The organism is Odoribacter laneus YIT 12061, assembly GCF_000243215.1.
GTDB lineage: Bacteria > Bacteroidota > Bacteroidia > Bacteroidales > Marinifilaceae > Culturomica > Culturomica lanea.
This window is the reverse complement of record NZ_JH594597.1, coordinates 359,977-417,647: the sequence shown is the minus strand read 5'-3', so window position 1 is coordinate 417,647 and position 57,671 is coordinate 359,977. Positions and strand designations below refer to the sequence as shown.

The window sequence follows — 57,671 nt, the reverse complement described above, 5'->3', positions numbered from 1 at the left end:
GGCAGATTATGGGCGATTTTGGAACGATGGAAGATTTCGATCTTTTATTAAAAGAAATCCATGCGCGGAACATGAGATTGGTTTTAGACCTGGTTGTCAATCATAGCAGTGATGAACACCCTTGGTTTAGGGAAGCCCGTACCTCCCGTTCAAATGCGTATTATTCTTACTATCATTGGTGGCCGGTAGAACAAGGACGTCCTCCTTTACGCCTGAGCTTTTTTGATGAAAAGGGTGATGCGTGGCGTTACAATCCCCGCACAAAATCTTATTATCTGCATTATTTTTCACGTAAGCAACCGGATTTGAATTGGGAAAATCCGAAGGTGCGCCAGGAAATGTATGCAATGATGAAATTCTGGCTGGAGAAAGGAATAGACGGATTTCGTATGGACTCGATTTCTTATATTTCAAAAGATATTGATTTCCCTGAAATCGACCAGACCCAGTATCCGGGGATATTTGAATATTATGCACAGGGTCCTCGCTTGCATGAATACTTGCATGAAATGAACCGGACCGTATGGAGTAAATACGATATTATGACGGTAGGAGAAGGTTCGGGGGAAACGGCTGATCAATTGGCTCTGTTCGTGGAACCGGACCGGGAAGAATTAAACATGCTGTATGGATTTGGACCTGCACAGGTACGGAATACTACAAAGCCGGATTCTCCTTATACGGGTATACCTTATAGTTTGATTGCTTTAAAAAAGATGTTTACTCTATGGGATCAGGCCGTAGGAAAGGGGTGGCCTTCCATTTATTTGGGAAATCACGATCAGCCCCGTATGCTCAGCCGTTTTGGAAATGATAGTGCCGAATATCGGGAGATTTCAGCAAAAATGTTGGCTACTTTTTTGCTGACAATGCGGGGAACTCCTTATTGGTATGCAGGGGATGAGATCGGAATGAGTAATATAAAATTTAAATGTATAGAAGATTATAACGATATTAATACCAAAAACCTTTATAAACAAATAGAAGAAAAAGGAGGAAATATATCGGCTTTTTTGGAGGAACAAAAACAAATTGCCCGGGATAATGCCCGGACTCCTTTTCAATGGGATAAATCCCTTTATGCAGGTTTCAGTGCGGTTAAACCCTGGTTAAAAGTAAATCCGGATTATGGTCAGGTCAATGTAGAAGTTCAGGAAAAAGCCCCCCTTTCAGTTTTAAACTATTTTCGAAAACTGGTAAAAATACGACAAAGTTATACTACTTTGATTTATGGTAAATATGTACTGTTAGACCCGGCAAATAAAAAAGTGTATGCTTATCTACGGGAAAAAGAAAGGGAAAAATTTTTGATTACGCTGAATTTTTCTCCGAAGACTGCCTATATAACTCCCGGAATGGATCTTCGCAAAGCTCGGATGATTTTAAGTAATTATGAAGAAAGGAAAGAGAAAAATGTCTGTAGGAGAATAAAACTTCGTCCTTATGAAGCTAATATCTGGAAATGGGAAGAAGCGGATTAATTCTCTATATTTTTCACTTTAATAAGGGATTTGTTATAGGAGCATTATCTTTATATTTGCCGCTAAAAAAATGAGGAAAATGTTACTGGAAACGGATTTGATTGAAAGGCGCAGAAAAATACAGAAACAAATGGGTGAGATAGGCATGGAAGGTTGTTTATTGACAATGCCCCTGAATTTATACTATTTGTGTGGAAGTGTTTTTAATGGTTATTATTATCTACCCACGGAAGGGGAGCCGCAAATGTTTGTGAAACGCCCTTCCAATTTTGTCGGTAAGAGTGTTCATTTTATTAGAAAACCGGAACAGATTCCGGATTTATTACGGGAACGGGGAGGAAAATCTCCGGAGAAGCTTTTACTGGAAGGGGATGAATTGACTTATAATGAACACCTTCGTTTACAACATATTTTTAATCTTGGGAAAATCGGAAATATTACCCCTTTGATATGTCGGATGCGAATGATAAAATCGCCTTGGGAAATTCAACAAATGCAACATACGGCTGAAAAACAGGTATTGGTTTACAGCCAAATCCCGGAATGTTATCGTCCGGGAATGACCGATTTGGAATTACAATATGAGATTGAATACAGAATGCGCCGGAACGGCTCAATCGGTTTTTTCAGAACTTTTGGAAATCACATGGAAATCTTTATGGGAAGTGTGTTGGCAGGAAAAAATGCAGAGGTCCCTTCTCCTTTTGATTTTGCTTTGGGAGGTGCTGGCATGCACCCTTCTTCTCCGTTGGGAGCAAACGGTACTCCCCTTCACAGAGGAACTTCTGTCATGATTGATATGGCTGGTAATTATACTGCTTACCAGACCGATATGACCCGCGTATATGCTGTTGGAAAATTACCAACAGAAGCTTACAGGGCTCATGAAGTGTCCCGTTATCTTCACCAGGAAATTATGGATATTGCTCGTCCCGGAATGGCTTGTGCGGAGATTTACCGGAAAGTAGAAGAAAGGGTTCGGCAGGAGGGGCTGGAAGCTAATTTTATGGGTACTTGCCAACAAGCCCGTTTTGTGGGGCATGGCGTAGGAATGCAAATCAATGAATGGCCTGTTCTGGCGCCCCGTTCGAAAGAGATACTTCAGCCGGGAATGACCTTCGCGCTGGAGCCGAAATTTGTCATTCCTTCTGTGGGGGCTGTCGGGGTGGAGAATACTTTTTTAGTAACAGAATCCGGACTGAAAAAATTGACCAGTTTTCCGGAAGAGATTATTCCTTTGGAATAAAGGGAGATATGCCACATTATCTTTATCTTTACAAAGTTAAAAAAATGGGTTATGGAAAAGTTGATTTATAATGCACGGATATTGACGATGAACCAGAGGATGGAAACGATAGAAAAAGGTTATATCCGGATAGATAAAGGAAAAATAACAGAGATAGGAAGGATGGAGGAATTAGGGGAACGTGAGGAGCATTGTGCTGGGGTAGCTTACGACCTTGAGGGCATGTGGGTGATGCCAGGTTTTGTAAATACCCACACCCACGTCCCGATGACGATGTTGAGAGGATATGCAGATGATCTTCCGTTACACACTTGGCTGACAAAATATATTTTTCCGGCAGAGGCGAAATTAGTTACTCCAGAAAATGTGAGGCTCGCCTCCAGATTGGCATTTTTAGAAATGATAAAATCTGGAACGACTTGTTTTAATGATATGTATTTCTTTGAAGATGTGATTGCGGAAGAGGCTAAAAGAGCAGGTTTGAGGGGGGTAATGAATGAATCGGTGATTGATTTCCCTACAGCCAGTTTTCGGACCGTAAAGGAGGGGTTCGAACGGGTTGAAAAGTTAATCCGTCAGTGGGAAGGAGATCATTCCATTCATCCGTCAGTTTGTGTACATGCTCCTTATACTTGTTCCCAAAAGACATTGCAGGAGGCCAAGAAGTTGGCAGATAAATATTCAACTTTGTTGCAGATTCATTTAGCTGAGACACGTAAAGAAGTAGAGGATATTACGTTGGAAAAAGGTATGTCTCCGGCAGAATATCTCTATACTATCGGGCTGTTGGACCGAAATGTGATAGCGGCTCATTGTGTATGGCTGAATGAGAAGGAAGTGGAGTTGCTGGCAAAAACTGGTACTGCTGTCGGGCATTGTCCGAAAAGTAACTTGAAACTTGCCAGTGGGATTGCCGATACAGATACCTATATAAAAGCAGGAATTACTGTCGGGCTTGGAACGGATGGGACGGCCAGTAATAATGCTTTGGATATGGTAGAAGAAATGCGCTTTGCAGCTTTGTTAGCTAAAGTGGTACATTATAATCCGGAGGCAGTAAATGCCAGAACAGCTTTGAGGATGGCGACTATTGAAGGAGCACGGGCACTGGGCTTAGGAGATATTACGGGTTCCTTGGAGAAAGGGAAACGGGCAGATTTGTTGGTGGTGCATGCCGAAGCTACAAATATGGTACCGGTTTATGATGTTTATTCTGCTATCGTATATGCTATGAATAGTAAAAACGTCCGCTCTTCCATGGTAGAGGGAGAATGGATTATGCGGGATAGAGTTGTACTGCATGTAAATAAAGAGGAAGCAGTGGAAGGCGTAAACCGCATTGCTGCCAAGATAAGAATGAAAAATTCAGATAAACGATAAGTTATTTATATTAAAAGTTTATATCCAGCTTTTCGATCTGACTTTACAACGTTTTTTATTGGAAAGAGGAATAAGTATTTCGGGAAATTTCATAACTTTACCTCTCTATTGGGACTGATTCTTTATTAAACTTTTTAAACGCTGAGTATGGAAAAATTGAATTACGGAGGATTAGATAATGAATTTACGGCTTATGAAAATGCCAGGATAGTTATATTACCTGTTCCGTATGACGGTACAAGTACGTGGTTGAAGGGAGCCGATAAAGGACCGCAGGCCATTCTGGAAGCTTCGGCTAACATGGAACTTTACGACATTGAAACAGACTCTGAAGTGTATACGCAGGGAATTGCTACTTTAGAGGCTGTAACGGAAGATCAATCTCCGGAAGCCATGTCAGATGCCGTGGAAAAACAGGTAGATGCTATTTTAATGGATAAAAAATTTCCGGTGCTCTTAGGCGGGGAACATTCTGTCAGTATCGGCTCTATCCGTGCTTTTGCAAAACATTATGAAAATTTTTCTGTACTTCAGTTAGATGCTCATTCGGATATGAGGGATAATTATGAAGGCTCCGATCACAACCATGCTTGCGTTATGGCCCGGGCTAAAGAGATGGCTACCGTTGCTCAGGTGGGGATCCGGAGTTCTTGTATAGAAGAAAAACACAACATTGATCCGGATCGGATTTTTTATGCCCATGAAATTAAAGAATCTCCTACGTGGATGTATAATGTTTCTGAAAAATTAAATGATAATGTTTATATTACAATTGATTTGGATGTATTCGACCCTGCTTATATGCCTTCTACCGGTACTCCGGAACCCGATGGCCTGACATACCGGGAAGTGATAAACTTCTTAAAATTGATTAACGAAAGACATAATATTATTGGATTGGATATAGTAGAACTTTGTCCCAATGAAATGAATAAAGCTCCGGATTTTCTGGCATCAAAACTGATTTATCAGCTACTGAGCATGAAATTCAACCATGCGTAAAACAGAAATTTTTTAGGAGAAAAAATGATAAATGAATTTGACTGAGTCAGTGGGGTCCTCATATTTGTACCTTACAATGTTTATATTAAAAAATGGAAAAGAAAGATTTATTAAAAGACACGATTAAACACATCGACATCAAGTCTTACGACTCAACCCAGTTGATTGACGCTATGCGCGATATGTCATTCACCTCACGCGATACAGCTCGTGCAGCTGATATTTTAATGAAAATGGTGAAGGAAAAAGAGTGTACGAATATTCTTACCATTGCCGGAAGTACAAGTGCAGCCGGATGTATGCAGGTATATGTGGATATGGTCCGTAATAAAATGATTGATGTAGTGGTCGCAACCGGAGCATCTATTATCGATATGGATTTGTTCGAAGCTTTGGGATTCAAGCATTATAAAGGTCGTCAGGACGTTCCGGATATGCAACTGAGAGATTTGTATATCGATCGTATTTATGATACTTTTATCGATGAAGAAGAATTACAGATTTGTGATCATACGACTTATGAAATAGCAAATGCTTTGGAACCCCGTCCCTATTCTTCCCGCGAATTTATTTGGGAAATTGGGAAATGGCTGACCCAACATTCGGTAAAGAAAGACAGTTTGATTCAGACTTGTTATGAATGCGGAGTTCCTATTTTCTGTCCGGCTTTTTCCGACTGTAGTGCCGGATTTGGTATTGGAAAACATCAATGGGAACATCCGGAAAAGCATGTTTCTATCGATTCTGTGAAGGATTTTATCGAATTGACTATGATTAAAATGAATGCTCCTACTACCGGTTTATTTATGATAGGAGGGGGTACCCCTAAAAATTTTGCACAGGATACCGTCGTATGTGCTGAAATTTTGGGACATGAGGTTCCAATGCACAAATATGCTGTGCAGATTACAGTAGCTGACGTCCGGGACGGAGCTTGTTCTTCTTCTACTTTGAAGGAAGCTTGTTCATGGGGAAAAGTGGATGTAACTTACGAACAGATGGTATATGCAGAAGGTACTACTGTCATTCCCTTGATTGCTAGTTATGTATATCATAGCGACGCATGGAAAAACAGAGAATATAAAAATTGGGTAAAATTGTACGAAAAGAAATAGTACCACCGGCTGAAGTGAATTTTTGAGGGTCCATAAAGTCTGCTGTATTTTCGACATGATCAAAAATGGAGATATCGACAAGACTTTATGGACTTCACTTTCTAAGTTTTAAAGAGAATTCTATGTATTTGTTTTTAGTGAATTATAAAAAGCCACTGGAGGAGGTGGAAAAAAATCTGGAGGCTCATCGGGCCTATTTGGATAAGTATTATTCCTTGAAGAAATTTATTTTTTCCGGACGCCGGAATCCGCGTACGGGTGGATGTATCCTATGCAATGCTTCGAATGAAGCGGAAGTAAAAGCAATTATCAAAGAAGATCCTTTCTATTTTAAAGGAATTGCTGATTATGAGATTTTGGATATTTCCTTGACGAAATATGCGGCAGGTTTTGAGAAATTTCTGTAAAGACAATGAGACTATGATAACTTATGTGATTATCGGATTGACGGTTGTAATTTCTCTGATGTGTTTTAGTAATCATGCTTTGCTTGGGAAATTGTCGATGAATCCTTATAAAGTGATCCATTCTGGAGAATGGTATCGGCTGATTACTCATGGATTTGTCCATGCAGATATGACACATCTGTTTGTCAATATGTTCACTTATTGGTCCTTTGGAACTTATATAGAATCTGTTTTCCGATACAATGATTTTGGAGCATGGGCTTATTTGGGGTTGTATTTTGGAGGAATGATTGTAGCCTCTCTTTACGATTTATTTCGTTACCGGAACGAACCTTATTATTCTTCTATTGGGGCTTCCGGAGCTGTAGCAGCTGTTTTATTCAGTTGTATCTTCCTGAATCCGTGGGATAAAATTCTTTTATTTGCTATAGTGCCTATACCTGGAATTTTGTTTGGAGTTCTTTATCTTGTTTATTGTCAGTATATGGCAAAACAGAGAGGGGGGCATATCAACCATAATGCCCATTTTTATGGAGCCGTGTTCGGTTTTATTTATCCTATATTTTTAGAACCCCGTTTGTTTCAGGTATTTCTGAATCATTTTTAGTATTGTTCAAGCCTTATAAAGAAAATAGTCCTTAAGCATTTTAAGGGATTACTGAAGGTCTTTTATTGAAAAGCAATACACTTCAGCAAAATGCTTAAGGACCTGAATAATATAATGTGATATTTATTCCAAATAAGTGTAACCGTATAATCCGGAACGGTAATTGGATAAAAATTCCCTTCCTTCTTCGGCCGAAATAATGCCTTTCTTTACGGAAGTTGTGACCCAGACTTCTACCGTACGGGCCATCTTTTTGGGAGAGAACTGTACGTATTCCAATACGTCTGCTACGGTTTCTCCTTCGATGATTTTGTCGATGACGTATTCGTTCCCCTTTACCTTGATGTGTACAGCATTTGTGTCTCCGAAAAGATTATGCAAATCTCCCAGGATTTCCTGATAAGCTCCTACCAGGAACACTCCCAAATAATAAGGTTCTTTATCATTCAGTTCGTGAACAGGTAAATGGTAAGAGAAGTTGCGTGTAGAGATAAAATTGTCTATTTTACCGTCAGAATCACAAGTAATATCTTGAATAGTAGCCGATTTTGTCGGTTGTTCATTTAATCGGCTAATGGGTACAATCGGGAAAATCTGATCGATCGCCCAGGAATCCGGAAGCGATTGAAACAAAGAGAAATTACAGAAATATTTATCTGGTAACATCTTTGAAATTTTCTTTAATTCATCCGGAGCATGCTTGGTCGCTTCAGCCATTTGATAAACATCTCTGGCGACGGACCAGAACAGACGTTCTACTTGTGCCCTTGTTTTTAAGTCGATTAATCCCAGATTAAAGAGGCCTAATGCATCTTCCCGGCATTGTACGGCATCGTGCCAAGTTTCTAACAGACGGGGCTGATTCAAATTTTCCCATAATTCGTAAAGTTCCTTTACTAATTCATGAGCATCCTCGGAAATTTCCTCGTTTTCGTCAAAAGCCGGTAAATGGGTACTTGCCAGCGCTTCGAATACCAATACGGAATGATGAGCCGTGAGAGAACGTCCGGATTCGGTAATGATATTGGGTTGCCGCAGATCGTTCTTTTCGCAGGCATCCACAATGGAAGATACCGCATCGTTTACATATTCCTGTATGGAATAGTTCATACTATTTCCTGAAGTGGAAGAGCGGGTTCCGTCGTAGTCCACTCCTAATCCTCCGCCTATATCTACGAAATTTATTTCGTAGCCCATATGCTGGAGTTGTACATAAAATTGAGAGGCTTCTTTCAGGGCTGTTTTAATGCGACGGATATTGGTGACCTGGCTGCCAATGTGGAAATGGATAAGTTGGAGGCAATCTCTCATTTTATATTTGTCGAGAATTTCTAAGGCTTCCAGTAGTTCGCTGGAGTTGACTCCGAATTTGCTAACGTCACCTCCCGATTCTTCCCATTTTCCGCTACCGGAACTGGCAAGTTTGATCCGGATTCCGATATTTGGCCGGATATTCATCTTTTTGGCCAACTTAGCAATGTTGCGAAGTTCCATTAATTTTTCGACAACCAGAAAGATGCGCTTCCCCATTTTCTGGGCCAGCAAAGCCAATTCTATATAACTTTCATCTTTATAGCCGTTACAAATAATCATCGCGTCGTCGTCGATATCAATGGATAACACGGCGTGTAATTCCGGTTTAGAGCCGGCTTCCAGTCCGATATTGAATTTGTTGCCATGGCTTACGATTTCTTCCACCACGGGACGCATCTGATTGACTTTAATAGGATAGATAATGAAGTTTTTTGCTGTATAACCGTATTCCCGCGCTGCGAACTCAAAACAATTGGAAATCTTTTCTATCCGATTATCCAGAATATCCGGGAATCGCAACAACATGGGGGCTTCTACATCTCTTACCTGTAATTCTTCCATCAACTCTTTTAGATCGATAGAGGGGCCATCGGCTTTAGGAGTTACTGCTACATGTCCCTTCTCATTAATCGAAAAATAGTTCAGCCCCCAACCGTTGATATTGTACAGTTCTGCTGAATCCTCAATACTCCATTTTCTCATTTCTGTCTAGTGATATCGATATTTTAGCGTTTTGTATTTGCCTGCAAAGCTACGGCAATTAATTGAAAATTGAAAGATGAAAATAAAAATATATAGGGTAAAAATCGGTATAGTAAATTTCGTATGAATTTTTTCCTAACTATTTGGAATACTTTTGAAAAAGAACAAGAAAATCGTCTTCTTCTTTTTCTGCATTGGAGACCTATGAAGAAGGCTATAGTAACTTATTTACCGCTGTTTTAATTCTAAATAAAAAATATTACTTTTGTAATAAGTTCATTCTCCAAGGGGGAAAGGAAATCGAAAAGCGGTAAATCTCCAGTATTTATCGCTTTTTGCTTTAGAATATCCCTTCTAACTTCCTGTTTCTTTTCTTTTCGATTTTATACCGGTTTCTGCCTTTTATATAAAAAGCCGTAATCAAATAGTAAAAGTGAGGATTTTTAGGTTCCAGAACGACAATATACGATTCTTTTTCGTCGTAAATATAAGTTCTGATAGCTTGCTTATCTTTGACAGAAAAGACTTCAATGGACTCTGACTTTTTTTCCTGAAGGTGGAATTTTATCCAATGAATCCGGATCGAACGATCCCGGTCGTATACCCGATGATGATATTTGCCTTCGGAACGGGTGGTCAGGTGGTGAAAGAGAACTTCTATCGTCGTCTTCCCTTCTTGAGGAGTCGGTTTTACCGCTTTGTCTCTGAAGGAATTAGTCGTTTCGATAAAATCTCTGTAGAAGATTCTACTGAGTGAGGTATACCGTTCCGATTCATTGAAAGAATCCAATTCCAGTAATGAATTATATGTTTTAAGTAAATTCAGAGGCATAATGACTAAAAAATAAAACAGTATATTTCTTATATGTGTATTCTGAAAATATTGAATTTGGCAGCGCTTTTATATGTTGTTTCTTCCAGTGAAACGCCGGAACGTTGCCGGATTTTCTCAATCAACCGTAATTTAGGGAGGGCTTGTTTTACGATATTATTTAAATTATAAGAGAGGGCTCCGATAAATAAATCGCATAATTGTAACAAATCTACTTCATGTGAACGGACATGTTGAATTTTTTCGATAATTCCCATATGTACATTGAGAATTTTTTTGAGTTCTTCTATGCGGTATGAACTGAGATCATCTTTTATATCCAAATAAATATTATAAGTAGAAGTTGTATCCAACAAATGATAAATCAGTTGGTAATACATCAGGTAATAAAAGCGGTCATAATCGTGATTACACTTTGCTGCAATATATCGTTTCTTGTCAACAATAATGGCCCTGAATCGAATATCGGAGCGGTCGAAAAAAAAATTCACCAAATCAGCATAAAAAGTATAATTCCAGGCATTGAGATTACTCCATTTTACTTCCAGTGTATTTTTATATTTTTTTCTCAGCTCTTTAATATCCTCTTTTAATTTTTTAATGCGATCGTACGGAGCAGAAATATAGCCCAGAATCATATATTGTTTACCGTCATTTTTCAAATGACAGCTTTCATCGCAATAATAATTATAGGCAGCATGAAATTCCATAAAATTACGATTAGAATATAATACGAGAATCAGACAATTATCCCTGTAATGCTCTTAAAAAGAGAAAAAAGGATTTTTTCATTTCTGTACACTTTATACAAATTTACAAAATTTTTTCAACTAAAACAATTACACACTAGGGACGTGCCCTAATGTGTAATTTTCAGTTCATTTATTGTCTGTTGTGACTAAAAACGTAATTTCTGTATTTTCATCTAATTCATGGTCGTTTTTCATCTGATAAAATAAAAATGTCTCTAAAGTTGGTTTGACCACTAAAATACAAGGATATAAAATTACACATTAGGGCACGTCCCTAGTGTGTAATTGTTTGATTTTTAGAAGGGGTAGGGTAGACAAAAAACAAGAAAGGCACTGATTTTCAGCGCCTTTCTTGTTAGTCGAGATGACTGGACTCGAACCAGCGGCCTCCACGTCCCGAACGTGGCGCGCTACCAACTGCGCTACATCTCGTTTTGTTTGCGGTTGCAAATGTAATAAAATAATGAATTTATTGTAGTATATTTGTAGAAATTTTTTATTCTATAAATGATTAAGTGATGGATTCGATTAGACAAAATAAGGTTTCTCGTTTGATACAGAGGGATTTGAGTGAGATGTTTCAAAAAGAATGTAAAGAGATAATAGTGGGAGCAATGGTCACTGTGACGACGGTAAGAGTCAGTCCTGATCTTTCGTATGCTAAAGTATATGTGAGTATTTTCCCTTCTGAACGGATAGAGGCCACAATGAATAGTTTGAACGATAAAAATAAAATGATCCGTTTTATTTTGGGTAAAAAAGTGGGTAAACAAATGCGGATTATTCCGGAATTGCGTTTTTTTGTAGACGATAGCTTGGATTATATTGAAAAAATAGATGAACTTTTAAAATAAAAAACGTTCGTAAAGTCAGTTTGAAAGGTATAAGGTGAATTTTTAAAATAAAAAATATCCGTAAATCCAGTTAGAAAGGTGGGATATAAACTTTTAAAATATAAAACGTCTGTAAAGCCGTCGAGAAAGGTGGACATTGGACTGATGGAAATATTTTACGATTTTTGTCTTTGTATTTCTTTTAAACGGAAGTGAAGTCGAGAAATAAAATTGCTTGTAAACTCAGTGTGGGTTTAAAAATCAAACCCAATCAAAAAAAACGGAAATGAAGCTGTCCTTTTTTATAGCACGGCGTTATCTTTTTTCCAAAAAGAAGCAAAATGCCATTAATATTATTTCTGCCATTAGTGTGGCAGGGGTAGCCATAGGTACGACGGCTTTGATCGTAATCCTCTCTGTTTTTAATGGTATTGATTTGATTTTGCAGAAGAGTACAGACAGTATGAATCCAGATTTGGTTATTTCTCCGATAAAAGGAAAATTTACAAATTTTGATAGTTTGTCTTACAAAGCTCTTCTTATTCATACTGATATTGCTTATTTTAATCCTGTAGTAGAAGAAAATGCTCTATTGAAATATGGAGATCGTTTGAAACCTGTAGTGGTGAAAGGCGTACTGTCGGATTACGGTGTAACTACCGGTTTGCAAAAAAACATGGTACAGGGAGAGTTTCAATTGCAGGAAGGAGATCTTTATGCTTCTGTGGTAGGACAGGGGATAGCTGCGGAATTAGGAATAGGATTAAATTTTTTAACTCCTTTGGTGTTCTATTATCCCAATAAAGAAGCTTCGTCTTTAAATGCTGCCTTAAATACGGAATCTTCCTATCCTATAGGTTTTTTTTCTTCCCAGCAGGGAATAGACAGCAAGTACATTCTTACAGACATTCATTTTGCCCGGAAATTATTTCGTTTACAGAAAGAGATTTCAAAAATTGAAATCAAACTGAAAAATCCTGAAGTCTTAGAAAAAGTAAAAGTTCAGTTGCAAGAAATAAGTGGTGAGAATTTTAAAGTAGAAGATAAATACGAGTTGAATCGTTCTTTCTATGCTATGATGAAGTCTGAAAAACTGGTCGTATTTTTGGTCTTGCTTTTTATATTATTTATTGCATCTTTTAATATTGTGGGATCAATATCGATGCTTATTTTAGATAAAAAAGAAGACTTGGCTACTTATAAAGCTTTAGGAATGACGTCTGGAAAAATTATTTCGGTATTCCGGACGGAAGGAAACCTGATTACCTATGTAGGAGCTTTTATCGGGTTGATTTTAGGGGTTTTAATTTGTTTTTTACAACAGACGTTCGGTTTCATTAAATTGGGGGAAGGAAATTATATCATAGAAGCTTATCCGGTCAAATTGGTTTTTGGAGATATTGCATTTATTTTATTAACTGTTTTACTGATCGGTTATATTGCTTCTTATTTCCCGGTCAAATATTTGGTGAAAAAATTGCTATAATCGGATGTGATTTTAAGAGAAGAACGTATATATTTTAGTTATGAAAAAATGGATATTTTGTTTGTGGCTTATATTCCCGATTTTTTTACATGCTCAGGAAAAAGAAGTAATGGCTTTAATCGAAACAAATTTGGGGAATATGAAAATAAAATTGTATAACGATACCCCTATTCACCGGGATAATTTTATTCGTTTGGCAAAAGCGGGTCATTATGATGGAACTTTATTTTATCGGGTTATAAAGAATTTTATGATTCAGGGAGGATCGTCTGACAGTCGGGAGGCGATTGCCGGGCAGTTTATTGGATTTGGAAAACCGATGACAATAGAGGCCGAAATCAAACCGGAACATTATCACAAAAAAGGTGCTTTGGCGGCACCTCGTCAACCCGATCGGGAGAACTTTTTTAAGGAATCCGATATTTCCCAGTTTTATATTGTACAAGGGAAAAAATATACCGAACAGGAACTGGAAATTATTGAAAAATCAGTTAATGTGCCGATAAAAAATGCGATAAACCGTAAATATTATACTCCTGAAAAAAAGGTAATTTTAGATTCTCTTCGTAAATTGAAAAAAGTAGAGGAATTTCGTGAGATAGCCGGTAAGATAAAAAAAGACATTGCTTTTGAATGGAATGCAAATGCCGATAAAATTTATATGTCGGAACAGAAAAAGCAGGATTATATAAATTTGGGAGGTGTACATCATTTGGATAAAGAATATACGGTTTTCGGAGAAGTTGTAGAAGGAGTGGAAGTCATAGATAAAATAGCCGCTTTACCAACGGATGAAAACAATCGTCCTTTTAAAGACGTAAAAATGAAAATAACGATATTGAATGAATAATATGGCAGAGAAAAAGAAGAACCATATTTTATTGTTCCGTAATATTATATGGGCATTGGTTATTTTTGTTTTATGTGCCATTCCGGGGAAAGATATACCTAATCCCCATTGGGTTTTCCCGCATATAGATAAAATTGTTCATTTCGGAATGTTTTTTGTCATGGCTATTTTACTTTGCAGTGAGTTGGAATACCAGACTCGGCTTTCGTGGAGAAAAATATATCTGACCACCATCAGTATTGCATTTATTTATGGAGGAATTATAGAATTGTTACAGGAATATTTTTTCAATCGGAGTGGGGATATACTGGATTTGTTAGCCGATGTTTTCGGTGCGATTATCGGATGTTTGATCTATCCTTACTTAAAGCGATGGAGAAATAATTTGAAAAAAATAAAATAAAAAATATCTGTAAAGTCAGCTAGAAAGGAAAAATCCAGACTTTTAAAATAAAATTAATTTGTAAAGCGTAGGGGGCGATTCGCTAACGAATCGGTTAAGATAAGCTTCCTTTGACATTTTGCGGCTCCCGTCTATTTAAAGTAGTACATTTTCCATATTTTTTCTAACTTTGTGGCCTCGGTAATTAAAAGAAGATACAATGTTAAATAAGATTAAAGAACTGACGTCGGAAATAAATGCTTTCACGGCGGAGACACTGGAGCAAGTAGAGCAATTCAGAATTAAACATTTGAGTAAAAAGGGAACCATTGCTCTTCTGTTTGAGGATTTTAAGAATGTATCTGTAGAGCAGAAAAAGGAGATAGGCAAGGCTCTTAATGAATTGAAAACGGCTGCACTGAATAAAATTAATACGTTAAAAGAGCAGTTGTGTGACTCAGATAAGGGGAAATCCGGTTTAGATCTTACCTTGCCGGGAGATCCTATGCATTTAGGGACACGGCATCCTTTAGCCATTGTGAGAAATGAGATTTTATCTATATTTGACAAATTGGGATTTACCATTTCAGAGGGGCCTGAAATTGAAGATGACTGGCATAATTTTTCAGCTTTGAATTTTCCTGAAGAGCATCCGGCCCGGGATATGCAGGATACTTTTTTCATAGAAAAACATCCGGATATTGTGTTGCATACGCATACTTCTTCTGTACAGGTCAGAGATATGGAGACCCATGCGTTACCCATTCGGCTGGTAACACCGGGAAGAGTTTTCCGAAATGAGGCCATTTCTGCCCGGGCTCATTGTATTTTTCACCAGATAGAAGCTCTTTATATTGATGAAAATGTATCTTTTGCCGATTTAAAACAGACGTTGACTTATTTTGCCAAAGAGCTTTTCGGGTCAGACACACAGATTCGCCTTCGTCCTTCTTATTTTCCTTTTACAGAACCTTCAGCAGAGATGGATGTTTCTTGTACACTTTGCCATGGGCAGGGATGTAATGTATGTAAAGGGACCGGTTGGTTGGAGATTTTAGGTTGTGGAATGGTAGATCCTAATGTATTGGAGCTCAATGGGATCGATAAAGATAAATATACAGGGTTTGCTTTGGGAATGGGTATTGAGCGAATTACTATGTTAAAATACGGAATTAAAGATTTGCGTTTGTTCTTTGAAAATGATATTCGTTTTCTGGAACAATTTAGTGCAGCTATTTAATCCGGGTGGAAGGCTCATTCATCGGTACGGTAGTTATCCCAATTAAAGAAATGTTTATCCATGGACGAAGATAACTTAACCTTTATCTTTTTCTGGTAAAGCCGGGAAAACTTCTCTGTTTCAGATCAACAGGCTGTCAGAATTTAATTTCTGGCAGCCTGTTTTTTCGGGCAAAAAGAGGATTGTTGTAAATGAACAGGGAATTGCTATAAAATAATCGGGAACTTGGGGAACATTCTCTTTTTCTTTATATTTGTAAAATAGTTCAGGGATAAAAATTTTGCAATGAAAGAGATCGAGCGGAAGTTTTTAGTGAAAGGAGAATTTAAATCTTTTGCCTATCAGGTAATCCCCATTCTACAAGGCTATTTATCCTCCCTGCCGGAAAGGACTGTGAGAGTGAGATTGTATGGAGAAAGAGCTTATCTGACCATCAAAGGAATTTCGGATGCGAAAGGGGTCAGTCGTTTTGAATGGGAGAAAGAAATTTCGCCTGAAGAGGCCCGGGAATTGATGAAAATTTGTGAACCGGGAGTAATAGATAAATCGCGTTATTTGATTCGGGTAGATGCTCATCTGTATGAAGTAGATGAATTTCATGGGGATAATACAGGATTAATTCTGGCAGAGATAGAGCTTTTATCAGAGAATGAAGTATTTGTAAAACCGGAATGGTTGGGAGAAGAAGTTACGGGAAATCCTTGTTATTATAATTCTTTTTTGGTGAAATGTCCCTATACGAAATGGATGGATAAATGATATGAAGAAAATATTTTGGCTGATTCTGGGTGTGTGGATGGGAGGGATAATAGAATTGAAGGCGGTCCCCTTACAGACGGCAGATAGTTCCGTTTTAGCTGCTTTTTGGGATTATGCCCGTATGCAAAATCTGGCTCATTTACCGGTTAATGAACGAATACCGTTAATCGGAACATTTTTCTTAGGAAAACCTTATCAGTCTGGTACCTTGGAAAAGGGGAGTCAGGAGGAGTTAATTGTTGATTTGAGGGAGTTCGATTGTGTGACGTTTCTTGAAAATACTTTGGCTTTAGCTTTTTTAGAGCGTTATGATGCAGCGGCTGTTCCTTTGTTTCTGGACAATCTGAAAAAAATACGATATCGAAATGGAAAAATTGAGGGGTATACTTCGCGGCTCCATTATTCGAGTGATTGGTTATACGAGATGCAGCGACAAGGTTTTTTAGAGGATGTGACCCGGGAATGCGGGGGGATTCATTTTCCTATAGATGTATTTTTTATGACAAAGAACGCTTGCCGATATCCGGCATTTGAAAAGGATTCGCTTTTAATATTTCAAATGGAGCAGATTGAAACGGCTATAGGAAAGAGGAAATATTTTTATATACCCAAAAAGGATATTGGAAAAATACAAGAAAAAATACAGGAGGGAGATATTGTTTTACTTACCACCGACATAAAAGGATTAGATACCTCTCATGTCGGAATAGCGGTAAAAAAAGGAGAGAAAACATATCTTTTACATGCTTCCAGCAGTGCTGGGAAGGTCGTTTTATCAGCATTGCCTTTATCGGAATATATGGAAAAAATACCGAGTCAGACTGGGATCATGTTGGGAAGGGTGAGATGAGCCTGTTGGTTGTTATTGCTGGAAGAATAAAGCTATTTGGCATAAAAGTTGTAAAATCAGATAATAAAATAGAAGAATAAACGTATTAAAATCAGAGAATATGAAAAAAATAGCATTTATTGTTTTAGTATTAGGGGTTATACTTTCGTTTATGAGTTGTAGTGCTAACCGGAAAGTTGTTCGTATCGACAGTAATGAGGTAGTGGATTTAAGCGGCAGATGGAACGATACAGATTCCCGTTTGGTGTCTTCGAATATGATTCAGGATTTATTGTCCGGCAGGTGGATACTGAATTATGAAAGTGCGCATGGGGGAAAACTTCCGGTAGTGGTTGTAGGAACTGTACTAAATAAAAGTCATGAGCATATCGATGCGGAGACTTTTATCAAAGACATTGAAAAGGCTATTTTAGATCATGGAAGTGTGCGTTTGGTGCAGGCGGGTGCAAAGCGGGAAGAATTGAGGGCTGAGCGGGAAGATCAGAATAAGGGATATGTTTCTTTGGAGACAGCTAAAAGATGGGGACGTGAATTGGGGGCTGATTTTATGCTTCAAGGGACGATTAACAGTATTGTAGATACTTATAAGAAAAATAAAGTTGTTTCCTATCAGATTAATCTGGAGTTAACGGATCTGGAAACGAGTGAAATCGTGTGGATGGGGGATAAAAAAATTAAGAAGACCGTTTCCGATCGTTTTTAAATAGTTGTATTTTAAAAGTTTGCATTTCACCTTTCAAACGGGCTTTACGGACGTTTTTAATGTTAAACTTAGGATTATTAAGGATCTTAGGGGGTAGAAGGGGTTAAAATGATCAGTGAAGTTCTTGGGCGGAGGGAAGCGATGCGAAGAGCCTTGTAATAACTTAGGGATGGAAGTTTTCGAAGTAGATTCCTACAGAAAAACTTTAGTATCCGATAAATATCGCTGAGGGTATGATACGTCTTTTGGTTGGAGTGTTTTTATGCAGTTTGTTTTTCTTTTCATCTTGTGCAACCTGGTATGAAAGGACGTCGGAATTTCAGCAGACGATTGAAACTGGAAATTTTGAAAAAGCGGATAAGTTACTGCGGAAAGATAAAAGGATGGCCAAAGGGAAAAATAAAATCCTGTTTTACCTGAATTTAGGCTATGTAGAATTTATGGCTGGTCATCCGAAAGAAAGCAATCAGGCTTTTGAAACGGCGGAACAGCTCATAGACGAACAAGTGAGAAATCCGGCGCTGCAAGCGGCAGTTCTGTTGAGTAATCCGGAGATTCTTCCTTATAAACCGGAAGACTTTGAAGTTATCATGGTAAATTTTTACAAATCGATGAATTATCTTCAGATGGGCGATATGGAAGGAGCTATGGTGGAAGTCAGAAAAATCAACATCAAATTACAGCAATTGAATGATAAATATCCGGATCATAAAAATCGTTACCAACGGGATGCGTTTGCCCATTTGTTAATGGGATTAATTTACGATGCTTCGGGAAATTATAACGATGCTTTCATTGCTTATCGGAATGCGTTTGAAACCTACCAGACGGATTATCAGAAAAATTTTGGATTAGGAGCTCCGGATCAGCTAAAACAGGATTTGATGCGTACGGCTTATTTATGCGGTTTTACGAGCGAATTGAAGCAATACGAAAGAGAATTCGAAGTGCAATATCATTATACGGCTCCTTCTCCTTATGGACAATTGGTTTTCTTTTGGCTGAATGGATTAGGTCCTGTAAAATCCGAGTGGGGAATTAACTTTGTAAAAGAAAGAAGAGGAGATGGGGCGATTGTATTTCACAATGCAGAATACGGATTGACTTTTCCTTTTTTCTGGGGATCTGCTTCCACTGAAGAACAAAATTCTCTGGCGGATTTAAAAATTGTACGGGCTGTTTTTCCCAAGTATGTGGAGCGTCCTCTGACTTATACTCAGGCTGATTTACGCTATAAGGGACAGCGTTTTGGATTGGAGATGGCAGAAGATATCAATCAGATTGCCTTTAAAACCTTGCACGACCGAATGGTGAGGGAATTGTCGACTTCTTTATTACGGGTAGCTACAAAACAGGGGATACAATATGCTGCTTCCAAACAGAACGAATGGGTCGGATTTTTTGTAGGATTGGCGAATGCAGCGACAGAAAAAGCAGATACCCGGAATTGGCAGACGCTTCCTTATTCGATTTCTTACCGACGTATTCCATTGCAGGCACAGGAAAATAAAATAGTTTTAAATTGCTTTGCCCCTAAGGGAGGAAAAATGACCCAAGAATTTACGTTTATGGGGCAACCGAAAAAGACGGATTTTTTTGTTTACTCTACGTTATAGGTTAAATATTTACCGGTATTTTTCACCACTTTCTTCCATCATACTTAAATAGCTCCAATACCGGCTATCGCTGATTTCTCCGTTTTGCAACGCTTCTATAACGGCGCATCCCGGTTCATGAATATGTGTACAGTTGTAAAAACGGCATTTTGCTGATGTACGGAATATTTCCGGAAAAAAATGGGAGATTTCTTCTTTTTTCATATCGATCATTCCAAAACTTCTTAAGCCTGGAGTATCAATGATAAATCCTCCCTTCGTTAAAGGAAACATTTCCGCAAAGGTTGTGGTGTGTTTCCCTGCATTATGGGCTTCGGAGATAAAGGCTGTTTTCAGATGAAGTCCAGGTTCTATATAATTGATAAGGGTAGACTTCCCTACTCCTGATATACCCGAAAACACACTTGTTTTATCTTTCAGGATTCGTTTTAAGACATTTATGTTTTCTCCGGTGACAGCAGAAACGGTTAGGCAAGTATAGCCGATACGGGTATAGATATCCGTATAATAATTCAGCTTCATCCGGTCTTCTTCCTGATAGAGATCGGCTTTATTAAAAAGAATAAGGGCCGGGATATTGTAAGCTTCTGTAGTCGCTAAAAAACGATCGATAAAAACCGTTGAAGTTTCAGGATAATTAATCGTTGCGATCAATAGAGCCTGATCGACATTAGAGGCAATGATATGGGATTCTTTGGAAAGGTTGGTGGATTTGCGGATAATATAATTGTGACGCTCTTCAATATGCGTAATTACGTATCCTTCATTGCTTTTTTCAAATTCTACCCTGTCGCCGACTGCAATAGGATTGGTGGTACGGAATCCTTGGAGGCGAAATTTGCCCCGGATCCGGCATTCTGCGAATTCCCCATTTTCTTTTCTTACCAGATAGTTATTACCGGTTGATTTTATTACAACTCCTTTTTCCATTCCGATTGCTTTGTGGTTTACAAAGGTAAGGGATTTAAAATATATTTTGGACGATTGTGCCGAAATTATAACGGAATCCTGCAAGTGAAATCGAAAAGAAGAGCAGGACGGATAGTATCTGTTGGAAGGGAGGACAACATTATTTTTTATCTTTGTCAAAAAATCAGGAATAGAACAAGACGGGATATGAAATACAATTTCAAGGGGAGAAGTGCCGATGGCAGCAGGCCGTGCTCGACCGGTAATTCCTGACGGCTGTATGTCGGAGGAAATCCTGCCCGAGGGGTTCCCTTCGGTTGTTTGCATGACGAGCATGTGGTACCTCTGTGGTGAAAATCCATTCGGGGTGTAGTTGTCGACAAACTCCAGAGAGACAGGCAAACGGAAGCATAGCCTAACTCCTGTTTCACTTGGCTGCGTCCTCGCAGTCCGTTTTCCTCTAAAACCCTTATTGACAACCTTCTTGCGTTCATCTGCTCTCATTCTCATTTTTTATCTTTACCTTTGTCTGAAAATAGATACAAGATGAAGTTAGTATTTGCTACGAATAACCGGCATAAATTAGAAGAAATTACCCGTATGCTGAAAGATAAATATGAGATTATTTCTTTGGAAGAGATTGGTTGCCGGGAAGAAATACCGGAAGATTACGAGACATTGCAGGAAAATGCTTTAGAAAAAGCCCGTTATGTAAAGGAACATTACGGCTATGACTGTTTTGCCGATGATACAGGATTGGAAATTGAAGCTCTGGGGAATCGTCCGGGGGTGTATTCTGCCCGTTATGCGGGGCCTGCAAAAAATTCAGAGGATAATATGCATAAAGTGCTGGGTGAAATGAAAGGTGAAGAAAACCGGAAAGCCCGGTTTCGTACAGTTATTGCTTTACTTTTAGGTGGAGAAGAACACTTTTTTGAAGGAATAGTAGAAGGAAAAATTTTGGAACAGCAGCAGGGAGAAATAGGATTCGGATATGATCCTATTTTTTGTCCGGAAGGATATCGGCAAAGTTTTGCGGAAATGCCGATGGAGCAGAAGAATCAGATTAGTCATAGGGGACAGGCAGTCCGTAAATTAGCGGAATTTCTCAGTCGAAGGTAAAATAAGGAGCAGAAGAGGATGGAGGTTGTGCAAGCAATTGTATTGAAGGTATTTAATTTTTCTGATAACCAGAAAATTGTACATGCTTTTTCCAAAGAGTGGGGATATATTTCTTTGATTTCTCCTTCTTCTTTTTTCAGAAAAAGAAACTGCACAGTCCACCTTATGCAAGTTGTGGAAGCAGAGATTTTTTACACAGAAAAATCGAGTTTGTATAAACTGAAATCCGTTACTCCTTTGGTAAACCTCTCGGCGGTATATTTCGATATTTACAAAATGAATATTGCGTTGCTCTGGGGAGAAGTTTTGGATTTAATATTGAAAAATGAGCAAAAAAATATTGATCTTTTTAATTTTATTTTTCAATCAGTGGAATATTTGAATGAGACAGTAAAGGATATTGCTAATTTTAATTTGTTTTTTCTATATCGTTTGGCGACTTTAATCGGTTTTAAAATAGATACTTCGACATATGAAGAAGGCTATGTTTTAGATATAAATGGGGGCGTTTTTATTCCTTGCGGAGGGAAAGAAGCTTATGTTTCCGGACCTAATGCGGCTCAGGTGATACATAAGCTGTGTAGCTGTCAGGTAGAGGAGTTAGCCGATATCGTTTTGGACCGTAAGAGTAGGAGTATACTCTTAGATATTATCTTGTTGTTTTTCAGTATTCATCTGAATACGGATTTTAATATTAAGAGTATAAAGGTAATTCGGGAAGTTTTTGATTAATTTTCAGATAAGGGATTTTACCTCCGTTTCTTTCCGGGCAAAGCAATCCTCTCGGGTGATTATTTTTTTAATTTTCTCATATCAAGCTAAACCAGTTTAGGTCTTTTCTGTCAAACTGTTATTAATATATTAAAAGACGTAAAAATGGTAGAATATGCTTTATAATTTGCTATTTTTAGGGCAATTGATGAAGTGGTGCTAAATAATGAGAATAAAAATCGAGAATCTCAGTAAAATTTATGCTGACGGACATAAGGCATTGAATGGGTTAAATCTGGAGATTGAGCCGGGAATGTTCGGTCTGCTCGGTCCTAATGGAGCCGGCAAGACAACTTTAATGAGAATTTTAACCTTATTGCAAAGTTCTACTTCAGGTACTGTATACTTTGACGATTACGATATTGCCCGGGATAGAAAAGCCATTCGTTCGTTATTGGGATATTTGCCTCAGGATTTCCGTTTTTTTGAAAAACTGAAGACTTGGGAATTTTTGGATTATGGAGCGGGTTTGGCGGGTATTCAGGGCAAGCGGAAGCGGGCAGAAATTGTAGATGAAATGTTACGGAAGGTGGGTTTATATGAAGTCCGGGACCGTTGGGCCAATAAATTGTCGGGTGGGATGAAACGGCGGTTGGGTATTGCCCAGGCTATTATTGGTAGTCCCAAAGTAATTATTGTAGATGAGCCCACGACGGGTTTAGATCCGGAGGAGAGAATCCGATTCCGGAATATTTTATCGGATGTAAGTGATAAGGATGTGATTATTATACTTTCCACTCATATCGTAGGCGATATTTCCAGTACCTGTAAAAAATTAGCTTTATTAAATAAGGGGGAACTGCGTTTTGAGGGTTCGCCAGACGAAATGATTAGGATGACGGAGGGAAAAGTATGGGAAATCTTTGTAACGGATTCGGAATTTAAAGAAATCAAAGAAAAATATCCTATTATCTCTACTATTCCTTCGGACGGAGGATGGGATATACAGATTGTTGCTGAACATCCGGAAGGTTTTGAAGGGAAAACGATTCCACCGAACATAGAGCATGCCTATGTATATTTTATGGATTATCTTTTACAAGATAAAATGAATATGTATGCTGATAGGGAAGAGGACGGGGAATTATTTAAATAAAAAACGTGGTCAAAACGCTGGAGGGAGGGGGTTAAATAAAATTGGAAAAACGGGCTGATACTTGTAAAATAGAATTGAGGAAAAAGAATTTGAATGGTGCAAACAGATAGATTATGAATATTCATGCCGTAAATGTAATTGCCAGATATGAAGTAAAACTTCTGAAGAGAAGTTGGTTATTTCGTATATTTGCAGTATTGGCTTTATTTATTCTCACTATTGCCCAATTGAGTAATTTTACTCCTTTGTTCTGGAAATACGCGGAAACTTGGAATTATGTAGGGGCAACTTCCCTGATTCCTTTTTTTACGGTTTACCTATATAATATTGCTCAGTCTGTAATCGTAATTTTTTTGGCCGGAAATTTTTTAAAACGGGATAAAAAACTGGATACAGCAGAAGTGATTTATGTCCGTCCTATGAGTAATGCCGATTATATCATAGGAAAAGTTTGGGGAATAACCCGTGTGTTTATCGGATTGAATTTAATTACTTTATGCATCGCTTTATTTATTAATCTGGTCATTAGCCGCTCGCCTTTCAGTATATTCCCCTATCTTTTTTCTTGAGTTCAACTTATAAATGCAACTTTTTGGGTGCGGATAATAAGCAATAAAAACATTTATTTTTCAGAGAGGAAAGAGAGACAATGTCCCCCTTTCTCTCACTCTGAATGGATAAAGTTTGCTATCTTTGCTTTAATTGTCCGTCCAAAGAAAAAAAAGTTGCAGATGAGCAAACATATAACCGAGGAACAAAGGTATGCAATTTCTATGATGTTGCAAATACCGATGAGCAAAAAAGCAATAGCGGAAGCTATCGGAGTAGATAAAAGCACTGTTTACAGGGAGATAAAGCGCAATTGCGACGCCCGAAGTGGTAGCTATAGCATGGAGCTTGCCCAGCGAAAAGCAGACAGGCGCAAGCAGCAAAAACATCGCAAGGAAGTGCTTACACCGGCAATGAGAAAACGGATAATAAAGCTGTTGAAGAAAGGATTCAGCCCGGAGCAGATTGTCGGCAGGAGCCGCTTGGAGGGAATTGCGATGGTATCTCACGAAACGATATATCGCTGGATTTGGGAGGATAAGCGGCGGGGTGGCAAACTGCACAAATATCTTCGCAGACAAGGTCGCAGGTATGCCAAACGTGGTTCTAAAAATGCAGGGCGAGGATTTATCCCAGGCAGGGTGGATATTGATGAGCGTCCCGAGATAGTGGAACTGAAGGAGAGATTTGGTGATTTAGAGATAGATACAATTATTGGTAAGAACCACAAAGGTGCCATTCTTACCATTAACGACAGAGCAACAAGCAGGGTCTGGATACGCAAGTTGTCGGGAAAAGAAGCCATCCCGGTAGCTAAGATTGCAGTATGGGCACTGCGGAAAGTGAAAAACTTAATACACACAATTACGGCTGACAATGGAAAGGAGTTTGCAAAGCACGAGGAAATTGCGCAAAAATTGGAAATAAAATTCTATTTTTGCAAACCATACCACTCATGGGAACGTGGTGCCAATGAAAACACCAACGGGCTTATCAGGCAGTATATCCCAAAGGGTAAGGACTTTAGTGAAGTAACCAACAAACAGATTAAGTGGATTGAAAATAAACTCAATAATCGACCTCGTAAAAGACTTGGATACCTCACGCCAAACGAAATATTTAAACAAATTATTAATCAGAATTCTGTTGCATTTGCAAGTTGAATTCAGCTTTACTTATTTACTCTTTCTATCCCTTCTCTGTGGTTTGTGTTGGGGCTTTCTTTTACAATCATGTGTTTGGTGAAAAATCAAGCCGTAACTTTTATCGTTATGTTGGGGATTACCGGGACTGTTTTCTTTTATTTACAGGATCGGCTATACGGTGTTTTTGATTTTTTTGGCGTTACGCTTCCTGCCATTTTCTCGGATGTGGTAGGTCATCCTTCCCTCTCCTTATTTTTGCTACAGCGGTCGGTTTATTTATTAGGAGCGATCGGTTTTATTTGTTTGACGATTACCTTGGTAAAGCGTTTACCCCATCGTCCCTGGAAAACACTTGTGATAAATATAATTGCTTTATTTTTAATATTGACGAGTGGAGGTTTAGGTGTTTTGTATGTGTTACATTTTAAAAAGATAGAGGCAGAGAGGGAAGTATATGTTTCTGTCTTTAATACTTATGCAGAGCGACCGAAAGTAGATATCTCGGCCTATGAGATTGATATTACTCCCCGGGGAGAGCGATTAGAGGCAGAAAGCAGACTGAGGGTCCGGAATAAACAGAAAAATGAGATAGAGTCGGTGATTTTATACCTGAACCCGGGTTTAAAGATAATCACTATAGAACAGGCAGGAAAAATATTAGACTTTCATCGGGAACAGCAGGTCATTGAAATTTTTCAAAAATTGCGAGCGGGTGAAGAAGCTGAATATGTATTAAAATATGAAGGAGGAATAGAAGAGAATATTTGCTATACCGATGTGGAAGAGAAGGATTTTATGAGTCACCCTGCCGGAAAAACTTTTTATTTCCGCTATGGGAAAAGATATGCTTTCTTGAGTGATACCTATACTTTGTTGACCCCAGAGTGTATTTGGTATCCGGTAGCGGAATCTCCGGTATCTCCTGCTAATCCGTATTCTATTCGGAAAGATTTTGCAAACTATAAGCTTACTGTACGTTATACCGGTAATAAAGTCGTTTTATCTCAGGGAAAAAGGGTATGTGGAGAAGGGAAGGTGATATTTACCGATACCATTCCTTTTTGTGGAATAAGTCTGACGATAGGAGCGTATGAAACAAAGGCGGTTTCTGTCGATTCTACGGATTATGAACTCTATTATTTCCGGGGACATGATGATTTTATGGTTCATTTTGATGCTTTGCAAGATACGTTACCTGCAATAATTCGGGAGATTCGGGCAGATTTGGAAGTGGTGAAAAATAGAAATTATCCTTTCCGAAAATTTTGTATGGTAGAAGTTCCTTTGTCTTTTACCGGGTATATCCGGAATTGGAAAGGTTATAGTGAACATGTCATGCCTGAATTGGTGTTTATTCCTGAGCGGGGATTAAGAACCCAGGCAGATTTCCGGGCGATGGGCTTTCGGTTAAAGAATTGGCGGGAAGAAGGGGAATTATTGGATGCTAAAGATGTACAGGCCGGAATGATAAAGAATTATGTCAAAACGACTTTTGTAAATGAGAATTCTTCAGACGAAAATGGGTGGGGACAGTCGACGGAGGTAAATAAGTTGAATATTGGGGCAATGTTTTATGGCTTTTGCGGTTATTTGTCAGATCCGGACTTTCCGGTAATAGATATTGCTTTCAGTACCTTGCAGAACATAACTGAAAATATACAAAGAAGGTGGTATTTTGGACCTCTTATTACAGATCAGCAACGAGCTATTATTTATTTACAGGATCATAATTTCCAGACAGCTTTATCAGATAAAAATCTGAAGCCTCAGGTACTTTATGAAATATTGAAATTGAAGAGTAACAATTTAAAGTATTTTATAACAGCACAGGTAGCGCCCGGGGAATTTGAGGCTTTTTTAAAATCTTTCAATGAAACTCATATTTTCGAAGAAGTTACCTTTACTGAATTCGCCCGTCAGTTTAACAAGCGGTTTGGAATAGATTTGCTTCCTTTTGTTCATCAATGGTATACTACGGACCGTCCGGCTGAGCTCATGCTGAATAATGTAGAGGTCAATAGTGTCGTCGTAGATGATTTTACAAAATATCAGGTACGTTTTAAGGTATATAACCGTTCGAAGGTGGAAGGTATTTTGACGGTAAAGATAGAAGAGGGTGGGGGAGGCCAGAGAGGATTCCGTCCCGAGAGGAGAGAGGCAGAAAGGAATAATAATCTTCATAATTATATTATTCCGCCACAAAGTGCCTGGAAAATAAAAATAATAAATGATGAACGGCCGGGACGTGTCAGTATAAATACAAATGTTTCGGCTAATTTGCCGAGTGAATATATGTATAACTTTTCGAAAGTAGATCGGGAAGTCACGGATACCTTATCGGGCTTATTTCCGGTGGATACACTTCTCTTTACTGCGGGGCCTGGGGAGATAATCGTTGATAATGAAGATCCCGGTTTCCATGTTTTGGAAACGAATACCCGGCATAAATTAAAAGATTTGTTCCGGAAGGAAGAGGAGGATAAATATCAAAATTTCTTTCCCTGGAAATTTCCGTCCCGATGGACGGCAGTGATCAATAGTAATTGTTATGGGAAGCCCGTTCATTCTGCTGTTTATAAGGCCAAAGGTGTAGGAGCGAATAAAGTGCAGTGGGTAACGACTATTCCGAAAGACAATTATTATGAGGTTTTTATATGGAATCCCAAATTTGAAAATTGGAATTGGAGGAGGCGTAACCGGGGGCATGAAGGGCATGCGCAGACCTATGTTGTAGGGTATGAAGAAGAGGAAGAAAATATCACGGTAGATTTGGGACAGGAAGAAAATGGATGGGTGTCTTTGGGAAATTTTTATTTCCCGGCTGGTAAAGTTTCAGTGACGCTTTCCGATAATGTTTCGGCTGGTTTTGCCATGGCTGATGCGGTGAAATTTACGTTGATAAATAAAAAGTAATCGGTGGGGAATAAATGATGAAGTAAGAAAGATATGTTCGGCGGAAAATAATTTAATAAAGCATTAATGAAGATGGAGAGGTATAAATACACTTTATTGGTTGCCATTTTTTTGATGGGAGGAAGTTTGGTTGTTGCACAAGAGGTGTTGACATTGGATAAGGCATTGAAGATTGCCTTTGAAAATAGTCCGGCATTAGTACAAAGTAAATTGAGTTTGCGGCAAAATGAATTGAATTTGCAGGCGCAAAAGGCTTCTTTAAAATCCCAGTTTTCGCTGGATGTGAATCCGTTTTCTTATTCGCGTAGCAGTAGGTACGACAGCTATAACAGTAAATGGTATGATAGTAAAAGCATGTCTTCTTCTGCTTCTTTAGGGATTGTGCAACCGGTCAAATGGACAGACGGGACCATTTCTTTGATTAATAATGTTTCTTGGCAAGACGCTTCGAATCGTTCTTCGGGAGGAAAAAGTACGGCGTTTAATCACAATATTTCGTTGCAGATCGAACAGCCGATTTTTACTTATAACCGGACTAAAATGAGACTGAGGGAATTGGAATTAAGTTTGGAAAGTGCCCGGTTGAATTATGCAATGCAGCAATTAAATATAGAGAAAAGTGTGACGGATAATTTTTATTCCGTGTATCAACGGTTCAAAGATTTAACGATTGCCCGGGACGAGTATGCCAATCAGAAACAGAACTATGAAATTATAAAAAACAAAGTAGAGGCGGGTTTGGTGGCCAGAGAAGAATTATTCCAGGCGGAAGTTAACATGGCGAATAGCGAATCGTCTGTTTATTCGGCAGAAATTGCCTATGAAAATGCGAAAGATAATTTTAAACTTTTGTTGGGAATGTCTCTGGATGAGGATATTGCGGTGTTACCGAATACCGAAATTACTCCTATTTCAGTCAATACAAATGATGCGGTTAAATATGGCTTGGATCAGCGAATGGAACTTCGCGAACGGCAGATTACTTTAGAACGGGATGTCTTTTCGATTATAGAAGCAAAAGCAGAAAATGAATTTAAAGGAAATATAGCTGCCCGTGTCGGGCTGAATGCTTTGGGGGATAAAGTAAATAATATCTATAATAATCCCACGGATAATGAAGAGATCGGACTAACTTTGACTATTCCTATTTTTGATTGGGGAGCTAAAAAAGCCCGGGTGGAATCCAGTAAATTGGCGATGCAGTCGGATGAAGTAGAGCTGGAGGAACAGAAAAAAGAAATTGTGATTAATATCCGGCAGATATGCCGCAATTTGCCCACTCTGATCAATCAGATCGCAATCAAGAAAAAAAGTATAGAAAATGCAGAACGGACATATGAAATCAATTTAGAAAAATACAGGAATGGAAATATGTCCGGTATGGATCTGCAGCAATACCAATCTCAGTTAACGCAGGCAAAACAGGATTATACCAATGCATTAATTCAGTATAAATTAGAATTATTGAATTTAAAGGTACAATCCCTTTGGGATTTTGAAGCGAATAAATCTTATTTACCGGTAGACCTGTTAAAGTGAGAGAATGAGGGGGAAATTGAACTGTCTGTTAGTTGTTGTGGGATTCTTTTACAAGGGAGAGAAAAATTACAATACGATATAAAATAAAACACTATGAATAATTATTCTAATCTTATGGTTGTTATTACGTTAGTCCTTGCTTTTTATGCTTGTGGAGGAGACCGGAGCAACCAATCGGCAGAGACCACGACTCCTGTTTGGGTAGAGGATGTACATTCGCGAACGATAGAGGAGTATGTTACAACGACCGGAACGGCTAAAGCCGTTAAAACCAGTGAGGTGAAATCCGAGATGAACGGTGCTTATCGGTTACAGCTGAATCCGAAGACAGGCCGGCCTTATCGATTAGGGGATATTGTGGAAGCCGGTGCTGTCATTATCCGTTTAGAAAATAAGGAATATGAGAATAATGTGCAGCTGGAGAGTAAAAAATTACAGATACAGATTACCGAAAAAGAGTGGGAGGGGCAGCAGAGTTTATTGGAAAAGGGAGGAACGACGGAAAAAGAGGTAAATAATGCCAAGACGTCTTTTATAAATGCCAAACTCGATTTGGAAAATGCCTATATCACCTTGGGAAAGATGGAGATCAAGGCCCCTTTCCGAGGGGTAATTGTCAATTTGCCTTATTATACTGAAAATGTGGAAGTTGCTTCCGGGTCGGTGATGTTAGGCGTAATGGATTACAGTAAGATGTATTTGGAAACACAATTCCCGGAAAATGTAATGACAAAAGTAAAAGTAGGACAAAAAGTAAAGGTGACGAATTATAATATTAAAGCGGATACTTTACAGGGTAAATTAACACAACTTTCTCCTGCTGTAAATGAGGAGACCCGTACATTTGCCGGATTCATTGAAATTGAAAATCCGGATTTGAAATTACGTCCGGGAATGTTTGCCAAAGCGGACGTGATTACGGTGAAAAAAGATTCGGTTCTTGCCGTACCCAAAGAGATTATTACTACCCGTCGGGGAAATAAAATAGTCTTTGCTGTAGATCGTTCTTCTGCTGAGGAGAAAATTATTGAAACCGGTATTAGCGATGATCAATATACAGAAGTTGTAAAAGGTTTGAATAAGGGGGAGAAAGTGGTTGTCAAGGGATATGAATGGTTAAGAAACAGAAGTAAGGTAAAAGTTATGAAATAAATAGGGAATTTTTTATAGAAAGCCAGGAGAGAAGGAAATTCAGAAAATCCCTATAAAGATAAGTATCAGACGATGAATCCTATTACGAAATTTGCAGTAAAATATCCTGTAAGTGTATTGATGATTACCTTAGCGGTGTGTTTGTTGGGGATAATTTCTTACAATAAACTGGGGACAGATTTGTTTCCGGATTTAAAAAATCCGGCTTTGTATGTTGATGTTCAGGCGGGGGAAAGGCCTCCCGAAGAGATGGAAAAGCAATTTGTGGAGAATATAGAAGCTCTGGCCGCCCGTCAGGATGGGGTAAAAAATGTAAACAGTGTATGTCGGGCAGGAGCGGCTACGATTACAGTGGAATACGATTGGGATCAGGATATGGATGCTGCCTATCTGGATTTACAACGCAGTTTGTCGTCGGTTTCTCAGCATGCAGAAATTACCTCTTTTCAGGTTTCCCGTTACGATGTAAATGCTGCGCCGGTGATGACGGTAGCCTTAACTCATAACGAAATCAGCGATATGAATGAACTCCGGAAAATTGCTGAAAATTATATGCGGAGTGAATTGGTACGTTTGGACGGAGTGGCCGACATTCAGTTGAACGGACAGGAAAATGCTTATATCGAAATAAAGACAAATCCTTATATGCTGGAGGCTTTTAATCTTACAGCAGATGCAATTGCCAGTAAGATTGAAAGTGTCAATCAGAATGTTTCCGGCGGAACAATTGTAAATGAAGATATTCAGTACAGTGTAAAAGGGGTTCATCTGCTTAAAAATATTGAAGATATCAGTAATATTATTGTGGCTTTCAAACAGCCTTCTGCGGGCCAGACGGAAGAAGGACAAGCGTCTTCCAATGTAAAAGCTCCGGTTTATTTAAAAGATGTAGCGACGATACGGTCTATAAATAAGACTCCGGACAATATCGCTCGTTTTGACGGAAATCGTTGTTTAGGGATTAGTATATACAAAGAAAATAAATACAATACAGTAAAAGTGGTAGAAAATATCCAGCACAAGTTAGTAGAATTACGAAAAAGTATGCCTGGATATGAGTTTAGCATTATCAGTAATCAGGGAGAGTTTATCGGTGCCTCCATCGGGGAGGTAAAAGACTCTGCTTTGCTTGGCATTTTTTTAGCCGTTATTGTTTTGTATATCTTTCTGCGTCGTATGAATACTACTTTGATCGTAAGTGTTTCCATACCTATTTCCATTATTGCCACATTCAATTTAATGTATTTCAATGGATTGTCAATGAATATTATGACGTTGGGAGGATTGGCTTTAGGAGCGGGGATGCTGGTCGACAATGCCATTGTGGTCATGGAAAATATTTTCCGGAATCTGGAAAATGGATTGACGGCCAAAGAAGCTGCTGTAAAAGGAGCTTCGGAAGTGTCCGGAGCGATTACCTCTTCCACTTTAACTACAATAGTGGTATTTTTGCCGATTGTTTACATACAGGGAGCTGCAGGGGAGTTATTTAAAGAACAAGCTTGGACAGTTACTTTTTCCTTACTGTCTTCCCTTTTTGTAGCCCTTTTGTTTATACCCATGTTATCTTCTTATTTTGTCAAACAGAATACAAAGGAAATGAAGTCGATCCGCATCAAAGGATACGGACGTTTTGTAGGGAAATTACTAAAATATCGCTATCGGGTAGTTTTGGCAGCTTTGGTGTTAATTGTATGTAGTTATGCAAGCTTACCTTTAATCGGCATGGAGTTTATGCCGAAAGCCGATTCAAAAGAGTTGAATGTAAAACTTACTCTGGAACCGGGGACCCGATTACAAAGTACGGATTACGCTGCAGCATCGATAGAGCAGATGATCCGGAATCTGGGAGGGGAGGATATAGCATGGATGTATACATTAGTTGGTCCTTCCCATACCGATACGGAGTCCGGAACTCAGGCAAAAGAAGAAAATCAGGCGGAAATTAAAGTAAAATTGAAGCCGGCGGCAAAAATAGATGCTGATTATTTGATAATGGCTTTGGGTAAGCATGTGAGCATGCCTGAAGGAGTGGAACTTACTTATGAAAAAGAGCAATCTGCTTTGCAGACAGCTTTGGGAACGGAGGGGGCTCCTTTGGTGGTGGAGATCCGGGGAGAGGAAATCGAAATATTAGAAGAGCTATGTGTGGAGCTAAAGCAGAAATTGGGAAAAGTAAAGGGATTGTATGAAATTAATACTTCGATGGAAAAAGGTTCTCCTGAAGTGAATGTGGCTTTGGATCGTTTACGGAGTGGTATTTACGAAGTAGATATTGCTTCCGTTACTCAACAAATCAGTGAACAATTAAATGGTAAAAAGGCAGGGAGCTACGAGTCTCAGGGCGAGCCTGTAGATATTGAGATTCGGGTACCTGAAATTTCTTTGGCCGATTTACAGGGTATCGAAATTCGTCAGGGGGATAAAAAATATCGTTTGGGTGAAATTGCAGAAATTGCGGTTACAACAGCTCCTAGGGAGATGATCAGAAAGAATCAGAATCGGGTGGGGGAGGTGACAGCGATGTTGGAGAAAGATTATTCGTTAGGACGGATTACACCGGCTGTACGTGCTTGTATTGCAGAAATGGAATTTCCGGCTAAGTATTCGGCTAAAATTACAGGAGAGGAAGAAAAGCGGGCGGAGTCTTTTAATGGTTTAGGGTTTGCTCTGATCTTGTCCATTGTATTGGTATATATGGTCATGGCTGCACAGTTCGAGTCTTTGAGGCATCCTTTCACTATTTTATTGACGATTCCTTTGGCAGGAGTAGGAAGTATATTGGCCTTTTGGATTACAGGCCAAACGTTAAATATGATGGCTTTTATCGGTATTATTATGTTGGCTGGTATTGCTGTCAATAGTTCGATTATTTTGGTAGACCGTATCAATCAATTGAAAGCACAAGGATTCGCTTTAAAAGAGGCCGTTATGCAAGCTGCGCAACAACGCATCCGTCCTATTATCATGACGAGTTTGACCACCATTTTGGCTTTATTGCCCATGTGTTTCGGTTTTGGAGAAGGAGCTTCTCTCCGTTCTCCTATGGCTTTAGCTGTAATCGGAGGCTTACTGACTTCTACCTTGTTGACGTTGATTGTTATCCCTTGTGTATATTATATTTTTGACCGGAAACCCGAATCTCTGAAAAGAGAAGAGGTTTAATTTTAGGGCTTTGTGCTATTTTAATTTATGATATGAACAGATTGATAAAACGGCGGGTGCTGATTTCAATGCTTTTCATCGGATTGACACTGATGGGATATTTTTCCTATCGTTTTCTTCCGATGGAATTATATCCGAATGCTGAGTTGCCTGAATTAACTGTAAATATCGGAGCTTCTACAGAATTGGACCCAAAATATATTGAAAATCAAGCGGTCATTCCGGTAGAAGGGGTAATCAGCACGATGGAGGGTGTAGAAAAGATAGAAACCCGTATATCTCCCCACAATGCGGAAATAAGAGTTACTTTTTTGAAAGGGACGGATATAAAATATGCCTATCTGAAACTGGAAGAAAAGATTAAAGCGATTTCAAAAAATATTCCGGAAGAATTCAGAACGATTGTCAACAAAGCTCCTGCCGGAATGATTAGCTCCCAATTTATGTCCCTGTCTGTATTGGGGGAGGAGGATGTAGACTATGTCCGGAATATTACAGACCAGGATATTGCTCCTGTATTGGAGAATGTAGACGGAGTCGCTGCAGTGGCGGTGATGGGGGGACGCCCAAAAAGTGTGGAGGTTATCGTAGATCAGGATAAATGTGAAGCGTTGAAAATTACCCGGTCTCAGATTCGCTCTCTTATCAGCAAAAATATGGCTGAAAAAACGTTTGCCGGTCCGGTCTATGAAAATAATAAACGATATTTTGTCAATGTTACTGCCGAATATCTGAAAACGGAGGATTTGGGAAACATTGTCGTGGCTCAAGGACCTGTCTTACTGAAAGATATTGCTGAAATAAATTTTGGTATTAAAGAAGAGGAGTCTTATTCCCGTACGAACGGTAAGGAGGTAATCACTTGTGTTTTGGCAAAATCTCCTCAAGTAAATGTAATTGAGCTTTCGGAAAAAGTCCGGAAAGAAATCAATCAGTTGAATGAAGAGTTAAAGTCTAAAGGTGTCAGTATTCAAGTGGATATGGATGTTGCAGAAACGATGAGTGACAATATCGACACGATTGTAAATTTGGGAATTACCGGGGCAATTCTGGCTATATTTATTCTTTATTTGTTTTTGCGCAACTTCAGGATTGTAACCATTATTGCTTTTGCGATACCGATTTCCGTTTTTTCTTCTTTTTATTTTTTCTATTTAGCCGGAATCACGATAAATACATTGACTCTTACGGGGATTGCTTTAGCTGTGGGGATGTTACTGGATAATTCTGTGGTGGTCATGGAAAATATTTTTCGTCTCCGGGCATCGGGAGTTTCGGGAGAAGAAGCTGCTGTGAGGGGCACAACGGAAGTCTGGAAATCGATTTTTGCGGCGACTCTCACGACCATCACTGTTTTTCTTCCTTTTTTGTTTGCCGATAATTTTATGATCAAATTAATCGGAGAACATGTGGGAGTTTCTATTATCGCTACCCTTACGATTTCTTTAGTTGTAGCTTTGTTATTGGTACCGATGGCGATTCATTTTTTTATGACCCGTCGGGAAGACCGGGTGAATTTTAGTGCGCTTTCCATACATAGTCGTCCGGTACAAGTTTATATTGCTATTTTGAAGATTTGTTTGCGCAAACCGACCCAGGTCGTTTTGATTGCTTTGCTGGTTTTAGCCGCTACGGTTGCTTTATCATTGACCTTAACTTTAAATACTTTAAAGGAAATAGAGACGGATACTTTTGATGTATATATCACCTCTCCGGGAGGCTATACTTTAGAACGTACAGATGAGATGATCCGGCGGTATGAAGCGGTTTTGATGGAAGTTCCGGAAATTGACAAGATTACTGCAAAAATTTATGCGGCAGAAGCCAATATAACGATAAAGCTAAAGGAGGACTTTGAAAAGTTAGATCATAGGGACCTCAAAGAACTGAAAAATACGGTGTTGACAAAAGCCAGACAGCTTCGAATACGGGATATCAGTTTGGAAGCCAAGTCCGGAAGTGAGAATTTCCGGGGTGACGGAGGGAATGCCATGATAGGAGGAGGACAAGAGTTATTGAAACTCATGGGGTTGGGAAATCAAAGTGAAAAAATTGTAATCAAGGGACAGGATTTTGAGAAGATGGAAAATCTGGCTGAGTATTTGGAATATCAGCTTCATGATTTAGAAAATGTCAGTTATGCCTGGGTGAATACTTCCCGGGGTAAACCGGAATCCCGTATACAATTCGATCAGTATTTAATGGGTATATATGACGTTACACCAGCCGGTGTCATTACGGAATTGACCAATTTTGCCCCTGAAAATACGACGGAAATAAAATATAAAGCAGGAGAAGAAGAGTATGATATTTTGATCAAAGACAAAAAATATGCAGAGGCGGAAAAAGAAGATAAAAAGCCGGAGCGGACACTGGAGGAGTTGCGTAATTTAGTGGTCCGGAATGAGAAGGGGGCTTTGATTGAGTTGAAAAGTTTTGGAAGTATTAATCTGACGCGGGGACAAGGAAATATCAGCCGGGTGAATCAGGATAAGGAAATAGAAGTCAGTTACCGTTTTACCTCGGATGTAAATGAATCCAAAGAGTTTTTAGAAACTGCCCGGCAGGAAATTGATGAATTGGTACAACGGACGGATATTCCGGCAGGTTTAGCCATAGAAGTAGTACACGAAGAAGAGGAAACACAGGAGTTTACTTTTTTAATACTGGCAGCTTTCGTCGTGATATTTATGATCTTGGCTTCCGTTTTTGAATCGCTCAGTGCTCCTGTCGTTTTGATGTTTTCTATTCCTTTAGCCGCTATTGGTTCTTTGTTGGCTTTGCTTTTTACCAGTAATTCGGTCATGAATGCGAATGTCATGACAGGTTTTATCATATTGATCGGTATTGTGGTAAATAACAGTATTATATTGATTGACTATACTTCCTTATTGAGACGGCAGGGGAACCGGAGACAGCGGGCTTTAATTATTGCCGGGATTTCCCGTTTGCGACCTATTTTGATTACGGCCATCACGACTATTGTGGCCATGCTACCTTTAGCTCTTGGTAAGGGGGAATTTGTCGCTGGATTAGGAGCTCCTTTTGCCATTACAGTGATAGGAGGATTGACCATGAGTACTTTGTTGACTCTGGTGATTATTCCAACTTTATATTCCGGTTTGGAAGATGCCTTGAAGCGTTTGCGGAGCCAGCGTATCGGCATGAAGGTTTTGCAAGGAATCTTGTTTCTGGGGGCTGTTTTTGTCATTTTTATATTTGTTGATGCTTTATTGTGGCGCATTGCTTATCTCGTGATAGCAATTATTCTAATACCAGGAGTGACTTGGTTCATGGAAAGCAGCCTCAGGAGAGCCAACAGTCATATTATTCCGGAAAAAGAAGAAATACGGATACAAATACGAAATCTGGTCAAAATATACGGAAGGCCGGGGGAATTTAAGAGAGAATGGAAGTCGGGTTTACGTATCCGGCAGCGTTTGGGATTAGAAAAACATTTTTTGCATTGGAGAGATATGCGGGCATTGATTTGGCTGGTGCCTTTCAGTATCTTTTTATTCTATTTCGTTTATTGTTATCAAACCCTTATTTTCTGGGCGTTGTTTTTTGCTGTAGGAGCTTGGTTATTGGTCCTTCAAATCGGGCGGATGTTTCAGGAAATGGTCTATTTTCATTCCTTAAAGAAAACCGGACGCATTTTGGATATTTTTTTCTTTGGGTGGTATTATATTTCCCCTTTTATTTCCCTGTGTTGGGCTATTGTAAAATTTCAGAACAGTGGAGGAGCGATTTTGTTGGGTATAGTATGGTATGCTGGAATTTTAGTAAAATATTTATCCGATCGCATTCATAAATATAATATCAATATCGATTTGATTGAGGGGAGCTTCAGGGGTATTCGAAAAGGTTTTTACCGTATGGCAACAAAGGTTCCTTGGATAGGTTACCGGAAAGAACCATTTAAGGCTTTAAATGCGGTATCTTTGGATATACAGACAGGTATGTTCGGTTTGTTGGGACCGAATGGAGCCGGAAAGACGACATTGATGCGTATTATTTGCGGTATTTTTGAACAGAGTTACGGAAAAATTTTTATCAATGGCATCGATACGCAGTTGAAACGGGAAGAATTACAAGGGCTGATAGGATATTTGCCTCAGGAGTTCGGAACTTATGAAAATTTGACTTCCTGGCAGTTTCTGGAATATCAGGCGCTTTTAAAAGGAATTTATGATCAGGATGTCCGGCGAAGGCGTGTTCGGGAAGTATTGGAAGCTGTACATATGTATGAAAACAGGGATAAGAAAATCGCCGGCTTTTCCGGAGGTATGAAACAACGGATCGGTATTGCTCAGACTTTGCTTCATCTGCCCCGGATTTTGGTTGTAGATGAACCCACTGCCGGCCTTGATCCCAGGGAAAGAATACGCTTTAGAAATCTGCTGGTAGAATTGTCCCGGAACCGGATTGTGATTTTCTCTACTCATATTATTGAAGATATTGCCAGTTCTTGTAATCAGGTGGGTGTCATTAACAAAGGTTCCTTAAAATATTGTGGTACTCCTTCGGAAATGGTACGGATTGCAAAAGATGTGACCTGGGTATTTGAGATTCCGACAGAGGAATTTGCTCAGTTGCCCGCTGATTTATTGATTGTACACCATATCCGTTTAGGAGAGAACATCCGGGTGAGATGTCTTTCAGAGACACAGCCTGTTCCGAATGCCGTACATACGAATCCGGTGCTGGAAGATTCATATTTATGGCTTTTGAGAGGCGTAAAGCTCGCAAACCGTGAAGAAATTATCACACAGTAGGGAAAAATGTTCAGGAAATTGAATCTGTTAATTGGAGAAAGATGAAAAAATATTTTTGGAATAATCTGGCTCGTTTAACCTATTATAATATCAAAATTATTTTTGGGAATAAGTTTGTATATTTTATGCTCAGTGCGGTGTTGTTTTACGTGTTGACTGTATTTATTAATTTATTGACTGAAGCCGATATTACAGAAGCTAAGGGATTTAATATGCTCTTGATTCCTTCGGTGCTCTTAATTTTTTATCCGATGTGCTTTGGTATACAGAACGATCAGGATGCTAAAATTATAGAGATTATTTTTGGAATACCGAATTATCGCTATAAAGTCTGGTTGTTTCGTTTATTAGTGGCTTATGCGATTTGCTTTGGCATTACTTTAGGCCTGGCTTTTTTGACCGATTGGTTACTGGTAGAAGTCCCTCCGGTAGAATTGACCTTACAAGTGTTGGTGCCTGTCTTTTTTATCGGGATGCTTTGTTTTTTCTTGAGTACCGTTATAAAAAACGGGAATGGTACAGCTGTCGTCGTTATAATTTTAGGATTGATCTTCTTTATTCTGGACAAGGTGTTGGAAGTCAGTAAATGGAATATTTTTTTAAACCCTTTTGATATTCCTTTGGATAAGAATCCTGCTATTTTTTTTCAAATTTTATGGTATAACCGGATTATTTTAGGGATTGCTTCTCTTGTTTGTTTATTGGCAGGTCTTTATAAAACCCAAAACCGGGAAAAATTTATCTAGCTGAAGCTGAAGTTAAAAATTTTTATTTTATACCTGTGCGTCCGAGTTTTTCATTGAGTTTAGCCCGGATGCGGTTAATCGTACTTTTTTTGATAATCCAAGGGAGGATTTCGTTGCTTTTACCACTATTCTGGAGTTCAAGAATTTTATTGTCGGCTTCCCGGGTCATAATTTCCAGGCGTCTCATTTTGTAATTGTCGACAATCTTGGGTAGTAATTCCGACAATACCGTTTCTTCTTTGAGAGCAGTGCTATCGCCTGTCCACATTTTACTTAACTCATAAGGTTCACTGAGGATACTTGCTACGGTACTACTGATTTGCGGGTTGGTGTGGCCGCTGAAGAATTTTGCAGGAATAAATCCGGCCGTTTTGTAATGTATCCGGTATTCCTTTTGAATTTCACACAAACCGGGATGAAACAATTCCAGGTCGTCTTCCGCCAGTTCTTCTATAATGTATTCTCCTACGCTTACAGAATAAGGAAATCCGTTACGGGAATCTTCATAAAGTTCCTGATTTCCGAAAAGAAGTAAATAACGGATCAGTACCATTTCCTCTGTTTCGCATAAATTATCGGTAGACGCCGGCGGGGGAGGTGTTTTTTTTACACTGGGGTTTAATTCATGCCGTACGATGTAATTGTAATGAGCCGTTTCTGCATTTTTACCTGTCCGGATCCGGGCGATTTCGTTGTATAATATGCTTTCTTCCACCTGCATTTGAGTGGCTGTTTCACGAATATACACAGAACGGGTGATATTATCGGGAATAAGGGATATACTCCGGACGATATCGGTAATGAGACGGGCTTTTTCGATAGGATCGCTTCCGGCTTGTCCTAAGAGTAAACGGGTTTTAAAATTGATAAAGTCTGTTTCGTGTTGGGCAATATAATCTGATAATTCCTGAGGCGAACGGGATTGGGAAAAAGAATCCGGATCTTCGCCATCCGGAAGGAGCACCACTCTTACATTCAACCCTTCTTCCAGTACCAGATCAATTCCCCTTAAGGAGGCTTTTATTCCGGCAGCATCTCCATCGTAAATAATCGTCACATTCGGAGTAAGCCGTCGGATAAGCCGTATTTGTTCTATTGTCAGAGAGGTGCCGGAAGAGGCTACCGTATTCTCTATTCCTTTGCGGTGAAAAGAGATAACATCCAGATATCCTTCTACCAAATAACAACGATTGTGTTGCACAATGCTTTTTTTGGCAAAATAAATTCCGTATAAAGTACGACTTTTGTGGTAAATTTCAGATTCCGGGGAGTTCAGGTATTTAGCACTTTTTTTGTCATTCGTCATAATCCTGCCTCCAAAAGCGATAATTTTTCCGGCAATATCCCGGATAGGGAAGATCACCCTAGCCCTGAAGCGGTCGAAAAGTCCTTTTTCAGATTCAATTGTCAAACCTGTCTTTACCAGATATTCCTTTTTATAGCCGCTGGAAAGAGCAGATTGAGTAAGACCGTCCCATTTTTCAGGACAATATCCCAGACCGAATTTTTCTATGGTAGGGAGGTCCAAACCTCTTTTATGTAGATAACTTAATCCTACCGATTTCCCTTCATCAGTATGGAGCAATTGATCTACGAAGAATTGCTCGGCATAATTCGTGACGATCAGCATACTTTCCCGTTCGCTTTTTTCTTTTTTCTCTTCCTCGCTCAGTTCCTTTTCTTCTATGGTGATGTTGTAACGGGCAGCCAGATAACGTAAAGCTTCCACATAGGACATTTGCTCGTGTTCCATAATAAAATTTACGGCATTTCCTCCTTTACCGCAACCGAAACATTTGTATATACCTTTGGCCGGAGATACGGTAAATGAACCCGTTTTTTCATTATGAAAAGGACAACAACCGACATAATTTACTCCTCTTTTTTTGAGATGTACGAAGTCTGAAACAACTTCATAAATGTCTGCTGCATCGAAAATTTTCTGTATGGTTGCCTGATCTATCATAATGCAAATTTATAATAAAAAACGTAGTATTGTATTCATTCAAAAGTTTTAATATTCAAAGAATGTAAGGAGAGAAGGGAGCTTTGCTTTGGTAGAAAACCTCTTTTACCCGTAAAATAGGTATAGATTTATACTTTTGAATATCCGGGTATTTTTTGGCTTAATAGCTATTTTTAACACTTAAGATGATATTGTGTACTTTAATTTCTTTAATTTTGCGCCCTAGGAAACGAAAAATATGAAAAACGTTTCCATTTCTAAAATGTTTCATTTCGATTAAGAAAGGAGAATAAGGTATGAATTTTTCCAAAGAAGAATTATTAGCGAATATTTCAGATTTGTTTCTGACTTATGGTTTACGCAGTACTTCTATGGAAGATATCTGTAATTATTTAAAAATATCGAAAAAGACTCTTTATCATATTTTCGAGAACAAAGATGATGTAGTAGAACAGGTGATGTTGTATCGGCTTGAAAGTATTCGAAAAAGAACTACCCCCAAAAAGATTTCGAAAATAGGACCGGTTCTGGTGGTATACGACATAAAGAAGCATATTATAGAAAACTTGAATAGCCGTATGCCTGCAAATTATTTTGATTTAAAGAAATATCATCCGGAGGTAGATAAAAAAATCCGGACGGAAAAAGATAAAATAATGAAATCCGTTTTGAAAGGTGTACTATGCGTGGGGATAGAAGAGGGTTTTTTTAAAAAAGAGGTGGATATGGAATTGCAGATGTTGCTTTTAAATAGGCAGCTCAGTTTTTTAGAGGAGTTGGAACGGCCTTTGGATACAGATTATCCGGTTCCCTTGCTGATCTCAACCATTGTGGATAATTTTATTTTATCTATATCGACAGAACGAGGAAGAAAAGAATTTGAAAATATAAAGAAAGAAGAAAAAATTTAAAGAAATAAAAAAATGAAGGTATAAAAGGTTGAAAAAAACAGCTTATGAGAAGATGGCATAAATTTTGTCAGGAGTTTAAAGTATTTTGTGTTTGCTTGTAATTAACATAAATTGGTGAGATGAAAAGATTTATTTTAGTTGTAATGATTGTTTTTATGATACCTTTTTTAGCGGGAGCTCAGGAGGTACAAGAATTATCGCTTCGGAAAGCGATAGAATATGCGGTAGAGCATAATAAACAGTTACAAGTTTCCCGGAAGGATATTGATTTATATAGACAGAAAGTTCGGGAATCTGTTTCGCAGGGGCTTCCTCAGGTAAATGGTAGTTTGGATTACAGTACGAATTTCGGGTATAAAATGAATTTCGGTGGGTCTGCCATCAAAATGAAGGACCAGTCCAATGTGGGGGCAACCTTGTCACAATTGATTTTTAGCGGACAGTGGATATTGGGCATACAGACCAGTAAGATTGCCGAACAGATTGCAAATCAGCAAGTGAATATTACGGAATTGGATATCAAAGAAAACATATTCAATACGTATTACGCTATTCTGGTGAGTGAGCGTTTGCGGGATATTATTAAGCAGAATCTGGAGAATATGGATCAGATATACCAGCATACTAAAAATATGTATGATGCCGGTACAGTAGAGATTACAGATGTCGATCAGATCCGGATCAATGTAGGGCAATTAAAAAACAATTTGTTAGCATTGGACCGGAATGTAGAAGTGAATTATAATCTTTTGCGTTTACAATTGGGATTACAGGCAGAAAACCCGGTTCGGTTGACAGATCCTTTGGAAAGTTTTTTAGGACAAGAAGATTATGTAAAATTAGCGGTAAAGCAATTTGAAATTAATAACAACCCGGAATTTCAGTTGATGCAGACTCAGGAAGAACTGAGTAAAAAAATGGTCGGTTTGCAGAAATGGACTTTTGCTCCGACGATCACGGGTACTTATTCTTATAATTATAAATTATTGAAACCGGATTTTGATATGAGCCCTAAGCATTCGGCTGTGATATCGATGGATATTCCTATTTTTTCCGGTCTACAGCGTAAGGCTCAGTTAGAGCAGGCTAAAATAGAACTGGAACAGACTTCTCTCAACAAAAGTTTGCTGGAAGATCAGTTGTATGTAAATGAAAAACAGTATAAATACGAATTAAAAAATGCTACTGAAAATTATTATTTGCAGAAAGAAAATATTCAGGTAGCCAAACGGGTTTTAGAGAATATTCAGCGAAAATATGAATTTGGAGCCGTATCCAGTCTGGATTTGACGCAAGCGAATAATAATTATCTGGAAGCAGAAAATAATTATACCAATGCTTGCTTGACTTTATTACAGGCAGAAACGCAATTAGAGAGATTATATAACAATCTGACTTATTAAGAAATAATAATTATAAATACTATGATAAGGAATATCATTTTTACGCTATTGGCCATTACACTGGTGATGGGATGCTCGTCGAAAAAGAAAGACATGCAAAAACAAGAAACTGCAGAGGCTATCCCGGTGAAAGTAATGAAGTTGGAAAAAAAGAATATTGCGAAGACATTGGATTATACTGCTACTTTGCAGGCGGATGAGCAGGTGTATTATGCTCCGGCTGCCACAGGGCGTATTGGAAAGATATATGTGGAAGTCGGGGACCGTATTAGAAAGGGACAGTTATTGGTTGAAATGGATCCGACAAATTTACGTCAGGCAGAAGTGCAGTTGAAGAATTTAGAGACAGAGTATAACCGGGCGGTTAAATTGAATGAAACCGGGAGTATTTCGAAACAAGCTTATGATGCGGCGGTGACGAATTATGAAGTTGCAAAATCCAATTTTGATTTCTTAAATGAGAATACAAAAATGTTGGCTCCTTTCGACGGCATTGTAACCGGGAAGTATTTTGAGGATGGGGAACTTTACACAGGTGTAGCTATGGGAGGTGCTGCGAAACCTTCTATCATTGCTATTGAGAAGATTAATCCCTTAAAAGCATATGTGAATCTTTCCGAACAGTATTTCCTTTCGGTAAAGAAAGGTACTCCGGTAGAATTGAAGAGCAATATTTTCCCCGACCGTACTTTTAATGGAATGGTTAATATTGTCTATCCGACAATAGATCCTGCTTCCCGTACTTTTACGGTTGAGGTAAAGATTCCGAATAAGGATGAGGCTCTTCGGCCGGGAATGTATGGAACGATTAATTTCTTTATCGGAGAAACGGAAACGGTAGTGGTTCCGGCTCTTGCAGTGTTGAAATTGCAGGGAGCAAATAACCGCTATGTATTTTTAAACAAAGAGGGGAAAGCTAAGCGGGTGGATGTTACACTGGGACGTCGTTTTGAAGATCAGGTGGAAGTCATCAGCAATGAGATTGGGGAAGGAGATGAATTGGTCGTTGTGGGACAAGGCCGGCTTGTAGATGGGAGTTTACTTTCTATCGTAGAGTAGAAAGAATAATCTTTAATTTTTAAATTTTAATTCAGAAACATGAGTATATATAATACAGCGGTAAACAAGCCTATTTCCACACTGATGGTTTTTTTGGCTATACTGGTGCTGGGCGTGTTTTCCTATGTTCAGTTGCCTGTAGATCAATATCCGAAGATGGATCCGCCTTATATTACGGTAATGGCTACTTATCCAGGGGCTAACGCCTCGGATATTGAGGAAAATGTGACGAAAATATTGGAAGACCAATTGAATTCAGTGGATGATCTGAAAGAATTGACTTCTACTTCCTATGATAATTTGGCTGTCATCTCCTTGGAATTTGAGTGGGAAGCTAATTTGGACGAAGCTTCTAATGACGTACGGGATGCTGTCGATAAGGCTATGAGTAATTTGCCCGACGATATCGATCGGCCGACTATTATGCGTTTCAATACCTCTATGATGCCTATTTTGATTTATGCAGTGACGGCACAGCAATCCTATCCGGGCTTGAATAAGATTTTGGACGATAAATTAGTGACCCGTTTGAACCGGGTGGATGGAGTTGCCTCCGTAACTTTGGCCGGAGCACCGGAACGGGTGGTATATGTGGAGGTCGACCCGAATCAGATGGATGCCTATAATTTGACACTGGAACAGGTCGGTAATAAAATTTTAGCTGAAAATAAGGACGTTCCTTCCGGTAATGTGAAGATGGGATTGTCAGACTATACCCTTCGGGTAGAAGGAGAATTTGAAGAGAGCGACCAGATCAAAGATATTGTATTAGGGACTCAGAACGACAAAACTATTTATCTGCGTGATATTGCTAAAGTACGGGATACTTTGAAAGATATTACTTTGGAGCAATCTATCAACCGGGGAAGAGGCGGTGTGTTGCTGATTACCAAGCAGACCGATGCCAATGCTGTGCAAATTGCGAAACAAGTGAAGAAAGAATTGGCTATCGCTCAAAAAGATTTACCTACAGATATCAACTTTGAGATTATTGTGGATAATTCCGATTTTATTGTGAAGTCTATCAATAATCTGCAGGATTCTTTGATGTATGCCTTAATCTTCGTCGTATTGGTGGTATTCCTCTTTTTAGGACGTTGGCGAGCTACGTTTATCATTGCTTTGACTATCCCGATTTCGTTGATTGTTGCTTTTATTTATTTGTTTGCGACCGGAGAGTCGTTGAATGTGATATCGTTGTCTTCGCTTTCTATAGCGATCGGTATGGTCGTGGACGATGCCATTGTAGTGTTGGAAAACGTAACGAAACATATTGACCGGGGAAGCCGGCCGCGGGAAGCTGCTAAATACGGTACAAATGAGGTATGGTTGTCCGTAATTGTGACGACATTGGTGACAGTGGCCGTATTTTTCCCACTGACATTGGTAACCGGAATGACGGGTATTTTGTTTAAACAATTAGGGTGGATCGTATGTATCACCGTGTGTACTTCTACAGCTACAGCTATTTCCTTAACTCCGATGTTGTGTTCCCAGCTGCTGAAGATACAGGAAGTGAAGGATAATGGGAAGTTTAGTTTTTATGCGTTTGTTACCCGTTCGTTGGATAAACTGGATGCCTGGTATGAACGGTTAATTCGTTGGGTACTTACCCATAAAATATTCGTTATTTCATTGATGTTGGGTATATTTATCGGTTCTTGCAGCATGATGCGGTATATCAAAACAGACTTTATGCCTCAGAACGACCAGGGATCTATGTCTGTTTATGTAAAGATGCAGACCGGTCAGCGGGTGGAGGAATCGAAACGGGTAGCTTTCGATATTGATTCTGTCATACGGACTGAGATTCCGGAAGTTACCATTATCAACCTTTCGTATGGTAGCGAGGAGGAAGCTTCTTTTGCTTCTATGATGAACTCTACCGGTAATAATATTTTAAATATGCGGGTGAGGGTGAAAGACGTGAAAGAGAGAGACCGGGATATATTTGTAATTGCCGACCAATTGCGGGATATATTGAAACGTTTTCCCGATATTCTGGAATATACGGTTTCTACTTCCAGTAATTCCATGACCAGCAATACGGTAGATATTGAAATAATGGGTCACGACTTTGATATGACAAGTCGTTTGGCAAATGAGATTGCAAATAAAGCGCGTCAGATTCCGGGGGCAGAAGATATTAAGATCAGCCGGGATAATGATAAACCCGAAATGCGCGTCTATTTGGACCGGGATAAATTGGCCCGTCATGGTTTGACTACTACGGAAGTCGGAAATGCTTTGAGAAATCGTATTTATGGTTACCGGAACAGTAAGTTTAAAGAAGATGGGGAAGAATACGATATCATTGTCCGCTTTGAAGAAAAATATCGTTCGTCTTTGACGGAGTTGGAAAATATTCTGATTACCGACGGAAAAGGAGAAAAAGTCCGTCTGAAAGAGTTAGGAGAGATCAAGGAATATTATTCTCCACCTAATATCGAACGGAAGAGTAAGCAGCGGATGTTGAAAGTATCTATTAGTCCTAAAGCAGGAGTAGCCATGGGAGAAATTGCAACAGCTGCCCAACAAATGCTCGATAATTTGGAAGATGTGCCGCAGGAAGTAAGCTTGTATATCGGAGGTGGATATGAAGATCAGCAAGAGTCGTTTAGCTCTTTGTTTATGTTGTTGTTGCTTTCTTTGATGTTGGTATATATTGTGATGGCCGCTCAGTTTGAATCGTTTAAGATGCCGTTTATTATTATGTTGTCTATACCTTTTGCATTTTCCGGAGTGATTCTGGCTTTGCTGATCACTCGTACCACCTTGAGTGTAATTGCAGCTTTGGGGGCAATTATGTTGATCGGTATTGTGACGAAGAACGGTATTGTATTGATAGACTTTATCAATTTGATGAGGGAGCGGGGTGTTCGGCTTTACGATGCTATTGCTCAGGCTTGTCGTTCTCGTTTACGTCCGGTTCTGATGACTTCTTTAACCACCATTTTAGGTATGGTGCCTATGGCATTGAGTGTAGGGGAAGGTTCTGAAACCTGGCGTCCGATGGGTGTTGCCGTAATCGGAGGTATGGTATTTTCTACCATTATTACCTTGTTGATTGTACCGGTGGTATATGCTAGTATGGATAAGAGCGGTAGCCGGGATAAGAAAAAGGCTCTCAGCAAGCAGTTTAAGTTTATGAGTGATTTTGATCCGGAAAAGGATCTGCCTAAAAAGTAAAATAATGGTGAGGTTGTCTAAAAGGGGAAGTATTCCCTTTTGAGACATCCTCATTTTCCATCTTTGGATGATTCAAAAGAAAATTGTAAAATATGAAAGCAGTATTTATCGTATATAATCAAGCCCTTACGGAGCGTGTCGCTTATATATTGGATCAGCTTCAAATCAAAGGTTTTACACAATGGCCTTTGGTAAATGGAGCCGGAACAATGACGGGCGAGCCGCGAATGGGATCTCATACCTGGCCGGAAATGAACTCTGCTACGATGACTATCGTAGAAGAAGAAATGGTGCCTTTGATCTTAAAATATGTCGAAAAATTAGATAATGTAAATAAAGAAAACGGTATCCGGGCTTTTGTCTGGGATATTACACAGATGTATTGATTTTTTCTTTTAAAAGAGAAAATTGTCAATAGAGCCTGTTTTTGAAGATGAAAGAATTGTGCTTCGGGAATAAATGGAAATTTGGGATTAAATTTTATTAGTCGCAACCGGAGACTTGCCAATCGGGAATTGTCAGATAAACGTTAATCGGACACAGACCTTTCATCGGAAAGACAGGCTTTTTATGGGATTGTTTTCTGCCGGAAGATTCTCTTGCTGGAGTTTCCGGAAAAGCACAATGCGGTAATTGCCGCAATCTATGGAATGATCTTGGGGAAGTAGCGGGGGCAAGGCAGGATTACGGCGTATGTCTTTATTACGAAGAAATAAAATGAAATTTTCTCTTTGAGCTATTTCCGGAATTTCGTAAATTCTTATTTCTTTTACTTCTGTTTTTAGGTAAACATCCATATTTTCTCCGCTGCGGAAATTGTAATAATAGTAGTGATCAATATTTTGTTGGGCTGCTATTTGGGCTGCTTCCCGACATATTTCCCGGAAGCCGATATAAGGATTGAGATGGGGAATATAAAACCCTCCGATAAAAATAACCAGAATAATTCCTCCGGCCAGACTTCTGATGGCGTATAGTATTTTTTTCCGGTACAGGTAATACAAAGATAAAAGGGCTGCTGCTGATAATAAGAAAATAGCGATTTGTAAAGAAACGGGATAATGCCATTCTGTCTGTGTGATAAAAAAATAAGAAGCTGGAAGTGACAATGCGAACAAGAGGGCCGGTACGGCGATAGTAAAAGAAACGGTCCGTTCGAAAAAACGCTTTAGTAATAGGATCGTTAATCCGGCAAAAAAGGGGAATATCGGTAAAAGGTAAATATCTAATTTACTGCTGAATAAAGAGAGGAGAAGAAAATTTGCAACAAGAATTGTCAGAAAGAATTTTTCGATATTGCTTTTCAATTGTCTTTTCCACAGAGCGATGGCCGGAACAAAAATATAAAGTAACGACCAAGGGGCTAAGGCATACCAGATCGTGGTGAAATAATAATAAAAAGGTTCCTTGTGGTGAAACGAATCCATCGCCCGGTCTAATGTTTGGTGAAAAACGAGGTTGTAAAGATAATTTGATCCCCCTTCCCAATAAACTCCTAAAAACCACACGCTGCACAGGCCGACAAGAATAAACCATTGCAGAAGACCGAAATAGCTGAAAAAAGTTTTTCCTTCTTTTTGGTATAACAAAAAGACTAAAATGGAGAAGAAAGGAATGATAAGTCCGAGAGGACCTTTGGTGAAGAGAGCCAGAAATATATAAAGAGGTAAAAGTACTTTTGCTCCTTTACCGGCTTGACCGGTATACATGCGATAAAAAGTATACAGGGCAAGGAGGATAAAAAGAGACATCAGCATATCCATTCGAAGCACAATAGCGGAGCCTGCGAATAATCCCGTAGTTATAAGCATTAAACTGAAGGTAAATAAATAATTTGAGGGAATATAAGGGCTTAACCATTTTTCCATAACGTATAGAATGAGGAGAGCCGGTATAAACGAAAATAGACCGAGAAGAAGCATACTATGATGGCCCAGAAGTTGTTTACAAAGCATGATAAGCCATAAATACAGAGGGGGTTTATCCGTATAAATTGAACCTTCGTGTGTAAAAGTTAAATAGGTTCCGGATCGTAAGGCTTCGTCAGCAATACTTAAGTATTTGAGTTCATTATTCGGAGTAAAATCTCTGAAATAAAGTAAGGGTAAAAATACAATAATCAGCAGAATATATTTTGAAACTTTTTTCATGCCTTTCTCATCAGGTTCAAATAAGAAGACAAGCTGGGCGGATTGTAGATAATTTCTATTTTATCTTTCTTCTCCCTTACAAGGATCTATTTTGTCTTCTTATTTTTAATTATGCTTCTCATATCATAAACAATATTAAAAGGCTAACGAAATTGTAAGGTGAATGTTGCAAAAACTTTGCCTTAAATAAATTTGTTTTTGTTAAATTATGAATAAAAGAGTAGACTGGTTTTAAATTGATTTCCTGAGGAAATGCCTATCTGCTGCGTATAGGTAAACCTTTGATTCGGGTAAAATAACTGTTCACTATTAAATTTTTGTCAGGAATAAATTTTCAACAATGGGGCACTAAGAAAGGTTGTTCGGCAATGCATTGTTCACCAAGGCCGGTCTTTCAAATCTACCTTTATAATAAAATAAACATTTTCTTCATCTGAGGGTGTTGAAGAATAATTTGTAGCACTACAGATTTTTTATACTTTTGTTTTATCTATCGGAAAGAATAGAACCTGCGCTTGAAAAATTTATAAGGAATTGAGTATGTTTGACAAAAAAGGTTTTCATTTTCTGTTTATAGGAATAATTTGTTTTTTTACCTTCTTCATTCATAATCCCGTCATTTATCCGGATATTATGGAATCCCGTAATTTGGTTACGGCTCGTGAAATGGTGGAATATAATAATTGGTTAGTACCTACCATGAATGGGGATTTGCGGTTGGAAAAACCGCCTTTGCCTACCTGGGTAGCCGCCGGCATGGAATTTCTCTCCCCTGATAATATCCTTTTACAACGGGCTGCTGCGGGGATTATAGCTACTTTACTAGTCTTTTTCCTTTATTTCCTATCCGTAAAACTCACGCGTAGCCGACTTTATGGCTTAATGGCGGCCTTGATTTTATGTACTTCTGTCAATATTATTCTTATGGGACGGACCGCTACCTGGGATATTTATTGTCACAGTTTTATGCTGGGAGCCATTTATTTTTTATTCCGGGGATTTGAGGAAGAGGGGCCTCGCTGGAAAGATTTTATCGGAGCAGGTGTCTTGATGGGGCTTTCCTTTCTGGGAAAAGGACCGGTTTCTTTTTATGCCTTACTACTTCCCTTTTTGATTTCTTACTTTGCCATTTACCGGCCTTCTGTGCGGAAAAAAGGAGGACCGATTCTGATTATGGTACTGCTTTGCCTGGTGATCAGCCTTTGGTGGCCTGCATATTTGTATGTATACCATCGGGATATGGCACTTTATATCGCCGATAAGGAAAGTACTGCTTGGTTGCAACACAACGTGCGGCCTTGGTATTATTATTGGAAATTTTTTCTGGAATCAGGGATCTGGTCTTTGTTTTTATTGACGGCTTTAATTTGGCCGTATTGGAAACGGCGGATGAGTTTAAAGAAAGAGTATGCACTTACCGTAAGTTGGACTTTAACTATCTTGATTCTATTGTCTTTCTTGCCCGAAAAGAAAAGCCGTTATTTACTGCCGATATTGATACCCGGGGCTATGGTCGTGGCCCATTTATTTTACTTTTGGGTGGAAAAAATCCGAATGCATTTGTTATCCCGTAGCGATAAAATCATTTTTAAAATCAATGCATTTTTGATTTGCTTAGCTGTTGTTGCTTTACCGGTGGCTGTATATTTACTGTTTTATTCAGAAGGGTTAATGAGCACGGCTTTATTCATCGTGATAACATTGCTTTTTATATGGGCGTTGTGGTTTTTGATCCGTTCTGCCTGGAAAGTACGTCCTTTATCTTTTTTATGGGGAATCGTTTTTCTCTTTTTGATGGTCGAAATAAGTTTAATGCCTTTTATTGCTCATCTATTTAATAACCGGGAAATGAAAAGTATCCGGGAAGTGCGTAATATCGAAGAATTGAATACTTTGCCTTTTTACTATCCTTTAGGCGAGGAGTTGAGGATAGAATTGGTTTATGAGGCGGGAAAACGTATTTTACCTTTGGATTTAAAAAATGATTCTCTTGTACGGGAATGTCTTCCTTTTGTGTTAGTATCCCGGGAAAAAGCAGAGAATATTTTGAAGACAGATACGACAAACCGGTTGCAGCTGGAGCAAATCGATGTATATGATGACAATCATCGTCCCAAGGGAACCCGTTGGTACTCCGATTTGTTTGTACGCTATGTCACCAAAATAGAGGCAACTAAATAAGACGCTCAGGGAATACGCCTTCAATTCCCCCCCAGAGGGACGGACCTTTTTTGCGAAAAACAGAAAGCTCTCTGCATACAATCTTCATCATAATATGAAAATTACACAGTAGGGCACGTCCCTACTGTGTAAAACGAAAGAAATTTTTCTTGGGTTTATGTATGACACCTTCCTTTGTCGCAGGGAATAAAAAAGCACCTCATTGAGGTGCTTTTCTTTTAAAATTCATCACTTACCAAACTGGTTGCGGGTATTTTATTTCAATACTTTCCGGACAGCCTTGTTTAGTCGTTCAAAGTGTATCTTACAAAGCCTGTAACAGTCAAGTCTTTGTCATTACTTTGAATATACGCTTTTACTGTTTGTTTTGCTTCTTTAATGAAGGCTTGATTCATCAAAGTGGATTCCTGGAAGAATTTATTCAAGCGACCTTGAGCAATCTTTTCCAGCATGTTTTCCGGTTTACCTTCTTCGCGGGCTTTTTCTTTACCGATTTCCAGTTCGTGAGCGATAACGCTTTCCGGTACATCATTTTTATCGATAGAGATAGGGTCCATAGCGGCAACTTGCATTGCTACATCTTTTTTCACCTGCATATCGGTCGGTTTGTTGAAACCGACAATAGTAGCCAGCTTATTTCCGGGGTGGATATAGGCTATAGCATCTTCGGCTTCTAATTTTCCGTAAAAACTCAATTCCAGTTTTTCTCCGATGATACCGGTTTGTTCTGCTATTTGATCAGCGATACTTCTGCCGTCTAATTTTAATGCCAGTAAGCTGTTCAGGTCGGCCGGCATATTTTCCAGAGCGGTTTTCAGAATTTGTTTTGTAAAATTGATAAAGTTTTCATTTTTAGCCACAAAGTCTGTTTCGCAATTAAGGCTTACTAAAACACCTTTTTTCCCCTCCACTACTGCCAGAACGCAACCTTCTTTTGCTTCTCTGTCAGCCCGCTTGCTAGCTACGATAAGACCTTTTTTGCGGATGATATCAACTGCTTTATCGAAATCGCCTTCAGCCTCCTGAAGCGCATGCTTACAATCCATCATCCCTGCATTTGTTGCGTGACGCAACTTCATCACATCAGCTGCTTTTATTTCCATTTTAATACGTTTTTGAGTTTTTGACTTTTGATTGGATTATCACAGTAATCTGAAATCTCAAATCGTAAATAGTTTATTCTTCAGTAGCTTCTTCTACTTCTTCATTCTTTTCTTCTGCTACTGTTTCTTCCTCTTCTTCTTCTGCAGTTACTTTTTCTGATTTTTTAACAACAGGTTTTTTGTCCCCTTCTTTTTCTCTTTCAGCTTTCCGTTCGTTCAGACCTTCTTTAATCGCTTCGGCTACTTTGTCTATAATCAGTGAGATAGAAGTAGAAGCATCGTCATTACAAGGGATAACGAAATTGATATTGTCCGGGTTAGAGTTGGTGTCTACCATAGCAAATACAGGAATTCCCAGTGTATTGGCTTCTTTGACAGCGATGTATTCTTTCATAACATCTACTACAAAAAGAGCAGCTGGAAGACGGGTCAAATCAGCAATACTTCCTAAGTTTTTATCCAGTTTTGCACGTTGACGGGCAATCTGCAGTTTTTCTCTCTTTGACAAATGATCGAAAGTTCCGTCTTTTTCCATCTTATCGATGGTGGTCATTTTTTTCACAGCCTTCCGGATTGTCGGGAAGTTGGTCAGCATTCCGCCCGGCCATCTTTCTGTAACGTAAGGCATATTAATATTGGAAATTTTTTCTGCAACAATGTCCTTAGCCTGTTTTTTTGTTGCAACAAACAGAATTTTTCTTCCTGATTTAGCAATTTGTTTTAAAGCTGCTGAAGCTTTGTCCAACATAATCGCTGTTTTATTCAGGTCAATAATGTGGATATCGTTTCGCTCCATAAAAATATACGGAGCCATTTTAGGATTCCATTTACGGGTGAGGTGTCCAAAGTGACAACCTGCATTTAATAATTCATCAAAATTTGTAGACATACTAATTTTTTAAAAGTTTACATTCTTCATTTAAGCAATTGCCGGGTAGTCCTGAGTAGAAGTCCCGTCAATTTAGATACTAAACTGCTATTAACGTTTAGAGAACTGGAATCTCTTACGAGCTTTCGGACGTCCTGGTTTTTTACGTTCCACTTCACGCGGATCGCGGGTTAGGAATCCTGCAGCTCTCAGTTGAGGTTTATTCTCTGCATTAATTTCGACCAAGGCTCTGGCAATACCTAAGCGTAAAGCTTCTGCCTGCCCATTAAAACCGCCTCCGTCCAGGTTAACCCGGATGTCATATTGGCCACTTACGCCCAATAATTCTAAAGGTTGTTTTACAATATACTGAAGTGTAGGTAATGGGAAGTATTCTTCCAGACTTCTTTTATTAATCGTGATATTACCTTTCCCTTCGTTTACATAAACGCGAGCTACTGCTGCTTTTCTTCTGCCGATAGCGTTAATTACTTCCATACCTTATTAGTTAAGTGTGTTTAAATCGATTTTTTTCGGTTGTTGAGCTTGCTGGGCATGCTCTGTACCAGCATAAACATAAAGGTTTTTCATTACGGCTCTTCCGAGACGGCTTTTGGGAAGCATTCCTTTTACGGCGTGTTCGATCACTCTTTCCGGATGACTTGCCAATACGGCTGCCGGGGTAGTGTGTCTTTGTCCGCCGGGATATCCGGTGTGACGGGTGTACTGTTTGTCGGTTAATTTATTACCGCTCAATACAATTTTTTCTGCATTGATAATGACAATGTTATCTCCGCAGTCTACGTGAGGAGTGTAGGACGGTTTGTATTTGCCTCTCAATAGTTTCGCAACTTTAGCGGCAAGACGTCCCAAAACCTCATTTTCTGCGTCAATCAAAACCCATTCTTTTTTTACCGTGGCATTGTTGACGTAAGTTGTTTTGTAACTGATTTGATCCACTTCTTTTTTTAATTTAAATTATACATCTGTTTGTGTTCTGAAGTGATATGTCCTTGCATTTCACAGGATTAAAAGAAACGCGGTAGTCGGGCAGACTCATTAACTTTTTATTCCGGAATGTGCCTGTAAGGTAAATGGCTAAGGTTCAGCCTTACAGTTTAAAGCACAGACCACTTCAAAATGAGGGACAAAAATACATAAAATATTCTTGTAATCAAATCGTTTCATGAAAAACTTATAGGTATAATCAAAGAAGGTTGTCTTGAATATTCATTTTCTTTTTTCATTTTCTTTTTTCTTTCTACTTTTTCTGCTATCTTTGCGCCGTTTTACTTCAAGAATTGTGGATAAATTGAAAGAATATAAGGTAGCTCACAGGGGCTTAGGAGAGGGACGGCATACATTTCATTTCGTGTTGGAGGACAGTTTTTTCAATTGTTTTGAAGCGACCAAAGGTACGGAAGGGAAGATAGAAGCTGTAGTCGAAATCATTAAAAGTTCGCTTTTGATGGAAGTAAATATGAAAATCGAAGGGAGTGTGAAAGCAATTTGTGACAGGTGTTTGGAAGTTTTCGATCTTCAAATAAAAGGAGAGCTGAGTTTATATGTGAAACAGAGCGGCAGAGAAGTGGATAATGAAGATGATTTTATTATCTTGGCTCCGGAAGATGATTTTTTGGATTTAAGTTCATATCTTTATGAAATCTATATGCTGAATTATCCGATGCGGGTTGTACATGAAGAAGGGCATTGTGATCCGGCGATGGAAAGAGTATTGGATGAATATATTACAGATGAGAAAGAGAAACCTACTGATCCGAGGTGGGATGATTTGAGAAAATTAATTAATAACTAAATAAAAAAAGAGAAATGGCACATCCTAAACGCAAGATCTCTAAACAGAGAAGGAATAAAAGAAGAACTCATGATGCACTTACTGTAAGGGCGATTGCAAAGTGTTCGAATTGTGGTGCTGCTGTACAGTATCATACCGTATGTCCGGAATGTGGATATTACAGAGGTAAATTAGCTATTGAAAAATCAGTAGTTGCATAATTTTACGCTATACGGGATTGTTTTATTATAACAAAGCCTCCTATAGTGTAGGAGGCTATGTCTGTTTACACTAAACCCGTTTTTGTACGTAAAATCGTTGATTTATGAATTGGAATCTGATATTTTAGATTCTCCGGAAAATAAAATATCGAAAGTCAAAGTAAATTATGGAAAGGCCAAAGGCAATAATAACAGGAGTGGGAGCCTATTATCCCGACTATATTTTGGATAATAATGAGTTAAGTCGGATGGTGGATACGACCGATGAATGGATTATGACCCGAGTCGGAATTAAAGAGAGGCATATTTTAAAAGATAAGGATAAAGGAAGTGCTTATCTGGGAAGTAAGGCGGTAGAAGATTTATTGCAAAAAACAGGTACAAGTCCAGAAGAAGTAGATTTGCTGATATGTGCGACGGTCACTCCCGATATGCATTTCCCGGCGAATGCTCAAATCATAGCGGATATGGTGGGGATAAAAAATGCTTTTGGATTTGATTTGAATGCTGGCTGCTCCGGTTTTATCTACGGTTTGGTAACGGCTTCCCAGTTTGTTGAAGGAGGACGTTATAAAAAAGTGGTTTTTGTGGGAGCTGAAAAAATGTCCGTCATTACTGATTATACAGATCGTAAGACTTGCCCTTTGTTTGGAGATGCCGCCGCTGCGGTTTTGTTGGAGCCTTCTGATGAGCATTTAGGCGTTATAGATCATATTCTTCGCTCAGACGGAAGCGGTCGCTCCCATTTGTATATGAAAGCGGGTGGATCCTTGAATCCGCCTTCTATCGAAACGGTTACAAACCGGGAGCACTTTATCTATCAGGACGGACAATATGTATTTAAACATGCTGTATCGAAAATGGCAGATATATCGGCAGAAATTATGGAGAAAAACCATCTGTCAGCAGAAGATGTTGCCTGGCTAGTACCTCATCAGGCTAATCTGAGGATTATTGATGCTACAGCTCACCGGATGGGGTTAGATCCCTCTAAAGTAATGATCAATATTCATAAGTTTGGTAATACTACTTCTGCTACTATTCCTCTCTGTCTTTATGAATGGGAGAATCAGTTGCATAAAGGCGATAACCTGATCTTATCGGCTTTTGGGGCCGGTTTTACCTGGGGAACCATTTATTTAAAATGGGCCTATGATAAAAAATAAAAGGAATACATTTTTCAATTTCTAAAATGTTACCTTAATTATACAGTAGCTTACTACTGTTACAAATTTTGACCAAAGGAATGTTCCGTTTTTGCGAGCTTTCCCATACACAGCCAACTATAAGAAAACCGCAATAGGAATCTTCTTATTGCGATTTTCTACTCAAAATTTGAAAAGTCAATGCAAATAGCTAAAAATCAATGAACAAAAATCAAAT

Annotated in this window: 46 protein-coding genes and 1 tRNA gene (1 of these 47 running past the window's edge); 36 read left to right on the top strand and 11 right to left on the bottom strand. The window is 38.9% G+C overall.

What is annotated here, in order from left to right; all coding sequences use genetic code 11:
* The 7 genes from HMPREF9449_RS14100 to HMPREF9449_RS14070 all read left to right on the top strand — a co-directional run.
* Positions 1–1,481: the 3' portion of a glycoside hydrolase family 13 protein gene (locus HMPREF9449_RS14100; protein ID WP_009137945.1), read on the top strand. Its footprint begins 220 nt before the window's first position; the window shows 1,481 of its 1,701 coding nt (coding positions 221–1,701); its start codon lies off the left edge, out of view; the stop codon is at positions 1,479–1,481.
* A 79-nt stretch (positions 1,482–1,560) separates the two neighbouring features.
* Positions 1,561–2,727, top strand: a complete 1,167-nt coding sequence (locus HMPREF9449_RS14095; protein ID WP_009137944.1) for a M24 family metallopeptidase — start codon at positions 1,561–1,563, stop codon at positions 2,725–2,727.
* 51 nt (positions 2,728–2,778) lie between these two features.
* Positions 2,779–4,107, top strand: coding sequence for an amidohydrolase family protein (locus tag HMPREF9449_RS14090; RefSeq protein ID WP_009137943.1), 1,329 nt, complete (start codon positions 2,779–2,781; stop codon positions 4,105–4,107).
* Positions 4,108–4,254: 147 nt separating this feature from the next.
* A complete protein-coding gene (gene speB, locus HMPREF9449_RS14085; protein ID WP_009137942.1) occupies positions 4,255–5,109 on the top strand; it encodes an agmatinase in 855 nt (284 codons plus the stop codon).
* Positions 5,110–5,201: 92 nt separating this feature from the next.
* On the top strand, positions 5,202–6,224 hold the full coding sequence (locus HMPREF9449_RS14080; protein ID WP_009137941.1) for a 1,9-bis(guanidino)-5-aza-nonane synthase: 1,023 nt from the start codon (positions 5,202–5,204) through the stop codon (positions 6,222–6,224).
* A 122-nt stretch (positions 6,225–6,346) separates the two neighbouring features.
* Positions 6,347–6,631 (top strand): YciI family protein, encoded by a 285-nt coding sequence (locus tag HMPREF9449_RS14075; protein ID WP_009137940.1) that lies wholly within the window; start codon positions 6,347–6,349, stop codon positions 6,629–6,631.
* A 13-nt stretch (positions 6,632–6,644) separates the two neighbouring features.
* Positions 6,645–7,238 (top strand): rhomboid family intramembrane serine protease, encoded by a 594-nt coding sequence (locus HMPREF9449_RS14070; RefSeq protein WP_009137939.1) that lies wholly within the window; start codon positions 6,645–6,647, stop codon positions 7,236–7,238.
* A 123-nt stretch (positions 7,239–7,361) separates the two neighbouring features.
* On the opposite strand, the gene speA is transcribed toward HMPREF9449_RS14070, so the two are convergent.
* From speA to HMPREF9449_RS14050, 4 genes are all read right to left on the bottom strand, one after another.
* Positions 7,362–9,254 carry a biosynthetic arginine decarboxylase gene (gene speA / locus HMPREF9449_RS14065; RefSeq protein ID WP_009137938.1) on the bottom strand — a complete coding sequence of 631 codons (1,893 nt, stop codon included), beginning with the start codon at positions 9,252–9,254 and terminating at the stop codon, positions 7,362–7,364.
* Positions 9,255–9,594: 340 nt separating this feature from the next.
* Entirely contained in the window at positions 9,595–10,086 is a 492-nt protein-coding gene (locus tag HMPREF9449_RS14060; protein ID WP_009137936.1) for a hypothetical protein, read from the bottom strand.
* Between the two features lie 29 nt (positions 10,087–10,115).
* Complete coding sequence (locus HMPREF9449_RS14055) at positions 10,116–10,796, bottom strand: DUF3800 domain-containing protein (RefSeq protein ID WP_009137935.1); 681 nt, start codon at positions 10,794–10,796, stop codon at positions 10,116–10,118.
* Between the two features lie 401 nt (positions 10,797–11,197).
* A tRNA-Pro gene (locus tag HMPREF9449_RS14050) sits at positions 11,198–11,270 on the bottom strand.
* Between the two features lie 86 nt (positions 11,271–11,356).
* Between HMPREF9449_RS14050 and rbfA the strand changes: the two genes are divergently transcribed.
* From rbfA to HMPREF9449_RS14005, 9 genes are all read left to right on the top strand, one after another.
* Positions 11,357–11,692, top strand: coding sequence for a 30S ribosome-binding factor RbfA (gene rbfA, locus HMPREF9449_RS14045; RefSeq protein WP_009137934.1), 336 nt, complete (start codon positions 11,357–11,359; stop codon positions 11,690–11,692).
* Positions 11,693–11,957: 265 nt separating this feature from the next.
* A complete protein-coding gene (locus HMPREF9449_RS14040; RefSeq protein WP_009137933.1) occupies positions 11,958–13,157 on the top strand; it encodes an ABC transporter permease in 1,200 nt (399 codons plus the stop codon).
* 40 nt (positions 13,158–13,197) lie between these two features.
* On the top strand, positions 13,198–14,007 hold the full coding sequence (locus HMPREF9449_RS14035) for a peptidylprolyl isomerase (RefSeq protein ID WP_009137932.1): 810 nt from the start codon (positions 13,198–13,200) through the stop codon (positions 14,005–14,007).
* On the top strand, positions 14,000–14,410 hold the full coding sequence (locus HMPREF9449_RS14030; RefSeq protein WP_009137931.1) for a VanZ family protein: 411 nt from the start codon (positions 14,000–14,002) through the stop codon (positions 14,408–14,410). The genes HMPREF9449_RS14035 and HMPREF9449_RS14030 overlap by 8 nt, the downstream gene beginning before the upstream one ends.
* A gap of 199 nt (positions 14,411–14,609) precedes the next feature.
* Positions 14,610–15,629, top strand: a complete 1,020-nt coding sequence (gene pheS, locus HMPREF9449_RS14025) for a phenylalanine--tRNA ligase subunit alpha (protein ID WP_009137930.1) — start codon at positions 14,610–14,612, stop codon at positions 15,627–15,629.
* A gap of 285 nt (positions 15,630–15,914) precedes the next feature.
* Positions 15,915–16,388: a CYTH domain-containing protein gene (locus HMPREF9449_RS14020; protein WP_009137929.1), complete on the top strand. Its 474-nt coding sequence runs from the start codon at positions 15,915–15,917 to the stop codon at positions 16,386–16,388.
* 1 nt (position 16,389) lies between these two features.
* Positions 16,390–17,238, top strand: a complete 849-nt coding sequence (locus tag HMPREF9449_RS14015; protein ID WP_009137928.1) for an N-acetylmuramoyl-L-alanine amidase-like domain-containing protein — start codon at positions 16,390–16,392, stop codon at positions 17,236–17,238.
* 100 nt (positions 17,239–17,338) lie between these two features.
* Positions 17,339–17,941: a penicillin-binding protein activator LpoB gene (locus HMPREF9449_RS14010; RefSeq protein WP_009137927.1), complete on the top strand. Its 603-nt coding sequence runs from the start codon at positions 17,339–17,341 to the stop codon at positions 17,939–17,941.
* A 233-nt stretch (positions 17,942–18,174) separates the two neighbouring features.
* A complete protein-coding gene (locus HMPREF9449_RS14005) occupies positions 18,175–19,557 on the top strand; it encodes a COG3014 family protein (RefSeq protein WP_009137926.1) in 1,383 nt (460 codons plus the stop codon).
* 9 nt (positions 19,558–19,566) lie between these two features.
* Here HMPREF9449_RS14005 and rsgA read toward each other — a convergent pair whose 3' ends face one another.
* Entirely contained in the window at positions 19,567–20,487 is a 921-nt protein-coding gene (gene rsgA, locus HMPREF9449_RS14000; protein WP_040612031.1) for a ribosome small subunit-dependent GTPase A, read from the bottom strand.
* 525 nt (positions 20,488–21,012) lie between these two features.
* Between rsgA and HMPREF9449_RS13995 the strand changes: the two genes are divergently transcribed.
* The 11 genes from HMPREF9449_RS13995 (at position 21,013) to HMPREF9449_RS13945 (ending at position 39,442) form a co-directional block, all read left to right on the top strand.
* Positions 21,013–21,588: a non-canonical purine NTP diphosphatase gene (locus tag HMPREF9449_RS13995; RefSeq protein ID WP_009137924.1), complete on the top strand. Its 576-nt coding sequence runs from the start codon at positions 21,013–21,015 to the stop codon at positions 21,586–21,588.
* 18 nt (positions 21,589–21,606) lie between these two features.
* Positions 21,607–22,320: a DNA repair protein RecO gene (gene recO, locus HMPREF9449_RS13990; protein WP_009137923.1), complete on the top strand. Its 714-nt coding sequence runs from the start codon at positions 21,607–21,609 to the stop codon at positions 22,318–22,320.
* 205 nt (positions 22,321–22,525) lie between these two features.
* Positions 22,526–23,455, top strand: coding sequence for an ABC transporter ATP-binding protein (locus HMPREF9449_RS13985; RefSeq protein ID WP_009137922.1), 930 nt, complete (start codon positions 22,526–22,528; stop codon positions 23,453–23,455).
* Between the two features lie 113 nt (positions 23,456–23,568).
* A complete protein-coding gene (locus HMPREF9449_RS13980) occupies positions 23,569–24,024 on the top strand; it encodes a hypothetical protein (RefSeq protein WP_009137921.1) in 456 nt (151 codons plus the stop codon).
* A 162-nt stretch (positions 24,025–24,186) separates the two neighbouring features.
* Complete coding sequence (locus HMPREF9449_RS13975; protein ID WP_009136301.1) at positions 24,187–25,167, top strand: IS30-like element IS4351 family transposase; 981 nt, start codon at positions 24,187–24,189, stop codon at positions 25,165–25,167.
* A 69-nt stretch (positions 25,168–25,236) separates the two neighbouring features.
* Positions 25,237–28,062, top strand: a complete 2,826-nt coding sequence (locus HMPREF9449_RS13970) for a golvesin C-terminal-like domain-containing protein (protein WP_040611976.1) — start codon at positions 25,237–25,239, stop codon at positions 28,060–28,062.
* Positions 28,063–28,128: 66 nt separating this feature from the next.
* Positions 28,129–29,601 (top strand): TolC family protein, encoded by a 1,473-nt coding sequence (locus tag HMPREF9449_RS13965; RefSeq protein ID WP_009137919.1) that lies wholly within the window; start codon positions 28,129–28,131, stop codon positions 29,599–29,601.
* A 93-nt stretch (positions 29,602–29,694) separates the two neighbouring features.
* Positions 29,695–30,753 (top strand): efflux RND transporter periplasmic adaptor subunit, encoded by a 1,059-nt coding sequence (locus HMPREF9449_RS13960; protein WP_009137918.1) that lies wholly within the window; start codon positions 29,695–29,697, stop codon positions 30,751–30,753.
* 72 nt (positions 30,754–30,825) lie between these two features.
* On the top strand, positions 30,826–33,918 hold the full coding sequence (locus HMPREF9449_RS13955) for an efflux RND transporter permease subunit (protein ID WP_009137917.1): 3,093 nt from the start codon (positions 30,826–30,828) through the stop codon (positions 33,916–33,918).
* A 32-nt stretch (positions 33,919–33,950) separates the two neighbouring features.
* The gene (locus tag HMPREF9449_RS13950; protein WP_009137916.1) at positions 33,951–38,696 is read left to right on the top strand and encodes an efflux RND transporter permease subunit; all 4,746 of its coding nucleotides are present in this window, start codon (positions 33,951–33,953) and stop codon (positions 38,694–38,696) included.
* 41 nt (positions 38,697–38,737) lie between these two features.
* Positions 38,738–39,442, top strand: a complete 705-nt coding sequence (locus HMPREF9449_RS13945) for a hypothetical protein (RefSeq protein ID WP_009137915.1) — start codon at positions 38,738–38,740, stop codon at positions 39,440–39,442.
* A gap of 22 nt (positions 39,443–39,464) precedes the next feature.
* On the opposite strand, the gene dnaG is transcribed toward HMPREF9449_RS13945, so the two are convergent.
* Complete coding sequence (gene dnaG, locus HMPREF9449_RS13940) at positions 39,465–41,408, bottom strand: DNA primase (protein WP_009137914.1); 1,944 nt, start codon at positions 41,406–41,408, stop codon at positions 39,465–39,467.
* A gap of 296 nt (positions 41,409–41,704) precedes the next feature.
* Here dnaG and HMPREF9449_RS13935 point away from each other — a divergent pair, with 296 nt between their 5' ends.
* The 5 genes from HMPREF9449_RS13935 to HMPREF9449_RS13915 all read left to right on the top strand — a co-directional run bounded on the left by HMPREF9449_RS13935 (position 41,705) and on the right by HMPREF9449_RS13915 (position 48,356).
* Positions 41,705–42,319 carry a TetR/AcrR family transcriptional regulator gene (locus tag HMPREF9449_RS13935; RefSeq protein WP_009137913.1) on the top strand — a complete coding sequence of 205 codons (615 nt, stop codon included), beginning with the start codon at positions 41,705–41,707 and terminating at the stop codon, positions 42,317–42,319.
* Between the two features lie 119 nt (positions 42,320–42,438).
* A complete protein-coding gene (locus HMPREF9449_RS13930) occupies positions 42,439–43,722 on the top strand; it encodes a TolC family protein (protein ID WP_009137912.1) in 1,284 nt (427 codons plus the stop codon).
* A gap of 21 nt (positions 43,723–43,743) precedes the next feature.
* On the top strand, positions 43,744–44,781 hold the full coding sequence (locus HMPREF9449_RS13925; protein ID WP_009137911.1) for an efflux RND transporter periplasmic adaptor subunit: 1,038 nt from the start codon (positions 43,744–43,746) through the stop codon (positions 44,779–44,781).
* 39 nt (positions 44,782–44,820) lie between these two features.
* Positions 44,821–47,970 carry an efflux RND transporter permease subunit gene (locus HMPREF9449_RS13920; RefSeq protein WP_009137910.1) on the top strand — a complete coding sequence of 1,050 codons (3,150 nt, stop codon included), beginning with the start codon at positions 44,821–44,823 and terminating at the stop codon, positions 47,968–47,970.
* Positions 47,971–48,062: 92 nt separating this feature from the next.
* Positions 48,063–48,356: a PG0541 family transporter-associated protein gene (locus tag HMPREF9449_RS13915; RefSeq protein ID WP_009137909.1), complete on the top strand. Its 294-nt coding sequence runs from the start codon at positions 48,063–48,065 to the stop codon at positions 48,354–48,356.
* Between the two features lie 162 nt (positions 48,357–48,518).
* Here the strand turns inward: HMPREF9449_RS13915 and HMPREF9449_RS13910 are convergent, their stop codons facing one another.
* Entirely contained in the window at positions 48,519–50,120 is a 1,602-nt protein-coding gene (locus HMPREF9449_RS13910; protein WP_009137908.1) for an ArnT family glycosyltransferase, read from the bottom strand.
* A gap of 540 nt (positions 50,121–50,660) precedes the next feature.
* On the opposite strand from HMPREF9449_RS13910, the gene HMPREF9449_RS13905 reads away from it, so the two are divergent.
* On the top strand, positions 50,661–52,301 hold the full coding sequence (locus tag HMPREF9449_RS13905; RefSeq protein WP_009137907.1) for a glycosyltransferase family 39 protein: 1,641 nt from the start codon (positions 50,661–50,663) through the stop codon (positions 52,299–52,301).
* Between the two features lie 284 nt (positions 52,302–52,585).
* Here the strand turns inward: HMPREF9449_RS13905 and tsf are convergent, their stop codons facing one another.
* From tsf to rplM, 4 genes are all read right to left on the bottom strand, one after another.
* Positions 52,586–53,404 (bottom strand): translation elongation factor Ts, encoded by an 819-nt coding sequence (gene tsf, locus HMPREF9449_RS13900; protein ID WP_009137906.1) that lies wholly within the window; start codon positions 53,402–53,404, stop codon positions 52,586–52,588.
* Between the two features lie 73 nt (positions 53,405–53,477).
* On the bottom strand, positions 53,478–54,293 hold the full coding sequence (rpsB, locus tag HMPREF9449_RS13895; protein ID WP_009137905.1) for a 30S ribosomal protein S2: 816 nt from the start codon (positions 54,291–54,293) through the stop codon (positions 53,478–53,480).
* A gap of 90 nt (positions 54,294–54,383) precedes the next feature.
* Entirely contained in the window at positions 54,384–54,770 is a 387-nt protein-coding gene (rpsI, locus tag HMPREF9449_RS13890; RefSeq protein ID WP_009137904.1) for a 30S ribosomal protein S9, read from the bottom strand.
* 6 nt (positions 54,771–54,776) lie between these two features.
* Positions 54,777–55,232, bottom strand: a complete 456-nt coding sequence (rplM, locus tag HMPREF9449_RS13885; RefSeq protein ID WP_009137903.1) for a 50S ribosomal protein L13 — start codon at positions 55,230–55,232, stop codon at positions 54,777–54,779.
* A 343-nt stretch (positions 55,233–55,575) separates the two neighbouring features.
* Here rplM and HMPREF9449_RS13880 point away from each other — a divergent pair, with 343 nt between their 5' ends.
* The 3 genes from HMPREF9449_RS13880 (at position 55,576) to HMPREF9449_RS13875 (ending at position 57,454) form a co-directional block, all read left to right on the top strand.
* Complete coding sequence (locus tag HMPREF9449_RS13880; RefSeq protein WP_232211439.1) at positions 55,576–56,088, top strand: YceD family protein; 513 nt, start codon at positions 55,576–55,578, stop codon at positions 56,086–56,088.
* Between the two features lie 14 nt (positions 56,089–56,102).
* Positions 56,103–56,288 carry a 50S ribosomal protein L32 gene (rpmF, locus tag HMPREF9449_RS16315; RefSeq protein WP_009137901.1) on the top strand — a complete coding sequence of 62 codons (186 nt, stop codon included), beginning with the start codon at positions 56,103–56,105 and terminating at the stop codon, positions 56,286–56,288.
* Between the two features lie 167 nt (positions 56,289–56,455).
* Positions 56,456–57,454 (top strand): beta-ketoacyl-ACP synthase III, encoded by a 999-nt coding sequence (locus HMPREF9449_RS13875; protein WP_009137900.1) that lies wholly within the window; start codon positions 56,456–56,458, stop codon positions 57,452–57,454.
* Positions 57,455–57,671: the final 217 nt, after the last annotated feature.

Bases quoted from the DNA above. Each gene is read 5' to 3' on its own strand.
- HMPREF9449_RS14020 (WP_009137929.1), top strand. From the start codon at position 15,915: ATGAAAGAGATCGAGCGGAAGTTTTTAGTGAAAGGAGAATTTAAATCT.
- HMPREF9449_RS13875 (WP_009137900.1), top strand. From the start codon at position 56,456: ATGGAAAGGCCAAAGGCAATAATAACAGGAGTGGGAGCCTATTATCCC.
- HMPREF9449_RS14070 (WP_009137939.1), top strand. From the start codon at position 6,645: ATGATAACTTATGTGATTATCGGATTGACGGTTGTAATTTCTCTGATG.
- recO (WP_009137923.1), top strand. From the start codon at position 21,607: ATGGAGGTTGTGCAAGCAATTGTATTGAAGGTATTTAATTTTTCTGAT.
- HMPREF9449_RS13985 (WP_009137922.1), top strand. From the start codon at position 22,526: ATGAGAATAAAAATCGAGAATCTCAGTAAAATTTATGCTGACGGACAT.
- rsgA (WP_040612031.1), bottom strand. From the start codon at position 20,487: ATGGAAAAAGGAGTTGTAATAAAATCAACCGGTAATAACTATCTGGTA.
- HMPREF9449_RS13955 (WP_009137917.1), top strand. From the start codon at position 30,826: ATGAATCCTATTACGAAATTTGCAGTAAAATATCCTGTAAGTGTATTG.
- speB (WP_009137942.1), top strand. From the start codon at position 4,255: ATGGAAAAATTGAATTACGGAGGATTAGATAATGAATTTACGGCTTAT.
- HMPREF9449_RS14035 (WP_009137932.1), top strand. From the start codon at position 13,198: ATGAAAAAATGGATATTTTGTTTGTGGCTTATATTCCCGATTTTTTTA.
- rbfA (WP_009137934.1), top strand. From the start codon at position 11,357: ATGGATTCGATTAGACAAAATAAGGTTTCTCGTTTGATACAGAGGGAT.
- HMPREF9449_RS14095 (WP_009137944.1), top strand. From the start codon at position 1,561: ATGTTACTGGAAACGGATTTGATTGAAAGGCGCAGAAAAATACAGAAA.
- HMPREF9449_RS14055 (WP_009137935.1), bottom strand. From the start codon at position 10,796: ATGGAATTTCATGCTGCCTATAATTATTATTGCGATGAAAGCTGTCAT.
- HMPREF9449_RS13905 (WP_009137907.1), top strand. From the start codon at position 50,661: ATGTTTGACAAAAAAGGTTTTCATTTTCTGTTTATAGGAATAATTTGT.
- rpsB (WP_009137905.1), bottom strand. From the start codon at position 54,293: ATGTCTACAAATTTTGATGAATTATTAAATGCAGGTTGTCACTTTGGA.
- HMPREF9449_RS13915 (WP_009137909.1), top strand. From the start codon at position 48,063: ATGAAAGCAGTATTTATCGTATATAATCAAGCCCTTACGGAGCGTGTC.
- HMPREF9449_RS14030 (WP_009137931.1), top strand. From the start codon at position 14,000: ATGAATAATATGGCAGAGAAAAAGAAGAACCATATTTTATTGTTCCGT.
- HMPREF9449_RS13960 (WP_009137918.1), top strand. From the start codon at position 29,695: ATGAATAATTATTCTAATCTTATGGTTGTTATTACGTTAGTCCTTGCT.
- dnaG (WP_009137914.1), bottom strand. From the start codon at position 41,408: ATGATAGATCAGGCAACCATACAGAAAATTTTCGATGCAGCAGACATT.
- HMPREF9449_RS13935 (WP_009137913.1), top strand. From the start codon at position 41,705: ATGAATTTTTCCAAAGAAGAATTATTAGCGAATATTTCAGATTTGTTT.
- HMPREF9449_RS14075 (WP_009137940.1), top strand. From the start codon at position 6,347: ATGTATTTGTTTTTAGTGAATTATAAAAAGCCACTGGAGGAGGTGGAA.
- HMPREF9449_RS14015 (WP_009137928.1), top strand. From the start codon at position 16,390: ATGAAGAAAATATTTTGGCTGATTCTGGGTGTGTGGATGGGAGGGATA.
- HMPREF9449_RS14005 (WP_009137926.1), top strand. From the start codon at position 18,175: ATGATACGTCTTTTGGTTGGAGTGTTTTTATGCAGTTTGTTTTTCTTT.
- tsf (WP_009137906.1), bottom strand. From the start codon at position 53,404: ATGGAAATAAAAGCAGCTGATGTGATGAAGTTGCGTCACGCAACAAAT.
- rpmF (WP_009137901.1), top strand. From the start codon at position 56,103: ATGGCACATCCTAAACGCAAGATCTCTAAACAGAGAAGGAATAAAAGA.
- HMPREF9449_RS14090 (WP_009137943.1), top strand. From the start codon at position 2,779: ATGGAAAAGTTGATTTATAATGCACGGATATTGACGATGAACCAGAGG.
- HMPREF9449_RS14060 (WP_009137936.1), bottom strand. From the start codon at position 10,086: ATGCCTCTGAATTTACTTAAAACATATAATTCATTACTGGAATTGGAT.
- HMPREF9449_RS14080 (WP_009137941.1), top strand. From the start codon at position 5,202: ATGGAAAAGAAAGATTTATTAAAAGACACGATTAAACACATCGACATC.
- HMPREF9449_RS13980 (WP_009137921.1), top strand. From the start codon at position 23,569: ATGAATATTCATGCCGTAAATGTAATTGCCAGATATGAAGTAAAACTT.
- HMPREF9449_RS13930 (WP_009137912.1), top strand. From the start codon at position 42,439: ATGAAAAGATTTATTTTAGTTGTAATGATTGTTTTTATGATACCTTTT.
- HMPREF9449_RS13920 (WP_009137910.1), top strand. From the start codon at position 44,821: ATGAGTATATATAATACAGCGGTAAACAAGCCTATTTCCACACTGATG.
- HMPREF9449_RS13975 (WP_009136301.1), top strand. From the start codon at position 24,187: ATGAGCAAACATATAACCGAGGAACAAAGGTATGCAATTTCTATGATG.
- speA (WP_009137938.1), bottom strand. From the start codon at position 9,254: ATGAGAAAATGGAGTATTGAGGATTCAGCAGAACTGTACAATATCAAC.
- HMPREF9449_RS13965 (WP_009137919.1), top strand. From the start codon at position 28,129: ATGAAGATGGAGAGGTATAAATACACTTTATTGGTTGCCATTTTTTTG.
- HMPREF9449_RS13925 (WP_009137911.1), top strand. From the start codon at position 43,744: ATGATAAGGAATATCATTTTTACGCTATTGGCCATTACACTGGTGATG.
- HMPREF9449_RS13995 (WP_009137924.1), top strand. From the start codon at position 21,013: ATGAAGTTAGTATTTGCTACGAATAACCGGCATAAATTAGAAGAAATT.
- rpsI (WP_009137904.1), bottom strand. From the start codon at position 54,770: ATGGAAGTAATTAACGCTATCGGCAGAAGAAAAGCAGCAGTAGCTCGC.
- HMPREF9449_RS14040 (WP_009137933.1), top strand. From the start codon at position 11,958: ATGAAGCTGTCCTTTTTTATAGCACGGCGTTATCTTTTTTCCAAAAAG.
- HMPREF9449_RS13950 (WP_009137916.1), top strand. From the start codon at position 33,951: ATGAACAGATTGATAAAACGGCGGGTGCTGATTTCAATGCTTTTCATC.
- HMPREF9449_RS14010 (WP_009137927.1), top strand. From the start codon at position 17,339: ATGAAAAAAATAGCATTTATTGTTTTAGTATTAGGGGTTATACTTTCG.
- HMPREF9449_RS13970 (WP_040611976.1), top strand. From the start codon at position 25,237: ATGTGTTTGGTGAAAAATCAAGCCGTAACTTTTATCGTTATGTTGGGG.
- pheS (WP_009137930.1), top strand. From the start codon at position 14,610: ATGTTAAATAAGATTAAAGAACTGACGTCGGAAATAAATGCTTTCACG.
- HMPREF9449_RS13910 (WP_009137908.1), bottom strand. From the start codon at position 50,120: ATGAAAAAAGTTTCAAAATATATTCTGCTGATTATTGTATTTTTACCC.
- HMPREF9449_RS13945 (WP_009137915.1), top strand. From the start codon at position 38,738: ATGAAAAAATATTTTTGGAATAATCTGGCTCGTTTAACCTATTATAAT.